The 55120-nt window shown below is 65.9% G+C and carries 57 protein-coding genes and 1 tRNA gene (1 of these 58 cut by a window edge); 46 read left to right on the top strand and 12 right to left on the bottom strand.

What is annotated here, in order from left to right; genetic code table 11:
- Positions 1 to 498: 498 nt before the first annotated feature.
- The 4 genes from GGQ98_RS00005 to GGQ98_RS00025 are packed head-to-tail and all read right to left on the bottom strand — an operon-like array spanning position 499 to position 2290.
- Positions 499 to 792 (bottom strand): type II toxin-antitoxin system RelE/ParE family toxin, encoded by a 294-nt coding sequence (locus GGQ98_RS00005; RefSeq protein ID WP_184063225.1) that lies wholly within the window; start codon positions 790 to 792, stop codon positions 499 to 501.
- Positions 785 to 1030 carry a type II toxin-antitoxin system ParD family antitoxin gene (locus tag GGQ98_RS00010; protein WP_184063228.1) on the bottom strand — a complete coding sequence of 82 codons (246 nt, stop codon included), beginning with the start codon at positions 1028 to 1030 and terminating at the stop codon, positions 785 to 787. Before GGQ98_RS00010 ends, GGQ98_RS00005 begins: the two co-directional genes overlap by 8 nt.
- Positions 1031 to 1081: 51 nt before the next feature.
- On the bottom strand, positions 1082 to 1945 hold the full coding sequence (locus tag GGQ98_RS18195) for a DUF167 domain-containing protein (protein ID WP_243451594.1): 864 nt from the start codon (positions 1943 to 1945) through the stop codon (positions 1082 to 1084).
- Between the two features lie 3 nt (positions 1946 to 1948).
- Positions 1949 to 2290 (bottom strand): DMT family protein, encoded by a 342-nt coding sequence (locus tag GGQ98_RS00025; protein WP_184063234.1) that lies wholly within the window; start codon positions 2288 to 2290, stop codon positions 1949 to 1951.
- Positions 2291 to 2466: 176 nt separating this feature from the next.
- Between GGQ98_RS00025 and GGQ98_RS00030 the strand changes: the two genes are divergently transcribed.
- The 5 genes from GGQ98_RS00030 (at position 2467) to GGQ98_RS00050 (ending at position 8944) form a co-directional block, all read left to right on the top strand.
- Positions 2467 to 2862: a glycine zipper 2TM domain-containing protein gene (locus GGQ98_RS00030; protein WP_184063237.1), complete on the top strand. Its 396-nt coding sequence runs from the start codon at positions 2467 to 2469 to the stop codon at positions 2860 to 2862.
- 74 nt (positions 2863 to 2936) lie between these two features.
- Positions 2937 to 3473 (top strand): hypothetical protein, encoded by a 537-nt coding sequence (locus GGQ98_RS00035; protein ID WP_184063241.1) that lies wholly within the window; start codon positions 2937 to 2939, stop codon positions 3471 to 3473.
- A gap of 152 nt (positions 3474 to 3625) precedes the next feature.
- Positions 3626 to 3871 (top strand): hypothetical protein, encoded by a 246-nt coding sequence (locus GGQ98_RS00040; protein WP_184063244.1) that lies wholly within the window; start codon positions 3626 to 3628, stop codon positions 3869 to 3871.
- Positions 3872 to 4031: 160 nt separating this feature from the next.
- Positions 4032 to 6926: a TonB-dependent receptor domain-containing protein gene (locus GGQ98_RS00045; RefSeq protein ID WP_184063247.1), complete on the top strand. Its 2895-nt coding sequence runs from the start codon at positions 4032 to 4034 to the stop codon at positions 6924 to 6926.
- A gap of 20 nt (positions 6927 to 6946) precedes the next feature.
- The gene (locus tag GGQ98_RS00050; protein ID WP_184063250.1) at positions 6947 to 8944 is read left to right on the top strand and encodes a prolyl oligopeptidase family serine peptidase; all 1998 of its coding nucleotides are present in this window, start codon (positions 6947 to 6949) and stop codon (positions 8942 to 8944) included.
- 1 nt (position 8945) lies between these two features.
- On the opposite strand, the gene GGQ98_RS00055 is transcribed toward GGQ98_RS00050, so the two are convergent.
- On the bottom strand, positions 8946 to 9758 hold the full coding sequence (locus GGQ98_RS00055; RefSeq protein WP_184063253.1) for an alpha/beta hydrolase: 813 nt from the start codon (positions 9756 to 9758) through the stop codon (positions 8946 to 8948).
- Positions 9759 to 9882: 124 nt separating this feature from the next.
- On the opposite strand from GGQ98_RS00055, the gene GGQ98_RS00060 reads away from it, so the two are divergent.
- The 12 genes from GGQ98_RS00060 (at position 9883) to GGQ98_RS00115 (ending at position 21170) form a co-directional block, all read left to right on the top strand.
- Positions 9883 to 12174 carry a bifunctional salicylyl-CoA 5-hydroxylase/oxidoreductase gene (locus GGQ98_RS00060; protein WP_184063256.1) on the top strand — a complete coding sequence of 764 codons (2292 nt, stop codon included), beginning with the start codon at positions 9883 to 9885 and terminating at the stop codon, positions 12172 to 12174.
- Positions 12171 to 12911: an SDR family NAD(P)-dependent oxidoreductase gene (locus GGQ98_RS00065; RefSeq protein WP_184063258.1), complete on the top strand. Its 741-nt coding sequence runs from the start codon at positions 12171 to 12173 to the stop codon at positions 12909 to 12911. Before GGQ98_RS00060 ends, GGQ98_RS00065 begins: the two co-directional genes overlap by 4 nt.
- On the top strand, positions 12905 to 13357 hold the full coding sequence (locus GGQ98_RS00070; RefSeq protein WP_184063262.1) for a MarR family winged helix-turn-helix transcriptional regulator: 453 nt from the start codon (positions 12905 to 12907) through the stop codon (positions 13355 to 13357). The genes GGQ98_RS00065 and GGQ98_RS00070 overlap by 7 nt, the downstream gene beginning before the upstream one ends.
- Before the next feature lie 5 nt (positions 13358 to 13362).
- Positions 13363 to 14166, top strand: coding sequence for an enoyl-CoA hydratase family protein (locus GGQ98_RS00075; RefSeq protein WP_207791168.1), 804 nt, complete (start codon positions 13363 to 13365; stop codon positions 14164 to 14166).
- Positions 14166 to 15317, top strand: coding sequence for an acyl-CoA dehydrogenase family protein (locus GGQ98_RS00080; RefSeq protein WP_184063269.1), 1152 nt, complete (start codon positions 14166 to 14168; stop codon positions 15315 to 15317). The genes GGQ98_RS00075 and GGQ98_RS00080 overlap by 1 nt, the downstream gene beginning before the upstream one ends.
- Positions 15314 to 16942, top strand: a complete 1629-nt coding sequence (locus tag GGQ98_RS00085; protein WP_207791162.1) for an AMP-binding protein — start codon at positions 15314 to 15316, stop codon at positions 16940 to 16942. Before GGQ98_RS00080 ends, GGQ98_RS00085 begins: the two co-directional genes overlap by 4 nt.
- Complete coding sequence (kynU, locus tag GGQ98_RS00090) at positions 16939 to 18132, top strand: kynureninase (RefSeq protein ID WP_184063272.1); 1194 nt, start codon at positions 16939 to 16941, stop codon at positions 18130 to 18132. Before GGQ98_RS00085 ends, kynU begins: the two co-directional genes overlap by 4 nt.
- Entirely contained in the window at positions 18129 to 18974 is an 846-nt protein-coding gene (gene kynA / locus GGQ98_RS00095; RefSeq protein WP_341534093.1) for a tryptophan 2,3-dioxygenase, read from the top strand. The genes kynU and kynA overlap by 4 nt, the downstream gene beginning before the upstream one ends.
- A gap of 10 nt (positions 18975 to 18984) precedes the next feature.
- Positions 18985 to 20160 (top strand): acyl-CoA dehydrogenase, encoded by a 1176-nt coding sequence (locus tag GGQ98_RS00100; protein ID WP_341534094.1) that lies wholly within the window; start codon positions 18985 to 18987, stop codon positions 20158 to 20160.
- 8 nt (positions 20161 to 20168) lie between these two features.
- Entirely contained in the window at positions 20169 to 20585 is a 417-nt protein-coding gene (locus GGQ98_RS00105; protein ID WP_184063275.1) for an acyl-CoA thioesterase, read from the top strand.
- Positions 20578 to 20973, top strand: coding sequence for a RidA family protein (locus tag GGQ98_RS00110; RefSeq protein WP_184063277.1), 396 nt, complete (start codon positions 20578 to 20580; stop codon positions 20971 to 20973). Before GGQ98_RS00105 ends, GGQ98_RS00110 begins: the two co-directional genes overlap by 8 nt.
- Positions 20974 to 21093: 120 nt before the next feature.
- A tRNA-Asp gene (locus GGQ98_RS00115) sits at positions 21094 to 21170 on the top strand.
- 43 nt (positions 21171 to 21213) lie between these two features.
- Here the strand turns inward: GGQ98_RS00115 and GGQ98_RS00120 are convergent.
- The 5 genes from GGQ98_RS00120 to GGQ98_RS00140 form a co-directional block, all read right to left on the bottom strand.
- Positions 21214 to 21522, bottom strand: a complete 309-nt coding sequence (locus GGQ98_RS00120; RefSeq protein WP_184063280.1) for a chorismate mutase — start codon at positions 21520 to 21522, stop codon at positions 21214 to 21216.
- Positions 21519 to 21737 carry a DUF2842 domain-containing protein gene (locus tag GGQ98_RS00125; protein ID WP_184063282.1) on the bottom strand — a complete coding sequence of 73 codons (219 nt, stop codon included), beginning with the start codon at positions 21735 to 21737 and terminating at the stop codon, positions 21519 to 21521. The genes GGQ98_RS00120 and GGQ98_RS00125 overlap by 4 nt, the downstream gene beginning before the upstream one ends.
- Complete coding sequence (locus tag GGQ98_RS00130) at positions 21734 to 22309, bottom strand: 5-formyltetrahydrofolate cyclo-ligase (protein ID WP_184063286.1); 576 nt, start codon at positions 22307 to 22309, stop codon at positions 21734 to 21736. Before GGQ98_RS00130 ends, GGQ98_RS00125 begins: the two co-directional genes overlap by 4 nt.
- A gap of 199 nt (positions 22310 to 22508) precedes the next feature.
- A complete protein-coding gene (locus GGQ98_RS00135; protein WP_184063289.1) occupies positions 22509 to 22820 on the bottom strand; it encodes a cell division protein ZapA in 312 nt (103 codons plus the stop codon).
- A gap of 4 nt (positions 22821 to 22824) precedes the next feature.
- Complete coding sequence (locus GGQ98_RS00140; protein WP_184063292.1) at positions 22825 to 23022, bottom strand: hypothetical protein; 198 nt, start codon at positions 23020 to 23022, stop codon at positions 22825 to 22827.
- Positions 23023 to 23254: 232 nt separating this feature from the next.
- On the opposite strand from GGQ98_RS00140, the gene tkt reads away from it, so the two are divergent.
- The 26 genes from tkt to GGQ98_RS00270 all read left to right on the top strand — a co-directional run bounded on the left by tkt (position 23255) and on the right by GGQ98_RS00270 (position 49051).
- A complete protein-coding gene (gene tkt, locus GGQ98_RS00145) occupies positions 23255 to 25225 on the top strand; it encodes a transketolase (RefSeq protein WP_184063295.1) in 1971 nt (656 codons plus the stop codon).
- 24 nt (positions 25226 to 25249) lie between these two features.
- On the top strand, positions 25250 to 26257 hold the full coding sequence (gap, locus tag GGQ98_RS00150; protein WP_184063298.1) for a type I glyceraldehyde-3-phosphate dehydrogenase: 1008 nt from the start codon (positions 25250 to 25252) through the stop codon (positions 26255 to 26257).
- A gap of 2 nt (positions 26258 to 26259) precedes the next feature.
- Positions 26260 to 27453 carry a phosphoglycerate kinase gene (locus tag GGQ98_RS00155; protein ID WP_184063301.1) on the top strand — a complete coding sequence of 398 codons (1194 nt, stop codon included), beginning with the start codon at positions 26260 to 26262 and terminating at the stop codon, positions 27451 to 27453.
- Positions 27454 to 27533: 80 nt separating this feature from the next.
- Entirely contained in the window at positions 27534 to 28052 is a 519-nt protein-coding gene (locus GGQ98_RS00160) for a CAP domain-containing protein (RefSeq protein ID WP_184063304.1), read from the top strand.
- 112 nt (positions 28053 to 28164) lie between these two features.
- A complete protein-coding gene (locus tag GGQ98_RS00165) occupies positions 28165 to 29079 on the top strand; it encodes a class I fructose-bisphosphate aldolase (RefSeq protein ID WP_184063306.1) in 915 nt (304 codons plus the stop codon).
- 7 nt (positions 29080 to 29086) lie between these two features.
- Complete coding sequence (gene thiE, locus GGQ98_RS00170; protein ID WP_184063308.1) at positions 29087 to 29770, top strand: thiamine phosphate synthase; 684 nt, start codon at positions 29087 to 29089, stop codon at positions 29768 to 29770.
- Positions 29771 to 29840: 70 nt separating this feature from the next.
- Positions 29841 to 30404 carry an elongation factor P gene (gene efp / locus GGQ98_RS00175; RefSeq protein ID WP_184063310.1) on the top strand — a complete coding sequence of 188 codons (564 nt, stop codon included), beginning with the start codon at positions 29841 to 29843 and terminating at the stop codon, positions 30402 to 30404.
- Positions 30405 to 30415: 11 nt separating this feature from the next.
- Positions 30416 to 31225, top strand: a complete 810-nt coding sequence (locus tag GGQ98_RS00180; protein ID WP_184063312.1) for an inositol monophosphatase family protein — start codon at positions 30416 to 30418, stop codon at positions 31223 to 31225.
- Positions 31226 to 31302: 77 nt separating this feature from the next.
- Positions 31303 to 31680, top strand: a complete 378-nt coding sequence (locus GGQ98_RS00185) for an NADH-quinone oxidoreductase subunit A (protein ID WP_121048569.1) — start codon at positions 31303 to 31305, stop codon at positions 31678 to 31680.
- A complete protein-coding gene (locus GGQ98_RS00190; RefSeq protein ID WP_184063314.1) occupies positions 31671 to 32216 on the top strand; it encodes a NuoB/complex I 20 kDa subunit family protein in 546 nt (181 codons plus the stop codon). Before GGQ98_RS00185 ends, GGQ98_RS00190 begins: the two co-directional genes overlap by 10 nt.
- The gene (locus tag GGQ98_RS00195; RefSeq protein ID WP_184063316.1) at positions 32213 to 32842 is read left to right on the top strand and encodes an NADH-quinone oxidoreductase subunit C; all 630 of its coding nucleotides are present in this window, start codon (positions 32213 to 32215) and stop codon (positions 32840 to 32842) included. Before GGQ98_RS00190 ends, GGQ98_RS00195 begins: the two co-directional genes overlap by 4 nt.
- The gene (locus GGQ98_RS00200; protein WP_184063320.1) at positions 32842 to 34053 is read left to right on the top strand and encodes an NADH-quinone oxidoreductase subunit D; all 1212 of its coding nucleotides are present in this window, start codon (positions 32842 to 32844) and stop codon (positions 34051 to 34053) included. Before GGQ98_RS00195 ends, GGQ98_RS00200 begins: the two co-directional genes overlap by 1 nt.
- A complete protein-coding gene (nuoE, locus tag GGQ98_RS00205) occupies positions 34050 to 34682 on the top strand; it encodes an NADH-quinone oxidoreductase subunit NuoE (RefSeq protein WP_184063323.1) in 633 nt (210 codons plus the stop codon). Before GGQ98_RS00200 ends, nuoE begins: the two co-directional genes overlap by 4 nt.
- The gene (gene nuoF, locus GGQ98_RS00210) at positions 34679 to 35986 is read left to right on the top strand and encodes an NADH-quinone oxidoreductase subunit NuoF (protein ID WP_341534095.1); all 1308 of its coding nucleotides are present in this window, start codon (positions 34679 to 34681) and stop codon (positions 35984 to 35986) included. Before nuoE ends, nuoF begins: the two co-directional genes overlap by 4 nt.
- A gap of 9 nt (positions 35987 to 35995) precedes the next feature.
- The gene (nuoG, locus tag GGQ98_RS00215; protein ID WP_184063326.1) at positions 35996 to 38014 is read left to right on the top strand and encodes an NADH-quinone oxidoreductase subunit NuoG; all 2019 of its coding nucleotides are present in this window, start codon (positions 35996 to 35998) and stop codon (positions 38012 to 38014) included.
- Between the two features lie 115 nt (positions 38015 to 38129).
- Positions 38130 to 39179 carry an NADH-quinone oxidoreductase subunit NuoH gene (gene nuoH / locus GGQ98_RS00220; protein ID WP_184063329.1) on the top strand — a complete coding sequence of 350 codons (1050 nt, stop codon included), beginning with the start codon at positions 38130 to 38132 and terminating at the stop codon, positions 39177 to 39179.
- Positions 39176 to 39664, top strand: coding sequence for an NADH-quinone oxidoreductase subunit NuoI (nuoI, locus tag GGQ98_RS00225; protein ID WP_184063332.1), 489 nt, complete (start codon positions 39176 to 39178; stop codon positions 39662 to 39664). Before nuoH ends, nuoI begins: the two co-directional genes overlap by 4 nt.
- Positions 39665 to 39713: 49 nt before the next feature.
- Positions 39714 to 40334: an NADH-quinone oxidoreductase subunit J gene (locus tag GGQ98_RS00230; RefSeq protein WP_184063335.1), complete on the top strand. Its 621-nt coding sequence runs from the start codon at positions 39714 to 39716 to the stop codon at positions 40332 to 40334.
- The gene (gene nuoK, locus GGQ98_RS00235; RefSeq protein WP_184063338.1) at positions 40331 to 40636 is read left to right on the top strand and encodes an NADH-quinone oxidoreductase subunit NuoK; all 306 of its coding nucleotides are present in this window, start codon (positions 40331 to 40333) and stop codon (positions 40634 to 40636) included. The genes GGQ98_RS00230 and nuoK overlap by 4 nt, the downstream gene beginning before the upstream one ends.
- 6 nt (positions 40637 to 40642) lie before the next feature.
- On the top strand, positions 40643 to 42691 hold the full coding sequence (gene nuoL, locus GGQ98_RS00240) for an NADH-quinone oxidoreductase subunit L (RefSeq protein ID WP_184063340.1): 2049 nt from the start codon (positions 40643 to 40645) through the stop codon (positions 42689 to 42691).
- Entirely contained in the window at positions 42688 to 44235 is a 1548-nt protein-coding gene (locus GGQ98_RS00245) for an NADH-quinone oxidoreductase subunit M (RefSeq protein ID WP_184063967.1), read from the top strand. Before nuoL ends, GGQ98_RS00245 begins: the two co-directional genes overlap by 4 nt.
- Entirely contained in the window at positions 44235 to 45680 is a 1446-nt protein-coding gene (gene nuoN / locus GGQ98_RS00250; RefSeq protein WP_184063343.1) for an NADH-quinone oxidoreductase subunit NuoN, read from the top strand. Before GGQ98_RS00245 ends, nuoN begins: the two co-directional genes overlap by 1 nt.
- Positions 45677 to 46387 carry a biotin--[acetyl-CoA-carboxylase] ligase gene (locus GGQ98_RS00255; protein ID WP_184063346.1) on the top strand — a complete coding sequence of 237 codons (711 nt, stop codon included), beginning with the start codon at positions 45677 to 45679 and terminating at the stop codon, positions 46385 to 46387. Before nuoN ends, GGQ98_RS00255 begins: the two co-directional genes overlap by 4 nt.
- Positions 46387 to 47157, top strand: coding sequence for a type III pantothenate kinase (locus tag GGQ98_RS00260; protein ID WP_184063348.1), 771 nt, complete (start codon positions 46387 to 46389; stop codon positions 47155 to 47157). The genes GGQ98_RS00255 and GGQ98_RS00260 overlap by 1 nt, the downstream gene beginning before the upstream one ends.
- Entirely contained in the window at positions 47154 to 48803 is a 1650-nt protein-coding gene (locus GGQ98_RS00265) for a ribonuclease J (RefSeq protein WP_184063350.1), read from the top strand. Before GGQ98_RS00260 ends, GGQ98_RS00265 begins: the two co-directional genes overlap by 4 nt.
- Complete coding sequence (locus GGQ98_RS00270) at positions 48803 to 49051, top strand: DUF1467 family protein (RefSeq protein ID WP_184063352.1); 249 nt, start codon at positions 48803 to 48805, stop codon at positions 49049 to 49051. Before GGQ98_RS00265 ends, GGQ98_RS00270 begins: the two co-directional genes overlap by 1 nt.
- 25 nt (positions 49052 to 49076) lie before the next feature.
- Here GGQ98_RS00270 and GGQ98_RS00275 read toward each other — a convergent pair whose 3' ends face one another.
- Entirely contained in the window at positions 49077 to 51428 is a 2352-nt protein-coding gene (locus GGQ98_RS00275; protein ID WP_184063355.1) for a hypothetical protein, read from the bottom strand.
- Positions 51429 to 51560: 132 nt separating this feature from the next.
- Between GGQ98_RS00275 and GGQ98_RS00280 the strand changes: the two genes are divergently transcribed.
- Positions 51561 to 51875 (top strand): Hpt domain-containing protein, encoded by a 315-nt coding sequence (locus GGQ98_RS00280; RefSeq protein WP_184063357.1) that lies wholly within the window; start codon positions 51561 to 51563, stop codon positions 51873 to 51875.
- 1 nt (position 51876) lies between these two features.
- Here GGQ98_RS00280 and GGQ98_RS00285 read toward each other — a convergent pair whose 3' ends face one another.
- Positions 51877 to 52692: a CDP-alcohol phosphatidyltransferase family protein gene (locus GGQ98_RS00285; protein ID WP_184063359.1), complete on the bottom strand. Its 816-nt coding sequence runs from the start codon at positions 52690 to 52692 to the stop codon at positions 51877 to 51879.
- Between the two features lie 89 nt (positions 52693 to 52781).
- Here GGQ98_RS00285 and GGQ98_RS00290 point away from each other — a divergent pair, with 89 nt between their 5' ends.
- Positions 52782 to 54140 (top strand): CDP-alcohol phosphatidyltransferase family protein, encoded by a 1359-nt coding sequence (locus GGQ98_RS00290; RefSeq protein ID WP_184063362.1) that lies wholly within the window; start codon positions 52782 to 52784, stop codon positions 54138 to 54140.
- A 42-nt stretch (positions 54141 to 54182) separates the two neighbouring features.
- Positions 54183 to 55120, top strand: the 5' portion of a protein-coding gene (locus tag GGQ98_RS00295; RefSeq protein ID WP_184063365.1) for an inositol-3-phosphate synthase. 169 nt of this gene lie beyond the right edge of the window; only the first 938 of its 1107 coding nucleotides appear in the window; it begins with the start codon at positions 54183 to 54185; its stop codon lies off the right edge, out of view.

Here is a 55120-nt window from a genome sequence, read left to right on the forward strand (position 1 = left end):
CTCAGTCGTTGTGGCGCTCCCATGGAGTATCTGTCCCATAGCGCATCCTTCCATTGCTGGCTGAATAATGCACCATCAAAGCCTGGGATCAAACAATTAGTCGCCACGGCGCAACTCGCCCTTGCCATCTCCGCCTGCCGCCTCCGCCCAGGATCACGCCATCACGCAGCGGCCCGGTGAATAAGAGGGGCTAGTCTTGCTGATCCCAATATAAGCAAATATGTTGATCGCCTACAGTACCTTGCGTTGGTGGCTTTTGTTGTTGCGATGCTAAGCTTGTCGATCTTCTCGTGGAAAAGCATGGAGTTTTCCAATGGCGAACACGCCCAAGCCTCCGTCTCCCAAGCCGATACCCCGTCCAACGCCAGGGCCAACACCGGGTCAAAAGGCTCCAGGTAGGACTGTCCCGCCCTCGGCACCTCCACCTCCGCCGTCACGTCCTAAGCAATAGTATGGAATGGGCAGGTGATGTTCGCACGCTGGCGAAGTTTTAGGCTTTTAGTTCAAAGCCAATTTAACGCTCTGTGATGCATGTAACACCCGAACGATCAATACCTCGTCAGCGTGCAGATCGTAAATGATCCGATGTCTGCGGCATGGATAAGCGCGAACAGGCGGGCGAATGGATGAAATCACTTCACCCGCTTCGGGATACTCGCCAAGCAGCGCAATAGCAGCCTCGATATCCGTCATGTAGGCAAACGCCACGCTGTCGCCAAACTGATCGACGCTCCAGTCGAGAATCTGCTCAAGATCATAGGCCGCCAGCGGCGACAGGACGATATCAGCCATTCAGCCCGTGGCGCTTGCGGCCTTCGGCGATGATGTCGGCAATCGTCTTGTCGGATCGCCCGGAGGCTCGGCCCGCGTCCACTGCTGCCTGTAATTCCGCAACAGCATCCGCCCGCTCCTGATCCCGCCGGATCAAGTCGCGCACATAGTCGCTGGTGCTGCTGTAGCGGCCTTCGGCCACGCGGGTTTCCGCCCAGCTTTTGAGGGCGTCGGGGATCGAGACGTTCATCTGTGCCATGTCTGTCTTTATAGGATTTCCTATAAATCTTGACAAGGTCGCGCCCGCCGTTCAGCCCGCGCGCCGCGTCAGCAGCCACAGGCAGGCGAGGACCACTACGAAGTCGATGGCGACGAACGCCGTGCCGATCGGCGTCCAGCCGCCTTGGCCGGGCGGGTTTGCGGCGAAGGAGAGCGCCGCGCCGATCGCGGGCAGGATGAGCCCGGCCCAGAGCGCCGCGCGTGCGCCGCGCCACAGGAACACGCCGATCAGGAGGTAGCCCGCGCCGAACGCGGCGGTGATGGCGAGTTCGGGGTTCATCGGCCGCACTGCGAGCAGCGCGACGTGCGCCGCGCCGGTCAGCAGCATCAGCGTGCCCGCGCCCTTGCGTATGAAATCGGCGGTCATGGCTGTTCCTCCCCCTTTTTGCGTCCGTTTCGGTTCGCGGTGGATCGTGCGCGTGCGCGCGCGGCGGCGCAAATTGTTCAAAAGGACAGGCCGGAAATGCGGGAAGAAATGCGGGGACAGCAGGAGCGGGCTGTCCCCAAGGCGGAGGCGTTTACTGCGGAGAGGGTCCGCCGGCCCCTTGCGGAGGGTGGAACGGTCGTCGCCGGCGGAACCTCGATTCGCGTTGTACGCCATCGGCGTCGTTTCGCTTTGATCTGCGTCAAAGGCCCGCTGCGATGCCGAGCATTTTTTCGCGCGCGGTTTGCCCGCGAAGGACGCTGACGGCGGATTTCGGCAGCCCGAGCGCTTTGGCGACGAGGCGGCAGCGTTCGCCTTGCCGTCTTCCGGCGGGGCGGAAACCCACACGCGGGCGCGCGGGCCTTCGGGCGTGTCTTCAACGACGATGCGTTCGCCGCCGCGCGCTTTGGGTGTCACCCGCACGGCGAGCGTGCCGTCGGGGGAGACCAGCGCGGCGAGCGCTGTGTCCACGGCTCAGCGCCCGATGAACAGGAAGCCGACCGCCGCCATGATGCAGCCGAAGGCGGCGAAGTGGCGCCAGTGCAGCGGCTCGCCCAGATACGTCACCATGAACACGCCGAAGATGGTGAGCGCGATCGCCTCCTGCGCGATCTTCAGCTGACCCGGCGTCCACCCGGAGGCGGCGCCGATGCGGTTCGCGGGCACGGCGAGCGCATATTCGAAAAAGGCGATGCCCCAGCTGATGAGGATGATGACGAACATCGGCTTCGCCCCCGCGGCGCCGGCCTTCAGATGCCAGTACCACGCGAAGGTCATCAGGATGTTCGAAAGGGTGAGGAGCACGATCGTCTGCATGGATGCACGTCATAGCGCGCGTTCGCGCGGTTCGCCACGTCCGTTCGGGGCCGTTCAGGAACGAGACAGCGTTCCGGCGCGAGTCTGCGCCCGAAGCGATTTCCAGGGAGCGGTTTGCGCGGTCTTGCGTTTGGCCCCCGAAGCAGGCGCTTCGTTTGAACGGTTTGGAGAGGTTTATGAAAAAGGTCGTTTTCGCTGCTGTCGCGGCTTCGCTCATCCCGCTGGCCGGTGTGTGGTCGGCCCCGGCGCTTGCCGATCCGCCGCATTGGGCACCGGCGCACGGGAAGCGCGCCAAGGATCGGGATCGCTGGTATCCCGACGATCACTATCGCAAGGGCAATTATCGCGAACGCCGCCTGAGCCGCGACGAGCAGATCTATCGCGGCCGCGACGGGCGCTATTACTGCAAGCGCAAGGACGGCACCACGGGGCTTATCATCGGCGGCGTGGCGGGCGGCGTGCTCGGCCACGAGATCGCGCCGGGCGGATCGAAGACCGTGGGCGCGGTGCTCGGCGCGGTTGCGGGCGGTCTCGTCGGCAAGAGCCTCGACGACGGCGTGAAGTGCCGCTGACCTGTTGAAAAATCAAGGCTTCCTGTCCGGCGCGCATTTGATAATGTGGCGGCCGGACAGGAGGCATTCTTATGATGAAACGGGGGTTTGTCGCCGGCGCGGCACTGGTTGCGCTCGCGGCATGCGGCGGCAACGATGCCAGCGAGGCTTCGAAGGGCGAAGGCAAAAAAGTCGCCAGCGGCAGCGTCGCCACCGATGACGGCGAAGCGCAGTACAGCGTGCGGCAGGACGGTGAAAACTCAACCGTCACCGTCACCGGGCCGGACGGCGAGACCGGCACGTTCAAGAGCGGGGCGGGCGCGGCCGATTTCCTCCCCGATTTCGCGCCGCTCTATCCCGGTGCCAAGGTCGTCGGCGGCGCGGGCGGCGATTCCGGTTCGGGCATCGGCGGCATGGTCAATTTCGAAACCGGCGATGCACCCGAAAAGGTCGTCGCCTGGTACAAGGCCGAGGCGCAGAAGTCGGGCCTCAAGATCGCCGGCGAGATGACGACGCCCGACATGCAAATGGTCGCCGCGCAGGATGAGGCGTCGAAGCGCAGCCTGCAGGTTCACGCCTCGGCGAAGGAAGGCGGCGGCAGCACGGCGAGCCTGATCGCGGGCACCCAGTAAGGCCTTCGGTAAAGCCGCGAAAGCACAATGATAACAGGTCCGTAAGGTTAACCATCAAAGTTTTGATGTTAACCGCGTTCGGCAAGACCTCGTTAGCGATTTCGGCGGCTAATGGCACCGGGTCAAAATAAACGCTCGGGAGTCTAGGGGCCATGGACAAGGTTGAACTCGCTGACGCGGTCTACGCCCGCGTCTTCCCCACCATTATCATTATTTGCGCGGTTGTCGGCACGGCCAGCTTTGCGATGCACAATTATTCGCAGGCGGTTTGCGCCTTCATCGCGATCGGTCTTGCGATGAAGCTGAACGGCATCATCGAGCGCCGCCGGTGCGAGCGCTCGGAACGCCTTGCGGCGCTGGGTTGGAACCGCGCGCGCAATCCGCTCAGTTCCTGCTGAAAACTCCGTCCACGTTTGTCCGCGCCGCTCCGGTATCCGCCGGGGCGGCGCGCGCGTTTGCGGATTAGACAATTGACTAACTACAGAGGCTGCGACATCCTCCGCCCAGGGAAGTTCTGAAAGAACGCCGGAAACCGGCAACAGGGTGGGAGCAGCGGATATGAGAAGGATCACCGGATTCGCCGTGCTGATGGCCTCGACGGCGTGGGCACCGCAGGCATTCGCGCAATCGGAAACCGCGCAGGACGAGGTGGGCGAAACCATCGTCATCACGGGCACGCGCATCAGCCGCCCCGAACTCGATTTCGCCAACCCGGTCACGACATTGTCGTCTGAAGCGATCGCGCAGTCGGGCAAGACCAACATCGCGGATTTCCTCACGCAAAGCCCGGCGCTCGCTGGTTCCCGCACCGGAAGCCAGACCGGCGGCTCGGAAACAAACTTCGGCGAGGCGGGCCTGAACCTGCTCGATCTCAGGAATCTCGGCACCGACCGCACGCTCGTTCTGGTGGACGGGCGCCGCCACGTGTCGGCGCTGGCGGGGTCGGCGGCGGTGGATATCAACGCCATTCCCACGGGGCTCATAGAGGCCGTTGACGTGCTGACCGGCGGCGCGTCGGCGATTTACGGCGCGGACGGCGTTTCGGGCGTCGTCAACTTTCGGATGAAGCGCGATTTCGAAGGCATCACCGCGCGCGGCCAGATGGGCATTTCGCAGCGCGGCGACGGCGCGAACCGCTTCGGATCGATCACGGCGGGCACCAATTTTTCCGAAGGCCGGGGCAATATCGCGGCGGCGTACGAATACAACAAGGACGACCGGCTGAACGAACTGCGCCGCTCGCGGCTCACGAATCCGCGCGCGGCGGGGCTTTACCGCAACCAGGCCGATCTGCCCGACGACCCGAACATTCCCGACGTCATTCCCTATGATGACGTGCGCTGGGCAGACAGCGCGCGCATGGGCGCGGTGGACGTGGACTTTGATTTCGCATCGGATTTCGAAGGCAACGGGCGGGTCTACGATCGCGGTCTCGTGCTCGAGGAATCGGGCGGTTACGCGCAGGGCGGATCGAACACCCCGGTGAACGGCTATCAGGGCGATCTGTTTCCCGGCCTCGAGCGCCACCTCTTCAATGTTCTCGGCCGCTATGAATTCAGCGACGCCTTCACGCTGTTTGCGGAAGGCAAGTACGTTCGCACCAACGCGTGGACGCAGCAGCAGCCGACATTCGACTTCTATCTGTTCCAGACCCCCGAAAATCCGTTCATGCCGCAATCGATCCGCGACGCGATCGTGCCCGGTGCCGCCGCTGCGTATTTCGAGGATCCCGATACGCCCGACGGCGTGCTGGTGACGCGCGATCACTTCGATCTCGGGGTCAATTTCGAGGAAAACCGCCGCGAGACGCTGCGCGGCGTGATCGGCGCGAGCGGCAGCTTCAGCGAAAACCTGAGATACGAAGTGTCCTACGTCTACGGCCAGACGAAGACGCGGACGATCACCCGCGGCAACCGGCTGGAAGCGGAGTGGCAGGCGGCGGTCGACGTCGTCAGCGATCCCGATACGGGCGCGCCGATCTGCCGGACGATGCTCGATCCCGAAAATCCCTTTCCCGGTTGCGTGCCGTTCAACATTTTCGGCGAGTATCTGAGCGATCCGGCGGCGATCGACTTCGTGACGACGGACAGCGTCAGCTACGCCAAGGTCACGCAGCATGTGTTTTCGGGCTCGGTTTCGGGCGACACCGGCGCGTTTCTGGCACTGCCCGGCGGCCCGATCGGCTTCGCGTTCGGCGCGGAATACCGCAAGGAAAGCAGCCGTTTCGATCCCGACCCGCTGATCGCCGACGCCCTCACCTGGGCGCTGCCCGTGCAGGCCGCGCGCGGCAGCTTCAACGTCAAGGAAGTGTTTGCCGAAATCAACGTGCCGATTCTGAAGGATATGCCCGGCGCGCATCTGCTGTCGGTGGGCGGCGCGATCCGGCTTGCGGATTACAGCACGATCGGCGGCACGACGACGTGGAAGGTGGACGGTGTCTATGCGCCGATCCGCGACGTCTCGTTCCGCGCCACCTATTCGCAGGCGGTGCGCGCGCCCAACATCGCGGAATTGTTCGCGCCCGCGAGCGGTTCGTACAACTTCATCGTCGATCCGTGCGACCTGCAGGAACTGAACAACGGCTCATCGACGCGGGCGGCGAACTGCGCGGCCATTCTGAACGGGCTCGGCGTCGATCCGGCGACCTTCAGCCCGTCGAACGATCCCAGCTCGACGGTGTTCACCGAGGGGCTGAGCAGCGGAAATCCCGATCTACAGGAGGAAACCGCGAAGACCTGGACGGCGGGCGTGGTCCTGCGGCCGACGTTCCTGCGCGGCTTCACGCTTTCGGCGGACTGGTACGACATCAAGATCAAGAACGCGATCAACACGCCCGAGGCCGAGGAACTCACCGAGCTTTGCGTGGATCAGCCGACGATCGACAATCCGTTCTGCCCGGCGATCGTGCGCGATCCGTCCTCCGGCTTCATCACCGGCTTCGTGTCGCGACCCGACAACGTCGCGCAGTTCCGCACGGCGGGCCTCGACGTGACGCTGGCCTACCGCGTGGCGTCGGATACGGCGGGCACGTTCGGCGTTGCGCTGACCGGCAATTATCTCGATCGGCTGGAATTCGTCGCGACGCCGGGCGCCGAATTGAACTCGAACGTCGGCGAGGCCGACGAATATGCCCCGCGCTATTCGGCGACGCTCGATCTCACATGGCAAAAAGGCCCGCTGACCGTCGCCTACGGCATCAGCTGGTTCGACAAGACACGGCGCTTTTCCGCCGAATATCTCGCGGGCGACCCCGATTATGCCGACCCCGAATATCTCTGGGTCAAGGAGAAATGGGAGCACGAGGTCCAGCTCAGCTATGATGTCGGAGAGCGCTTCAACATCTACGGCGGCGTGAACAACCTGTTCGATGCGAAACCGGGCTTCGAGTACACCTCCTATCCGGTTTCCGCAATGGGGCGCTATTTCTACATGGGCGCGACGGTTTCGTTCTGACGACACGAAAGGGCCGGACAGTGTACAGAATTCTGGGCAGCTTCGCGCTTCTGGCATCATCCGGCCTCGCTCTGGCGGCGCCCTCTGCGGTGGTGCCGGACGATCATTACCGGCTGGCGGATGTGGCGGAGCCGCAGTTTTCGCCCGACGGCGCCGCGATCATTTACACCGTCACCGCGCCTGACCGGGACCGCGACGAAAAGACCTCCGATCTGTGGACCGTGCCCTGGAAAGGCGGTGCGCCCGCGCCGCTGACGCAGACGCCGGAGGTGAGCGAATACGGCGCGCGCTACATGCCCGACGGCAAGACGGTCGTGTTCCTGAGCGATGCGGGCGAAAAGAAAGACGGCGAGGACGAGGAAGACGACAGCGTGCAGCTCTGGCGGATGTCCGCCAACGGCGGCGCGGGCACGCGGATCACCTCGCTTCCCGGCGGCATCAGCGGATACGATCTGTCGCCCGACGGAAAATTCGCGGTCGTCGTTGCAGAGGTCGGCAAGACGGTCGGCAGCAAGGCGAAGACCCCGCCGCCGATCGAGACCGAGCGCTTTTATTTCAAGCAGGACGGGCGCGGCTATCTCGACGACCGCACGCAGCAGCTTTTCATCGTCGATCTTGCCACCGGCGCGGCGCGGCAGCTGACGCAAGGCGCGCGCGATCACTGGCGGCCCGCGTGGTCGCCGGACGGCAAGCTCATCGCCTACACCGCCAAGGACCACGCCGGCGACAAGACGCTGAACAGCGAAATCTACGTGCTCCCGCCCGAAGGCGGCGAACCCCGCAAGATCAGCCCCACGGCGAACGCGGACGATGACCCGGACTGGAGCGCGGGCGTCTCGTGGTCGCCCGATTCCCGGCGTATCGTCTGGCTCGAAGGCATTGAAGACAAGTGGCTCTACTACGGCGCGCCGCATCTGGCCGTCGCGGACGTATCGACGGGCGCGGTGACGCGGCCTGCAAAGCTCGACCTCTGGTTCTACTATCCCCGGTTTGCGCCGGACGGCTCGATCCTCGCGCAGATCGAGGGCGACCGCGACACATGGCTGGCGCGCGTGGACGCGGAGAGCGGCAAGATCAGCTATCTGACGCAGGGCACGCGCTTCGCCTATGATTATGCCGTCGCGAAGGACGGGCGCATCGCCGTTCTGGAAACCACGAACGAAAAGCCCTCCGAACTGTATGCGCTCGAAAAATCGGGTGCGCGGCAACTCACCGACCACAACCCCTGGCTGAAGGACCGCGCGCTCGGCGAAACGCGCGATGTGAGCTTCAAGAGCGGCGACGCGGAAATCCACGGCTTTTACGTGCTGCCGCCGGATTACGACGCGGCGAAGCGGTATCCGCTCGTCGCGGACCTCCACGGCGGGCCGGTCTATCAGCACAGCCACGAGTTCGATCTCGATGCGCGCGCGCTCGCGGCGGCGGGCTATGTCGTGCTCAAGATCAACCCGCGCGGCTCATCGGGGCGGGGCTTCGATTTCTCGCGCGCGATCTATGCGGACTGGGGCAATGTCGACGCGCAGGACATCAGCGCGGGCATCACCAACGCCGTGGAAACCGGCATCGCGGACGCGAACCGCATCGGCGTGGGCGGCTGGAGCTACGGCGGAATCCTCTCCGGCTATATGATCGCCTACGACAAGCGCATCAAGGCGGCGGTGGCGGGCGCGGGGGTTTCCAACATCTTCGCGACGTGGGGCGTCGATATGTACCAGCGCGAATATATTCTCGAACTCGGCACGCCGTGGGAGAATTTCGAGACCTGGAAGAAGCTCGCCTACCCGTTTTTCGAGCCCGAGCGCATCACGGCCGCGACGCTGTTCCAGTGCGCGGACGCCGACGACAACGTGCCGTGCGTGGGCGCGGAGCAGATGTACCTGACGCTGAAAACGCGCGGCGTCCCGACGAAACTGATCGTCTATCCCGGCGAAAACCACGGCCTCACCGTGCCGAGCTACCTCTCGCACCGGATTGCGGCGAACATCGCCTGGTACGACCGCTGGCTGAAAGCCGACTGAACTATTCGCCCAGCAGCGTGCGCGTCAGCGGGTGGTCGGGGTCTTCAAGGCCGTCGATGACGTCGAAGTGATGGCGGCCCGGCTCCTCGACAAGCGCCGTAGCGATGCCGAGGCCGGTCCAGACGTTCGCGAGCAGCGCCGACTGGCGGCGGAATTCGGGGCGCTCGTCGGCACCCACCCAGCAGGTGACGCGCGCGCCGGGCAGCGGCGCCAGCAGCGCAGGGCTTTCGGCGGCGGCTTCGGCGTCGTCGATACGAAGCGTCTCGTTCATCTCCGTGCGCATCAGCGGCCGCAGATCGGCAAGCGCGGAAATCGGTACGACATGCGCGATGCGGGCGGCGATTTCGGGTGACAGCGGCGAGGGCAGGGCCGCCATGCGCGCAGCAAGGTGCCCGCCCGCCGAGTGCCCGGTGATGAAGATCGGACCCTCCACGCGCGCGGCGGCTGCGGCGATCGCGGCGGCAACCTCGCGAACGATGCCGCCGATGCGGGCCTCCGGGCAGAGCGTGTAGGACGGCATCGCCACGGCGAAACCGCGCTCCAGCGGCCCGCGCGACAAATGCGACCAATAGCTTTTGTCGAGCGCGAGCCAGTATCCGCCGTGGATGAACACGACCAGACCGCGCGGCGCGCCTTCGGGGAGGAACAGATCGAAGCGGTTGCGCGGCGCGTCGCCGTAGGAAAGATCGAGCAATGCGCGCGCGCCGCAGGTTTCGCGCCAGCGCTGCGCGGGCGCTACCCAGGCATCCGGCCAGCGCTCGCCGTCCGCGATGTAGGCGGCATTGGCGTAGGCGTCATCCCAGTCCGTGATCATGTCCACTCCTGCTGTGTTGACACACAATGCGCTGCGCCAAAAATATTTCAATCCTAAAACTTCAGGCTTGAAATAAATGTCGCCGCATGTCAGCCTGCGACTCATCGACAAGGGAGGTCATCCGATGGATGTGGCTGTACTCGGCGGCGGGCCTGCGGGCCTTTATTTCGCGATCAGCATGAAGCTGCGCGATCCCGGCCACCGCATCACGATCATCGAACGCAACCGGCCCGACGATACGTTCGGCTGGGGCGTCGTGCTCTCCGACGAGACGCTCGACAATCTGGCGGCGAACGACCCGCTCAGCGCCGCCGCGATCCGCGAGCACTTCGCGTACTGGGACGATATCGCCGTCGTTCACAAGGGCGTGCGGACCACCTCCACAGGTCACGGTTTCTGCGGCATCGGCCGCAAGCAGCTCCTGCTGCTGCTGCAGGCGCGCGCGCTGGAGCTTGGCGTCGAGATCCGCTTCGAGACGGAGGCGGAACCGGCGCGCGCCTACATGGACAGATACGACCTCGTCGTTGCCGCCGACGGGCTCAATTCGCGCACGCGCACCGAATTCGCGGATCATTTCCAGCCCAACATCGACGTGCGCAAGTGCAAGTTCGTGTGGCTGGGCACGCACCAGAAGTTCGACGACGCCTTCACGTTCATCTTCGAAAAGACCGAGCACGGCTGGGTATGGGCGCACGCCTATCAGTTCGATGCCGATACCGCGACGTTCATCGTGGAATGTTCGGAGGCGACATGGGCCGCGTTCGGCTTCGGCGAGCTGAGCCAGGCTGCATCAGTCGCGACCTGCGAGCGCATTTTCGCCAAGCACCTCGGCGGGCATAATCTGATGTCGAATTCGGCGCATATTCGCGGTTCGGCCTGGATCAATTTCCCGCGCGTGCTCTGCGAACGCTGGTCGCACGAAAATGTCGCGCTGCTCGGCGATGCGGCGGCGACGGCGCATTTCTCCATCGGTTCGGGCACGAAGCTGGCGCTGGAAAGCGCCGCCGCGCTCGCCGACTATATCCACAGCGAGCCGACGCTCGCAGCGGCGTTCCAGAAGTATGAGGACGCGCGGCGCGTCGAGGTGCTGCGGCTGCAATCCGCTGCGCGCAACTCGATGGAGTGGTTCGAGGAGGTCGAGCGCTACCTCGAACTTGATCCGGTGCAGTTCAACTATTCGCTGCTCACGCGCTCGCAGCGCATTTCGCACGAAAACCTGCGCCTGCGCGATCGCGCGTGGCTCGACAGCGCGGAAACGTGGTTTCAGCAGCAGGCGGGCGCGGGAAGCGTTCGCCGCGCGCCGATGTTCGCGCCGCTCAGCCTGCGCGGCATGACACTGCAGAACCGCATCGTCGTCTCGCCGATGGCGCAGTACAAGGCGGTCGACGGCTGCCCGACCGACTGGCACTTCGTGCATTATGCCGAGCGCGCGAAAGGCGGCGCCGGTCTGGTGTTCGTGGAGATGACCTGCGTGAGCCCGGAGGGCCGCATCACCCCCGGCTGCCCCGGCCTCTATGCGCCCGAGCACGAGGCGGCGTGGAAGCGTCTGGTCGATTTCGTCCACGCCGAAACGCCCGCGAAGATCTGCGCGCAGCTCGGCCATTCGGGCGCCAAGGGCTCGACGCAGATCGGCTGGGAAGAGATGGATGCGCCGCTGCCCAGCGGCAACTGGCCGCTGCTTGCCGCCTCCGCACTCCCGTGGTCCCCGAGAAACGCCGTGCCGAAGCCGATGGACCGCGCCGACATGGACCGCGTGCGGGACCAGTTCGTCGCATCCGCCGAAATGGCGAACCGCGCGGGCTTTGACATGGTGGAAATCCATGCCGCCCACGGCTATCTGCTCTCGTCGTTCATCAGCCCGCTCATGAACCGGCGCGAGGATGAATATGGCGGCAGCCTTGAAAACCGCATGCGCTATCCGCTGGAGGTGTTCCGCGCGGTGCGCGCCGTTTGGCCGGACGAGAAGCCCATATCGGTGCGTATCTCGGCCAACGACTGGGTCGGCGACGACGGCGTGACGCCCGAGGAGGCCGTGCGCATCGCCGACATCCTGAAGGACGCCGGTGTCGATATCTGCGACGTTTCGGCGGGGCAGACATCGGTGGATGCGCGGCCTGTCTATGGCCGCATGTTCCAGACGCCGTTCTCCGATCGCATCCGCAACGAGACCGGCATGGCGACCATGACCGTGGGCAACATCTACGAGCCCGACCACGCCAATTCGATCCTGATGGCGGGGCGCGCCGATCTCGTCTGCCTTGCCCGCCCGCATCTTGCCGATCCGTACTGGACCTTGCACGCGGCGGCGGCGCTCCGAGACAAGGATACGCCCTGGCCGAGCCCCTATCTCGCCGGGCGCGATCAGGCCTTTCGCCTCGCCGAGCGCGGGCCTGAACAGATGACGGGCAAGGTATGACGCGCACCGCACTCGTCACCGGCGGCGGCACCGGCGCGGGCCGGGCCATCGCGCTTGCGCTTGCAGGAGCAGGCGTTGGCGTCACCGTCTGCGGCCGCCGCCTCGCGCCGCTGGAAACGGTCGCGGCGGAAGACGCGCGCATCAAGGCCGTGCAGGCGGATGTGACCGACGAGGCCGCGATGCGCGCGCTCCACGAAGCACATGGGCCGTTCGACATCGTCGTCGCCAACGCAGGCGCCGCCGAAAGCGCCCCGGCGCACAAGGTGAGCCTCGCGGACTGGCAGGCCGCGCTCGCGGTGAACCTCACCGGCGCGTTCCTCACCGTGCAGCCCGCGCTCGCGCCGATGGTCAAGCGCCGCGCCGGGCGGATCATCTTCATCGCCTCGACCGCGGGGCTCAAGGGCTATGCCTATGTCGCGCCCTACGTGGCGGCCAAGCACGGCGTCGTCGGCCTGATGCGCGCGCTCGCGGCGGAGATCGCGAAATCGGGCGTCACGGTCAACGCCGTGTGCCCCGGCTTCACCGAAACCGATCTTCTCGAAGAATCGATCGCCCGCATCATGGCGACGACCGGCCGCAGCCGCGAGGAGGCACGCGCCAGCCTCGCGGCGACGAACCCGCAGGGCCGCTTCATTACGCCCGATGAAATCGCCGCCACGGTGCTCTGGCTCGCGAGCGAAGGCGCGGCGTCCGTTACGGGCCAAGCGATCTCCGTGTCGGGCGGCGAGACATGGTGAGCGCGCCGCTCGCCAAGGAGCGTGTCCGCCTGTGGCTGCGCCTGCTCCGCGCGACGCGCCTTATCGAGGCGGAACTGCGCGAGCGGCTGAAGGCGGATTTCGACACGACCCTGCCGCGCTTTGACGTCATGGCGGCGCTCGACCGACAGCCCGAGGGCATGATGATGAGCGAGCTTTCGCGTTTCCTGCTCGTCTCCAACGGCAACGTCACGGGCATCGTCGACCGCCTGGTCTTGGATGGATCGGTCGCGCGCACCGCCCGCAACGGCGACCGCCGCGCCTTCATCGTCAAGCTGACCGAGGCGGGCGCCGCGCAGTTCAAGGCGATGGCGGCGGCGCACGAGCGCTGGATCGACGCGCTGCTCGCCGACATCGATCCCGAAGAGGCCGCGCACCTCGCGGGCACACTCAGAACATTCCAGAGCAAGTGGGAGGGCGGACATTGACGCAGATGGCAGGATTGAAGCCGAAGCATTTTCTCTGGGAGGTCGAAGGCCGCATCGCGCGCATCCGGCTCGACCGGCCCGAACGCAAGAACCCGCTGACGTTCGATTCGTATGCCGAGCTGCGCGACACGTTCCGCGCGCTCGTTTACGCCGACGACGTCGATGCGGTGGTGTTCCTGCCGAACGGCGGCAACTTCTGTTCGGGCGGCGATGTGCACGACATCATCGGGCCGCTCGTCGCGATGGACATGAAGGGGCTGCTGGCGTTCACGCGCATGACGGGCGATTTCGTGAAGGCGATGCTTCACTGCGGCAAGCCGATCATTGCGGCGGTGGACGGGATCGCCGTCGGGGCAGGCGCGATCATCACGATGGCGTCGGACATCCGCATCGCGACGCCCGCAGCGAAGACGGCGTTCCTGTTCACCCGCGTCGGCCTTGCGGGGTGCGACATGGGGGCGTGCGCGATGCTGCCGCGCATCATCGGGCAGGGCAGGGCTTCGGAGCTGCTTTATACCGGGCGCACGATGAGCGCCGAGGAAGGCGAACGCTGGGGCTATTACAACCGGCTCGTCGCGGCCGATGCGCTGGAGGCGGACGCGCTGGAGATGGCGCGGCGCATCGTTTCCGGGCCGACCTTCGCGCACGGCATCACGAAGACGCAGCTCAATCAGGAATGGTCGATGAGCCTGGACCAGGCGATCGAGTCCGAAGCGCAGGCGCAGGCGATCTGCATGCAGACGCGGGATTTCGAGCGGGCGTACAAGGCGTTCGTGGCGAAGCAGACGCCCGTGTTCGAGGGCGACTGATGGCAGACCGCAGCTTTCTCGACTGGCCGTTCTTCGAAGACCGGCACCGCGACTATGCCGCGCGGCTGGAGGCGTGGTGCCGGGAGAATTTGCCTGTCGACCACGGCGACACCGACGCTGCGTGCCGCCGGCTTGTGGCCATACTGGGCGAAGGCGGCTGGCTTTTGCCGACGGCGGTAGACCCCGATGCCGTGGCCCCTCTCGACGTGCGCACGCTCTGCATCACGCGCGAGACGCTGGCGCGGCATGACGGGCTCGCCGACTTCGCCTTTGCGATGCAGGGGCTCGGCACCGGGACGATCAGCCTGTTCGGCGACGAAGGCCACCGCGAATGGCTGCGCAAGACGCGCGCGGGCAAGGCGATTTCCGCGTTCGCGCTTTCGGAGCCGCGCTCGGGATCGGACGTCGCCAACATGGACATGGCGGCGCGGCGCGACGGCGGCGACTATGTGCTTTCGGGCGAGAAAACGTGGATTTCGAACGGCGGGATCGCCGACGTTTACACCGTGTTCGCACGCACCGGCGAGGCGCCCGGCGCCAAGGGGCTTTCGGCGTTCATCGTGGCGGCGGACACGCCGGGGCTGGAGGTCGCCGAGCGCATCGACGTCATCGCCCCGCACCCGCTCGCGCGGCTGCGCTTCAACGATGTGCGCGTGCCCGCCTCGGCGATGGTGGGGAAACCGGGCGACGGCTTCCGCATCGCCATGTCGGTGCTCGACGTGTTCCGCTCGACCGTGGGCGCGGCGGCGCTCGGCTTTGCGCGGCGGGCACTGGAAGAGAGCATCACGCGCACGCGCGAGCGCACGCTTTTCGGCGCGCCGCTGTTCGACCTGCAGATGGTGCAGGGACATATCGCGGACATGGCGCTCGACGTCGATGCCGCCGCGCTCCTCGTCTACCGGGCCGCGTGGACCAAGGACATGGGCGCGCCGCGCGTGACGCGCGAGGCGGCGATGGCGAAGCTCTACGCCACCGATCGCGCGCAGGCGGTGATCGACAAGGCGGTGCAGCTTCACGGCGGCGACGGCGTGCGCCGGGGCCATATCGTCGAAAGCCTGTACCGGGAAATCCGCGCGCTTCGCATCTACGAAGGCGCATCGGACGTCCAGAAGGTGGTGATCGCACGTCAGGTAATGGGAGCGGGAGCATGATTTTGGGGCCGTCGGCGCATGTCGATACGTTCACGCGGGACAATCTGCCGCCCTTCGAAGAATGGCCGGACCTGCTGCTGGACGGCTTCGATTACCCCGAAACTCTGAACGCGGGCGTCGAGCTGACCGACGCGATGGTGGAGAAGGGCTTCGGCGACCACACCGCGCTGATCGGTAACGGGCGGCAGCGCACCTACAAGGAACTCACCGACTGGTCGAACCGCATCGCGCATGCGCTTGTCGAGGATTACGGCGTTCAGCCGGGCAACCGCGTGCTGATCCGGTCTGCCAACAACCCCGCGATGGTCGCGTGCTGGCTCGCCGCGACGAAGGCGGGGGCGGTCGTCGTCAACACCATGCCGATGCTGCGCGCGGGCGAGCTTTCGAAGATCGTCGACAAGGCGGAGATCAGCCTTGCGCTCTGCGACACGCGGCTGATGGACGAAATGGCTCTGTGCGCGAAGGACAGCCGTTTCCTGAAAGCGGTCGTCGGCTTCGACGGCACCGCGAACCACGATGCGGAGCTTGATCGCGTCGCGCTCGGCAAGTCGGTGAAATTCGATGCGGTCGAGACGGGCCGCGACGACGTGGCGCTGCTCGGCTTCACATCGGGCACCACGGGCGAGCCCAAGGCGACGATGCACTTCCACCGCGACCTGCTCATCATCGCGGACGGCTATGCGAAGGAAGTGCTCGGCGTGCGCCCGAACGATATTTTCGTGGGCTCCCCGCCGCTCGCCTTCACCTTCGGGCTCGGCGGGCTCGCGATCTTTCCGCTGCGTTTCGGGGCTGCCGCGACGCTGCTGGAGCACGCATCGCCTCCGAACATGATCGAGATCATCGAGACGTACCGGGCGACGATCAGCTTCACCGCGCCCACCGCCTACCGCATGATGCTCGCCGCGCTCGACGAGGGCGCGGACCTCTCGTCGCTGCGCATTGCCGTGTCGGCGGGCGAAACGCTGCCCGCGCCGGTGTTCGAGGACTGGGTGAGGAAGACCGGGAAGCCGATCCTCGACGGCATCGGCGCGACCGAAATGCTGCACATTTTCATTTCGAACCGGCTGGACGACATGCACCCGGCCTGCACGGGGCGGCCGCTCACCGGCTATGAGGCGAAGATCGTCGACGAGGACATGAGCGAACTGCCGCGCGGCGAGGTCGGGCGGCTTGCCGTGCGCGGGCCTGTCGGCTGCCGCTATCTCGCCGACACGCGTCAGCAGAAGTACGTGAAGAAAGGCTGGAACCTGACCGGCGATTCCTTCACGCAGGACACCGAGGGCCGTTTCCACTTCGCCGCGCGCTCCGACGACATGATCATCTCGGCGGGCTATAACATCGCCGGGCCGGAGGTGGAGGCCGCGCTGCTCAAGCATCCGCACGTGCTCGAATGCGCGGTGATCGGCATCGCCGACGAGGCGCGGGGGCAGATCGTGGAGGCGCATATCGTTCTGGTGGAAGGCGTCGCGGCGGGCGACGGTGTTGTGAAGACATTGCAGGATCACGTGAAGGCCACCATCGCGCCCTACAAGTATCCGCGTTCGGTGCGGTTCACCGCCGCGCTTCCGAAAACCGAAAGCGGCAAGATCCAGCGGTTCCGATTGAAAGCGGAAAGACAGGCATGACCGATTTCAGCGCGACGCGCGCCAAGTTCCATATCCCCGAAGGCGTCATCTACCTCGACGGCAATTCGCTCGGGCCGCTGCCGGTCGCTGCGAAGGCGCGCGCGGGCAAGGTGATCGAAGAGGAGTGGGGCGGCGAGCTTATCAAGGGCTGGAACAGCGCCGGCTGGATGGTGCAGCCGCGGAAAGTGGGCGACCGCATCGCCCGGCTGATTGGCGCGCCCGAGGGCAGCGTCGTGATGGGCGATACGCTTTCGATCAAGGTCTATCAGGCGCTCGCATCGGCGCTCGAAATGCGCCCCGAGCGGCGCGTGATCCTGTCGGACAGCGGCAATTTCCCCACCGACCTCTACATGGCGCAGGGCTTGATCCGCTCGCTGGGGCAGGGGCACGAACTGAAGGTCGTGGAGCCCGAAGCCGTGGAGGCCGCGATCGACGAGAGCGTCGCGGTGCTGATGATTACCGAGGTCGATTATCGCACGGGCCGCGTGCACGACATGGCGAAGCTCACCGCAAAGGCGCACGCGACAGGCGCGCTGACGATCTGGGATCTCGCGCACTCGGCAGGTGCGATCCCCGTGGATGTGACGCGGGCAGGCGCAGACTTCGCAGTCGGCTGCACCTACAAATACCTGAACGGCGGCCCCGGCGCGCCTGCGTTCATCTACGTCGCCGCCGAGCACGCAGGCGCCGCACGCCCGGCGCTTTCCGGCTGGATGGGGCACGAGGCGCCGTTCGCGTTCGACCATGACTACCGCCCCGGCGGCGGCATCGAGCGGATGCGCGTCGGCACGCCGCCGATCATCGCGCTCGCCGTGCTCGATGCCGCGCTCGATGCATGGGAGGGCGTCGACATGGCGGACGTGCGCCGCAAGTCGGTGGAACTGTCGGAACTGTTCATCCGCGAGGTCGAGGCGCGCTGCCCCGAGCTGACGCTGGCCTCGCCCCGCGACAGCGCAGTGCGGGGCAGCCAGGTGTCGTTCCGTCACGCGCAGGGCTACGCGATCATGCAGGCGCTGATCGCGCGCGGGCTCATCGGCGATTTCCGCGCGCCCGACGCGCTGCGCTTCGGTTTCACGCCGCTCTATATCGGGCAGGACGAGGTTCTGGGCGCCGTCTCCATCATGGAGGATGTGCTGAACACGAAAAGCTGGGACAAACCCGAATATCACCGGAGAGGACTTGTCACGTGAGCGGATCGAAACCCTATGATCCCGCGACCGAAGGCGCCGAGATGTCGTTCCGCGAACGCATGTCGTACGGCGACTATCTGTCGCTCGATCGCATTCTCGATGCGCAGAACCCGCTTTCGACTGCGCACGACGAAATGCTGTTCATCATCCAGCACCAGACGTCCGAGTTGTGGATAAAGCTCGCCGTTCACGAGATGCGCGCCGCGATGAAGGCGATCCGCGAAGGGCGCGTGCAGAACGCCTTCAAGATGCTGACGCGCGTGGCGCGCATCTTCGAACAGCTCAACAGCGCGTGGGACGTGCTGCGGACGATGACACCGAGCGAATATACCGAGTTTCGGGATTCGCTGGGGCAATCGTCGGGCTTCCAGTCCTACCAGTACCGCGCGATCGAGTTTCTTGCGGGCAACCGCAACGCCGCGATGCTGAAGCCGCATGCGCACCGGCCCGACGTGATGGCGAAGCTGGAAGCCATTCTGGCCGAACCCAGCCTTTACGACGAGGCGCTGCTGCTGCTTCAGCGCAGCGGCATTCCGATCGGCGCGGCCGATGCGGAGCGCACCGACTGGGCGGCGCCGCGCGCGGAAAGCCAGGATGTGATCGAGGCCTGGAAAACCATTTACCAGGCGCCCGAAAAATACTGGGCGCTTTATGAGCTGGCCGAGAAACTGGTCGATTTCGAGGATTATTTCCGGCGCTGGCGCTTCAATCACGTAACGACCGTGGAGCGCATCATCGGACTGAAACGCGGCACCGGCGGCACGTCGGGCGTTTCCTACCTCCGCAAGATGCTTGAGGTGGAATTGTTCCCCGAACTCTGGAAAGTACGCACCGAACTCTAGGAGCACGACCGTGACAAATTTCGATCCCTTCGACCCCTTCGGGCTTGAGCAGCAGCTGACCGAAGACGAGCAGATGATTTCCACGACCGCGCGCCGCTATGCCGAGGACCGGCTGGCGCCGCGCGTCGTCGAGGCCTTCCGGCACGAGAAGACCGACGCTGCGATCTTCCGCGAGATGGGCGAGCTTGGCCTGCTCGGCGCGACGATTTCGCCCGAATACGGCGGCGCGGGCTTCGGCTATGTCGCCTACGGGCTGATCGCCCGCGAGGTGGAGGCGATCGACAGCGGCTACCGCTCGATGATGAGCGTGCAGTCTTCGCTCGTGATGGTGCCGATCGAGACGTTCGGATCGGAAGCGCAGAAGCAGAAGTACCTGCCGAAACTTGCGAGCGGCGAATGGATCGGCTGCTTCGGGCTCACCGAGCCGGACCACGGCTCCGACCCCGGATCGATGGCGACGCGCGCGAAGAGCGTGCCCGGCGGCTACCGTCTTTCAGGTGCCAAGACGTGGATCACCAATTCGCCGATCGCCCATGTCTTCGTGGTGTGGGCAAAGACCGATGACGGCGCCATTCGCGGCTTCGTGCTGGAAAAGGGCATGGAGGGGCTCTCTGCCCCCGCGATCCACGGCAAGGTCGGCCTGCGCGCCTCGATCACCGGGCAGATCCTTATGGACGAGGTGTTCGTGCCCGAAGAGGCGATGTTCCCGGAGGTGCGCGGGCTGAAAGGACCGTTCACCTGCCTCAACTCCGCGCGCTACGGCATCGCGTGGGGCGCGCTCGGCGCGGCGGAATCCTGCTACAAAACGGCGCGGCAATATACGATGGACCGCAAGCAGTTCGGGCGGCCGCTCGCCGCGAACCAGCTCATCCAGAAGAAGCTCGCCGACATGGTGACGGACATCGCCCTCGGCTTTCAGGGCTGCCTGCGGCTCGGGCGCATGAAGGAAGACGGGCATCCGCCGGTGGAGCTGACCTCGATCCTGAAGCGCAACAGCTGCGGCAAGGCGCTCGATATCGCCCGCACGGCGCGCGACATGCTCGGCGGCAACGGCATTTCCGACGAGTTCGGCGTGGCGCGGCACCTCGTGAACCTGGAGGTGGTGAACACCTACGAGGGCACGCACGATGTCCACGCGCTCATCATCGGGCGGGCGATCACCGGCATCGCCGCGTTCGCGAACTGAGCGGCGTCATGGCGTTCACGGCGGTTCGCCCTTTGCGGTTCGGGGACTGCGACCCTTCGGGGATCGCCTATTTCCCGTCGTATCTGCACCTGCTCGTGGGGGTGATGGAGGAGTTTTTCGACTCGATCGGCGCCCCCTGGCCGGTGATGATGGGCGAGCGCCGCATTTCGGTGCCCACGGTGCGGCTCGACATCACGTTCAGCCATCCGGGCGTTCACGGCGACGTGCTCGATTTCGCGCTCGGCGTGCGGCGCGTGGGCAAGAGTTCGCTCGACCTCATACACCGCATCACCTGCGGCGGCACATTGCTCTGGTCCGCTGAGCAGCGCATCGTCGCGACCGACACCGATACCCACCGCGCGCGTCCGTGGCCGGACGACATGCGCGCGGCGTTTGAACAGCATCTGGAGAGCACGAATGTTTGAAACCCTGCAGCCCGAAGGCTGGGTGAAGCCAATCGGCTATGCGAACGGCGTCGCCGCCGAGGGCACATTGATCTTCGTGGGCGGCCAGATCGGCTGGAATGCGAACGCGCAGTTCGAGACGGACGATTTCGCGGCGCAGACCCGGCAGACGCTTGAGAACGTCGTCGCGGTGCTGAAGGCGGGCGGGGCGGGGCCGGAGCATGTGGCCTCGATGACGTGGTACGTGACCGACAAGGCCGAATATCTCGCCAACCTGAAGGGCGTCGGCGCCGCCTACCGCGACGTGATGGGCAAGAACTTCCCGGCGATGGCGCTGGTGCAGGTCGCAGCGCTCGTCGAGGACCGCGCGAAGGTGGAGATTCAGGCGTTCGCGGTGAAGCCGCGCTGACGGAGTTGGATGCGTTTTCCACAGCTTATCGCGGTCTGCGCTGAAATAACGGAGATGCGCGCTTGACAGCGCCGGGCCCCGCCAATAGGTACGCCCGGCTTTCGAAATACGAAGCAATGCGCGGGTGTAGCTCAGTTGGTTAGAGTGCCGGCCTGTCACGCCGGAGGTCGCGGGTTCGAGCCCCGTCACTCGCGCCATTTCTCGCAAGCAGAAATGGCGCTTTCCCCGCAGGAAACGAGATCAGGCTTCGACGCTGTCGAAGACCCTGAACTCATGCGCGATGGAGCGCTCCACCAGCAGTTCATAGATCGCCGCGACGTGCTCGCGCGACAGCCCGTGCGCATCGGCGGCGGCGCAGGCCTTGGCGATCACGTCCGCCTTGCGCGCTTCGTCGCGCACCGCGCCGCGCGCCGTTTTCACGCGCGCCGCCGCCTCGATATACCGCATCCGCTTCGCCAGCAGCGCGACGATTTCCCGGTCGAGCGCATCGATCGCGGCGCGGATCTCGGGCATGGTGGTGCAGGCGTCGGGGGGAACGATGTCGGTCATTTACGGAAGCGTCCGGTCTCTATCCAGCGAACAAGGGGGCGGGCCGGGAAGACCCAGGCGATGCCGAGCAGGATCCAGACGGGAAGCTGGACGAGCACGGGAAGGCGCGTGACGGGCTCCGCCACCGCGACGGCGAGCACGGTGTAGATCGCGAGCAGAACGATCAGCAGCAGCACGCCGAAGGGCTTCCGTAGGCTGGGCCTGGGATCGGTCATGCGGCAAGCGTCCGGGTGGGGGTCACGACGGCGTCAAGGCGTTCGTCCCAGGCGTCCGCAGGGAGCGACGCGAGAATCTGCACATCCCAAGCAAGGCCGATCGCGACGGTGCGGTGCGCGGCTCTGAGCGCCGCCAGCGTGCGATCGAAGTGGCCCTTGCCCTGCCCGATGCGGTTGCCCTGCGCGTCGGCCGCCACGAGCGGGACGAGGAGCGCGCCGGGCACCGCCTCCGCCGCATCGGCAAGCGGCTGCAACGTGCCGAACGGTCCGGGCTCCAGCGGGCCGTCTGCGACGCGGAACAGCATGGCGTCGTCGCGGCTTGCAAACCACGGCAGCAGAACGGTCACGCCCGCCGGCAGCAGGTCGTGACAGGCGGCGGGATCGATTTCGTGGCCCATCGGCGCATAGCTGCCGACGGTGCGCGCACCCTGCAGGAACGGCAGCGCGCGCGCGGCGAGCGCCGTCTCCAGTGCCCGGCGTTCGTCTGCGGCGAGGGCGCGAACGAACGCGGCCCGGGCCGCCCGCGCATCGCGGCGCAGGGTGTCCTTGTCGGTGGGGAGGGAAGTGGACAAAGGGGAATCCGCGCGACAGGTCAAAATGGGTGGCGGAACCGCCTCGGCCGTTTGCCGGAATATCCTCTGACGCCAGTAACGTCAGGTGGGCACCATATGGTCGGACCAGGATCCGCACAGGGACAGCACCCTTGGATGTCGATATCGCCTCAGGGATGTTCGCATCGCGCGCACCAGGCAGTATCCGCCGTGTGGTAATCTAGGCGCTCGCGCGTCGCTTCTCAAGGGCTGCGACAACGGCTTCCACGCGCGCCGCCGCCTTTTCCAGCGCATTCGTGGCGATCGTGTCGCCGAGCGACGGATCGCGCTCCCGCGTTTCGAACAGTTCGTCGGCGATCAGGATGGCCGACATCAGCAGGAGACGCGGCTCGCTCATCTGGCCGAGCGCGCCCTGCAGGTCCGCCGCCTTGGCATCGACGTGCGCGGCGAGGCGGTTCAGCCGGTCTTCCTCGCCGTCGCGGCAGGCGAGGGGATAGGAGCGTCCGCCGATGGAGACATTGATCTGGCCCATGCGATCAGCCCCGCGACGCGATCAGCACGTCGAGATCGGCGACGGCGCGTTCGGTCGACTGACGCAGGCGGCGGTGCTTCTCGCGCAGCGCGTCCATCTCGGCGCCCGCGCCGTCGTCGATAGTCGTCGCGGCCCGCTCGAGTTTGTCGAGCGCGCTTTCGAGGCGTGTCAGCGCCGACGCGAAACCGGTCATCTGATCCATGCCGAAAAGTCCTGAAATCAGCAGTTTGGGCGGGGAACATAAGAACGAATCCGAATTAGGGTCAAGACAGGCGCGGGTCGGTTCACCGATTCATTTCGATTTCAAAGGATTCCCGCCGGTTTTGCGCGCGCATGGCCGCCATGCCTTGACATGACGTTGACGGGGCATAAGCCCCTCTCCATTGTTCGCGCCGATTCGCCGCCCGGCCATAATATTGGGAACCAAGCCGAAGATGACCGTTACCCACGCCGATCTCGCCAACGCCGTCCGCGCGCTGGCGATGGATGCCGTTCAGGCCGCGAATTCGGGCCATCCCGGAATGCCGATGGGCATGGCGGATGCCGGCACCGTCCTCTTCACGCAGCATCTGAAGTACGATCCGCAGTGGCCGCAGTGGCCCGATCGCGACCGCTTCGTTCTCTCCGCCGGTCACGGCTCGATGCTGATCTACGCGCTGCTCTGGCTCACCGGCTATGAGAAGCCGACGCTCGACCAAATTCGCAACTTCCGCCAGCTCGGCAGCCCGTGCGCGGGGCATCCCGAGAACTTCGAGCTTCCCGGCGTTGAAACCACGACCGGCCCGCTCGGGCAGGGTCTCGCCACCGCCGTCGGCATGGCGATCGCCGAACGCCACCTCAACGCGCGCTTCGGCGATGCGGTGCAGGATCACCATACCTGGGTGATCGCGGGCGACGGCTGCCTGATGGAAGGCATCAACCACGAGGCGATCGGCCTTGCCGGGCATTTGAAGCTCGGCCGCCTGAACGTGATCTGGGACGACAACCGCATCACCATCGACGGCGCGACCTCGATGTCGACGTCGGAAGACGTCGCCGCGCGCTATGAGGCTTCGGGCTGGCACGTCGTTTCCTGCGACGGCCACGACGCGGCGAGCATCGATGCGGCGCTGCGGGCCGCGAAGGCCGATCCCCGCCCGTCGCTGATCGCCTGCCGCACGATCATCGGCTACGGCGCCCCGAACAAGCAGGGCACGGCGGCGACGCACGGTTCGCCGCTCGGCGCGCCAGAGATCGCAGCAGCGCGCGAAACGCTCGGCTGGAATCACGCGCCCTTCGAAATTCCCGCCGACATCCTGAGCGCATGGCGTGACGCCGGTGCGCGCGGCGTCGATGCGAGTGCGAAGTGGAAAGAAGGCGCTTCCAAAACAGAAGGTTACGCGGAGTTCCTGCAATGGCTTGACGGGTCCGCGCTCAAAGCCGCAGGGCCGGCGCTGAAGGCGCACATCGACGGCCTGATCGCCGCGCCGCAGACGGTCGCCACGCGCAAGGCGAGCGAGCTTGCGCTCGGCGCGATCAATGCGGCGGCGCCGAACACCATCGGCGGCTCGGCCGATCTCACCGGCTCCAACAACACGCTGACCAAGGGCCTCGGCACGCTCGACGCCGCGAACTACGGCGGGCGCTACATCTATTACGGCATCCGCGAGTTCGGCATGTCCGCCGCGATGAACGGCATGGCGCTGCACGGCGGCATCATGCCCTACGGCGGCACCTTTCTGGTCTTCACCGATTATTGCCGCCCGGCGATCCGCCTCAGCGCGCTCCAGCGCGCGCAGGTCGTCTATGTGATGACGCACGATTCCATCGGCCTCGGCGAAGACGGCCCGACGCACCAGCCGATCGAGCATGTGATGAGCCTGCGCGTGATGCCCAACGTGCTCGTCATGCGTCCGGCCGACGTCGTGGAAACGGCGGAATGCTGGGCGCTCGCGCTTGAAAACACCACCGGCCCCGCCGTGCTTGCGCTCTCCCGCCAGAACCTGCCGCAGGTCCGCACGCAGGCGAGCGAGAACCTCTCGGCCAAGGGCGCATACCGCCTGCGCGCCGCGTCCGCCGCGCGGAAGGTCGTGTTTCTCGCCACCGGCTCAGAAGTGCAGGCCGCGCTCGCCGCCGCCGACCAACTCGAAGCCGCAGGCATCGGCTGCGACGTCGTTTCGATGCCCTGCTGGGAACTGTTCGACCTGCAAAGCGACACCTATCAGGCCGATATCCTGCCGGAAGACGCGCTCATCGTGTCGGTCGAGGCCGGGACGACCGTGGGCTGGGAACGCTACACGGGCCGCAAGGGCCTCAGGCTCGGCATCGACCGCTTCGGCGCCTCTGCGCCCGCCGAAGCCTTGTTCGAAAAATTCGGATTGACCCCCGACGCCATTGCAAAGGCGGTTCGGGCGAAGCTCGCTTAAATCAGGAACGGGAGTACGAAAAACATGGCGAAGGTTTCGATCAACGGATTCGGCCGCATCGGACGCCTCGTGGCGCGGGCCATTCTGGAGCGCCCGGAAAGCGGGCTCGAACTGGTCTCGATCAACGACCTGTCCGACGCGAAGGCGAACGCGCTGCTGTTCAAGCGCGATTCCGTGCACGGCACGTGGCAGGGCACGGTCAAGGTGGACGGCAACGATCTCATCATCGACGGCAAGCGCATCAAGGTTTCGGCCGAGCGCGACCCCGCGAACCTGCCGCACGCGGCAAACGGCGTCGACATCGCGCTTGAATGCACCGGCTTCTTCACGGACCGCGCGTCGGCCGAAAAGCATATCGCGGCGGGCGCCAGGAAGGTGCTGATCTCAGCGCCGGGCAAGAACGTCGATCTCACGGTCGTTTTCGGCGTGAACAACGACAAGCTCTCGGCCGAACACACGATCGTTTCGAACGCCAGCTGCACGACGAACTGCCTCGCGCCGGTCGCCAAGGTGCTGAACGATTCGATCGGCATCGAGCGCGGCCTGATGACGACGGTTCACGCCTACACCAACGACCAGAAGATCCTCGACCAGATCCACGAAGACCCGCGCCGCGCCCGCGCCGCCGCCATGTCGATGATCCCGACCACCACGGGCGCCGCCCGCGCCGTGGGCGAAGTGCTGCCCGAACTGAAAGGCAAGCTCGACGGTTCGGCGATCCGCGTGCCGACGCCCGACGTCAGCCTCGTCGACCTGACCTTCACGCCGGGGCGCGACACGACGAAGGACGAAGTGAACGCGATCCTGAAGGCGGCGTCTGAATCCGGCCCGCTGAAGGGCATCCTCTGCTATTCGGACGAGCCGCTGGTCTCGATCGACTATCAGCACACGGCGGCGTCCTCGACGATCGACAGCCTCGAAACCGCCGTTCTCGAAGGCAAGCTCGTCCGCGTGCTTTCCTGGTACGACAACGAGTGGGGCTTCTCGAACCGCATGGTCGACACCGCCAAGGCAATGGCGGCGTTCCTCTAGCCATGGCCAAGTTCCGGACGCTCGACGATATCGGGGACGTGAGCGGCAAGCGCGTCCTCGTTCGCGCCGATCTCAACGTGCCGATGCACGAAGGCAAGGTCAGCGACGACACGCGCCTGCGCGCCGCGCAGCCGACCATCGCGGAGCTTGCCGACAAGGGCGCGATCGTGCTGGTGCTGTCGCACTTCGGGCGTCCCAAGGGCGAAAACCCGATGCTCAGCCTGTCGCCGATCTCCTCGGCGCTTGCCAAGGTTCTGGGCCGCACGGTCGGCTTCGTCACCGAGTGCAAGGGCCCGGCTGCCGAGCAGGCGGTCGGCCTGATGGCGGCGGGCGAGATCGCGGTGCTGGAAAACACCCGCTTCGAGGCGGGCGAGGAGAAGAACGATCCGGCGCTGGTCGCTGCGATCGCCAAGCTCGGCGACATCTATGTGAACGACGCCTTCTCCGCTGCGCACCGCGCGCACGCCTCCACCGAGGGGCTGGCGCATGTGCTTCCGGCCTATGCGGGGCGCTCGATGCAGGCGGAGCTGGAGCATCTGGAAGCCGCGCTCGGCGAACCCGAACGCCCGGTTGCGGCGGTCGTCGGCGGCGCCAAGGTGTCCTCGAAGCTCGACGTGCTCAACAACCTCGTCAGCAAGGTCGATCACCTCATCATCGGCGGCGGTATGGCGAACACGTTCCTTGCCGCGAAGGGTGTCGATGTCGGCAAGTCGCTGTGCGAGCACGACCTCAAGGATACGGCGCTCGCCATCCTCGCGAAGGCGGAGGCGGCGCGCTGCACCGTGCATCTGCCCTACGACGTCGTCGTGGCGAAGGAATTCCGCGCCGATCCGCCGGTGCGCACCGTGAACGTCCACGAGGTCGCGGCGGACGAGATGATCCTCGACGTCGGCCCCGCCGCTGTCGAGGCGCTGTCGGATGCGCTCAAGACGTGCCGCACATTGGTGTGGAACGGGCCGCTCGGCGCGTTCGAGATGGCGCCGTTCGATGCGGCCACGGTCTCGCTCGCGCGCACGGCGGCGGCGCTTACCGAAGCCGGAAGCCTCGTTTCGGTGGCGGGCGGCGGCGATACGGTCGCGGCGCTCAACCACGCGGGCGTCGCCGACAGCTTCAGCTTCGTCTCGACGGCGGGCGGCGCGTTCCTCGAATGGATGGAAGGCAAGCCGCTGCCGGGTGTGGACGCGCTGCGCGCGTAACGGTTTTTCGGCGTCGGCAAGCCCGAAATTAACCACATCTTAAAACCCGACCTTAAGTCTTTGGCGCGAAGGTCGGTGCCATGCTTATGCGTCTTGCCGCAGCCGCGTTCCTCATCGCCACTCCTGCCGTCGCTGCGGGCTTCTCGACCGTTGCGGTCGCGAAGCACAGCTGGTGCGCGGCGGATGACGTCAATCCTGCAGAGGCCGTGGCCGCGCTCAACGACCTGCGCGGCGCACAGGGTCTTGCTCCGGTTCGGGTCGACATGGCGCTCACCCGCGCCGCGCAGGCGCATTCCGAAGATCTCGCGGGCTGGGGAAAACTCTCCCACAGCGGCTCCGACGGCAGCAATTTCGTCGATCGCGCGGACCGCGCCCGTTTCGACGGCGTGCCGCGTGCGGAGAACGTCGCGTGGAACCTGCCGACCTCGCATGCGGTGGTGGTGGCGTGGGACAAGAGCCCCGGCCACCGCGACAACATGATGCTCGACGACGTCACCGACGTGGGCATCGGCTACGCCTGCTCGTCCAGCAAGGGCCGCTTCTGGACCATGGTGCTCGGCCGCCGCGAGGGCGGCTTCACGCTCGCCGCGCTCAACTAGCCTGTCATCCTGAATCCGTGCGCGAGGTCGTTGCGATGCGCGGCCCTCTTCTGTATCACGCGCGGAAACCGGAATAATCCAGCCCGGAATACTCAAGCGACGAGGACGACGCATGAAGATCACGAAACCCGTGAAGGCCATCCTTTCGAACTATGAAAGCGACAACCCCGGCACGAAGGCGAACCTCGCCCGTATCCTGATGCAGGGCCAGCTCGGCGGCACCGGCAAGCTCATCATCCTCCCGGTCGATCAGGGCTTCGAGCACGGCCCGGCGCGCAGCTTCGCGGTCAACGAACCGGCGTATGATCCGCACTACCACTTCCAGATTGCCATCGACGCGGGGCTTTCCGCCTACGCCGCGCCGCTCGGCATGATCGAGGCGGGCGCCGACACGTTCGCTGGCCAGATCCCGACGATCCTCAAGGTGAACTCGTCGAACTCGTGGGCGACCTCGATCAACCAGGCCGTCACCGGCACGGTCGACGACGCGCTGCGCCTCGGCTGCTCGGCGATTGGCTTCACCATCTATCCGGGCGCCGACGAGGTGTTCGACATGATGGAGGAAATCCGCGAAATGTCCGCCGAAGCGAAATCGGTGGGCATCGCCACGGTGATCTGGTCGTACCCGCGCGGCGGCAATCTCTCGAAGGACGGCGAACTCGGGCTCGATGTCGGCGCTTACGCCGCGCACATGGCGGCGCTGCTGGGCGCGCACATCATCAAGGTGAAGCTGCCGAGCGACCACATCGAGCAGAAGGACGCGCAGAAGGCGTACGAGAAGCTGGATCGCTCCACGCAGGCGAAGCGCGTGGCGCATGTCGTGAAGTCGTGCTTCAACGGCCGCCGCATCGTCGTCTTCTCGGGCGGCGCGGCGAAGGGTGCCGACGCCGTCTATCAGGACGCGCGCGATATCCGCGACGGCGGCGGCAACGGCTCGATCATCGGCCGCAACACCTTCCAGCGCCCGCGCGACGAAGCGATGGCGATGCTCGCGAAGCTGGTGAATATCTACAAGGGCAAGGAATAGACGCCCGGTGGACGACGACATCGCGCTCGACCCCCAGTTCGCCGAGCGTTTCAAGCGAGAGGCCCGGCCGCCGTGCCAGCTCTACCTGATCTCGCCGGATCGTTATGATCCGGGCTTTCCGGAGCAGTTGAAGGCGGCGCTCGGTGCAGGGCCGGTGGCGGCCTTCCAGCTTCGGCTGAAGGGCGTGGAGGACGTGGAAATCCTGCGCGCGGGCGCGGCGCTGAAGCCCATCCTCGCCGCGTATGACGTCGCCTTCATCCTCAACGACCGCGCCGACCTTGCAAAGGAACTGGGCGCAGACGGCGTGCATCTGGGCCAGTCCGACGGCAGCGTCGCGGAGGCCCGCAGCCTGCTCGGCCACGACGCGCAGATCGGCGTCACCTGCCACGACAGCCGCCATTTCGCGATGGAAGGCACCGAGGCGGGCGCCGACTATGTGGCGTTCGGCGCCTTCTACCCCACGGCGACCAAGGAGACGACGCATCGCCCCGATCCGTCGATCCTGTCGTGGTGGACGACGATCAGCGAAATCCCCTGCGTCGCCATCGGCGGCATCACGCCGGAAAATGCCGCGCCGCTCGTTGCGGCGGGGGCGGACTTCCTTGCCGTCTGCGGAGCCGTGTGGGCGCACCCGCAAGGTCCGGCGGCAGGCGTAAAAGCCTTTCAAGGTATCCTCGAGCAGACTTCTTGAGCAGATGCCCGCGGGCTGATAGAAGCCCCGCACTTTTCCGGTTTCGGCTCTCTTTCTCAGGATTGCACCTATGAAGATCAGCGGCGTGGACATTCGTCCCGGCAACATCATCGAATATGAAGGCGGGCTGTGGCGCGCCGTGAAGATCCAGCATACGCAGCCCGGCAAGGGCGGCGCCTACATGCAGGTGGAGCTGAAGAACCTCGTCGACGGCCGCAAGACCAACGTCCGCTTCCGTTCGTCGGAGACGGTGGAGCGCGTCCGCCTCGACACCAAGGACTTCCAGTTCCTCTACGCCGAAGGCGACATGCTGACCTTCATGGACAAGGAGACCTACGAGCAGGTCTCGCTGCCGCAGGATCTGCTCGGCGACGCCGCCGCGTTCCTGCAGGACGGCATGGATGTCGTGATGGAACTCCATGAAGAAAAGCCGCTTTCCGTGCAGCTCCCCGATCAGGTGGAAGCCATGATCGTGGAGGCGGACGCCGTGGTGAAGGGCCAGACGGCCTCGTCCAGCTACAAGCCCGCCGTGCTCGACAACGGCGTGCGCATCATGGTGCCGCCGCACATCGCATCGGGCACGCGCATCGTCGTCGACGTCTACGAGCAGACCTACGTCCGCCGCGCGGACTGATCGGAACCCCTATGCCCGCCCATTCCGCCCTCATCACCATCATGGAAAAGGCCGCGCGCAAGGCTGCGCCCCGGCTGCGCCGCGATTTCAATGAGGTTTCGCAGCTTCAGGTCTCCCGCAAGGGGCCGTCGGATTTCGTGTCCAACGCCGATCATGCCGCCGAGCGCACGATCGTCGAGATTCTGCGGCAGGCGCGGCCCGATTGGGGGCTGGTGCTGGAAGAGGGCGGCGAGATCGAGGGCGATCCCTCGCGCCCGCGCTGGATCGTCGATCCGCTCGACGGCACCACGAACTTCCTGCACGGCATCCCGCACTTCGCGATCACGATCGCGGCGGAGCAGGACGGCCAGATCATTTCGGGTCTCGTCTATCAGCCGATGACCGACGAGAGCTTCTGGGCGGAAGCGGGCAGGGGCGCGTGGATTCAAAACCAGCGCCTGCGCGTTTCGGCGCGAAAAGACCTCGGCGACTGCCTGATCGCCACGGGCATTCCGTTTCAGGGCGTGGGAAACTTCGATCAGTTCGATTCCATCCTGCAGGCGGTGGCGCCCAATGTCGCAGGCATCCGGCGCTTCGGCTCTGCGGCGCTCGACCTCGCGTGGGTCGCGGCGGGGCGTTACGACGGGTACTGGGAGGCCGGGCTGAACGCGTGGGATGTGGCTGCGGGCATGCTTCTGGTGCGCGAAGCCGGGGGCTTCGTCAGCGACTATCGCGGCGGCGACAAGGTCATCGAGCGGCGCGAAGTGATCGCGTCGAACAGTGCTATTCAGACGCGTTTGCATAAACTCATCGGCGGGGCCCTTCGCAGCGCAGCAAAGTGATTGCAAAAGGCAGGCTTACAGCCTTGCAAGCCCGCTGACACGCGCCTAAAAGCGCCGCAAATATCAGGGAATCGCGTATGCAATCGGTCGCGGCGGAGTATCTGCCGATCCTCTTGTTCCTGGGCGTGGCGGTGGTTCTGTCGGGCGTTTTCGTGGGCCTGCCGGTGCTGGTTTCGAACCTCACGGGAACCAACAAGCCCGACCCGAACAAGCTCGCCGAGTACGAGTGCGGCTTCCCGGCCTTCGAGGATGCGCGCCGCCAGTTCGACGTGCGCTTCTATCTGGTGTCGATCCTGTTCATCATTTTCGATCTTGAAGTCGCATTCCTGTTCCCGTGGGCGGTCAGCCTCGGCGCCACGGGCGTGTTCGGCTGGGCGTCGATGATGGTGTTCCTCGGCATCCTGACGATCGGTTTCATCTACGAATGGAAGAAGGGCGCGCTGGAATGGGAGTAGAGACCCAAATGGCGCCCGCCGGCTCCGGTATCATCATGCCGGATCAGGGCTTCGTGGACGACATCAACAACGAGATGTCGAGCAAGGGCTTCCTCGTCACCTCGACCGAGGAGCTTTTCCACTGGGCGCGCACCGGCTCGCTGTGGTGGATGACCTTCGGGCTCGCCTGCTGCGCGGTCGAGATGATGCACACCAACATGCCGCGCTACGATCTGGAGCGTTTCGGCGCCGCGCCGCGCGCTTCCCCGCGCCAGTCGGACGTGATGATCGTGGCGGGCACGCTCTGCAACAAGATGGCCCCGGCGCTGCGCCGCGTTTACGACCAGATGTCGGAGCCGCGCTACGTCATCTCGATGGGAAGCTGCGCCAACGGCGGCGGCTATTATCACTACAGCTATTCGGTGGTGCGCGGCTGCGACCGCATCGTGCCCGTCGACATCTACGTGCCGGGCTGCCCCCCGACCGCCGAGGCGCTGCTCTACGGCATTCTCCAGCTGCAGCGGAAGATCCGCCGCGTGGGGACGTTCGAACGATGAAAAGCCCCGCGCCCCGCATGTCGTCCGATAGCGGCGTCATCGAAGCCGCGCGCGCCGCGCTCGGCGACGTCATTGTAGCGGCCGCCGAACATGCGTTCGAAGTGACGCTGACCGTGCATCGCCGCGACCTTTACAAGGCGCTGGAGACGCTGCGCGACACGCCCGGCCTCGAATACCAGCAGCTGATGGAGATCGCGGGCGTCGATTACCCGGAGCGCCCCGAGCGTTTCGAGGTCAACTACTGCCTGCTCTCGCTGACGCTGAACCGCCGGATTCGGGTGAAGACGCTCACCGACGAAAAGCAGCCCGTGCCCTCCGTCGTCGATCTCTGGCCGGTCGCGGGCTGGCTGGAACGCGAAGTGTGGGACATGTACGGCGTCCGTTTCGACGGCAACCCGGACCATCGCCGCATCCTCACCGACTATGGCTTCACCGGGCACCCGTTCCGCAAGGACTTCCCGCTCACCGGCTATGTCGAGCTGCGCTACTCCGAAGAGCACAAGCGTGTCGTCTACGAACCCGTGAAACTCGCGCAGGATTTTCGCAGCTTCGACTTCATGAGCCCGTGGGAAGGCGCCGAATACGTGCTTCCGGGCGACGAGAAGGCGGAAGTGAAGGCGAGCTGATGGCCAAAGTCGCAACCACGACGCCCACAACGACCGGCGACGTCGAAATCCAGAACTACACGATCAACTTCGGCCCGCAGCACCCGGCGGCGCACGGCGTGCTGCGCCTCGTCATGGAGCTGGACGGCGAGATCATCGAGCGCTGCGATCCGCACATCGGCCTGCTGCACCGCGGCACCGAGAAGCTGATCGAATACAAGACCTATCTCCAGGCGCTGCCCTACATGGATCGGCTCGACTACGTGTCGCCGATGTCCATGGAGCACAGCTACGTGCTCGCCATCGAAAAGCTGCTGGATATCGAGGTGCCGCTGCGCGCCCAGTATATCCGCGTGCTGTTCGCGGAGCTGACGCGCATCGGCAACCACATCCTGAACACCACGGCGCACGCGATGGACGTCGGCGCGCTGACGCCGATCCTGTGGATGTTCGAAGAGCGCGAGGCGATCCTCGGCTTTTACGAGCGGGCCTCCGGCGCGCGCTTCCACGCGGCGTATTTCCGCCCCGGCGGCGTGCATCAGGATCTGCCGCCGAAGCTGATCGCCGACATCGCCGACTGGGCGGACAATTACCTGAAGGTGATGGCGGACTTCGAAACGCTCATCTGCGACAACCGCATCTTCAAGCAGCGCAATGTCGATATCGGCATCATCAGCGAGCAGGACGCGGTGGCGTGGGGCTTCTCGGGCCCCTGCATTCGCGGCTCCGGCCTGCCGTGGGATCTGCGCAAGTCGCAGCCCTACGAGGTTTACGACCGCATGGAGTTCGACGTGCCGGTCGGCAAGACCGGGGACTGCTACGACCGCTTCATGGTCCGCATCGAGGAAATGAAGCAGTCGCTGCGCATCGTGAAGCAGTGCCTGCGCGAGATGCCCGAAGGCCCGGTCGCCAGCCTCGACCGCAAGGTGGTGCCGCCCAAGCGCGGCGAGATGAAGCGCTCGATGGAGGCGCTCATCCACCACTTCAAGCTCTACACCGAAGGCTTCCACGTTCCGGCGGGCGAGGTCTACGTCGCCACCGAAAGCCCCAAGGGCGAGTTCGGCATCTATCTGGTGGCGGACGGCACCAACAAGCCGTACCGCTGCAAGATCCGCCCCACGGGCTTCTCGCACCTGCAGGCGATGGATTTCCTCTGCAAGGGCCACATGCTCGCCGACGCGCCCGCCGTGCTCGGCAGTCTCGATATCGTTTTCGGTGAGGTCGACCGGTGAGTCACGCTGCTTCCGCAACGCCCGAACAGCATCACGCGTTCGATGGTTTCGATTGGACGCCCGAGAACGCGAAGCGCGTGAAGGTCATCCTCGCGCGCTACCCGGAGGTGCGCAAACAGTCCGCCGTGATGCCGCTCCTCGATCTCGCGCAGCGCCAGGTCGGCGCGCAGACGAAGACGCAGGGCTGGCTGCCGATCCCGGTGATCGAGTTCATCGCAGGGCTACTCGGCATGCCCTACATCCGCGTGCTCGAGGTGGCGACCTTCTACACGATGTATAATCTCGCGCCCGTCGGCCGTCATCACGTGCAGGTCTGCGGCACCACGCCCTGCATGCTGCGCGGCTCCGACGACGTGATGAAGGCGTGCAAGGACAAGGGCCTCGCCAAGGGCCACACGACGGCGGACGGGCTCTTCACGCTCACCGAGGTCGAATGCATGGGCACCTGCGCGAACGCGCCGATGGTGCAGATCAACGACGACAATTACGAAGACCTCGACTACGCGAGCATGACGCGCATTCTGGAAGAGCTTGCCGCAGGCAAGGCGCCGAAAACCGGCCCGCAGATCGACCGCCAGAACAGCGCCCCCGTCGGCGAGCAGACGTCGCTCAAGGAGTATATGGCGTGACCATTGCACTGCTTGAGGACAAGGACCGCATCTTCACCAACGTCTACGGTTGGCAGGATTGGGGCGTCAAAGGCGCGCTGAAGCGCGGCGACTGGGACGGCACCAAGGACATCATCGCCAAGGGGCAGGACTGGATCATCGAGCAGGTGAAGGCGTCGGGCCTTCGCGGGCGCGGCGGCGCGGGCTTCCCCACCGGGCTCAAATGGTCGTTCATGCCCAAGGAACCGCGCGAGGATCGCCCGTCCTACCTCGTCATCAACGCCGACGAATCCGAGCCCGGATCGTGCAAGGACCGCGAGATCATCCGCCACGATCCGCACAAGCTGATCGAAGGCGCGCTGATCGCCGGGTTCGCGATGCGCGCGAAGGCCGCGTACATCTACATTCGCGGCGAGTTCATCCGCGAGGCCGAAACGCTGTTCGCAGCCGTGGAGCAGGCCTACGACAAGGGCTTCATCGGCAAGAACGCCTGCGGTTCGGGCTATGATTTCGATGTGTTCGTGCATCGCGGCGCGGGCGCCTACATCTGCGGCGAGGAAACCGCGCTCCTCGAAAGCCTTGAAGGCAAGAAGGGCCAGCCGCGCCTGAAACCGCCGTTCCCGGCGGGCGCGGGTCTCTACGGTTGCCCGACGACGGTGAACAATGTCGAGAGCATCGCCGTGGTCCCCACGATCCTGCGGCGCGGCGCCGAATGGTTCGCCGGTTTCGGCCGTCCGAACAATGTCGGCACCAAGCTCTTCCAGCTCTCGGGCCACGTGAACACGCCCTGCGTCGTCGAGGAATCGATGGGCATCAGCTTCCGCGAACTGATCGAGAAGCACGGTGGCGGCATTCGCGGCGGCTGGGACAATCTGCTCGCGGTCATCCCCGGCGGCTCGTCCGTTCCGCTGGTGCCGGCGGCGCAGATCATGGACGCGCCGATGGATTTCGACGGGCTTCGCGAACTCAAGTCCGGCCTCGGCACGGCGGCGGTGATCGTGATGGACAAGTCCACCGACATCGTCCGCGCGATCAGCCGCATTTCGTATTTCTACAAGCACGAAAGCTGCGGCCAGTGTACGCCCTGCCGCGAGGGCACCGGCTGGATGTGGCGCGTCATGGAGCGCCTGCGTACCGGCGACGCGGACCTTTCGGAAATCGACACGCTGCTCGACGTCACCACCGAGGTCGAGGGGCACACCATCTGCGCGCTCGGCGATGCGGCGGCCTGGCCGATCCAGGGCCTCATCCGCCATTTCCGCCCGGAACTTGAGCGCCGCATCAACGAACGCAAGGGTGCTGCCCTTGCCGTGGCGGCAGAGTAGGAACGCCCGATGCCCAAACTTACCGTCGACGGCATTGAGGTGGAGGTTCCCGCAGGGGCGACCGTGCTTCAGGCGTGCGAGCTGGCCGGCAAGGAAGTGCCGCGCTTCTGCTATCATGAGCGGCTTTCGATCGCGGGCAACTGCCGCATGTGCCTTGTCGAGGTGAAGCCCGGGCCGCCGAAGCCGCAGGCCTCGTGCGCGCTGCCCGCCGCCGAGGGGCAGGAGGTCCGCACCGACAGCCCGCTCGTCAAGAAGGCGCGCGAGGGCGTGATGGAGTTCCTGCTCATCAACCACCCGCTCGATTGCCCGATCTGCGATCAGGGCGGCGAGTGCGACCTGCAGGACCAGTCGGTCGCCTACGGCCGCGGCCGCACGCGCTACACGGAGAACAAGCGCGCCGTCACCGAGAAATACATGGGCCCGATCATCAAGACGGCGATGACGCGCTGCATCCACTGCACGCGCTGCGTGCGCTTTGCCGAGGAAGTGGCGGGCACCGACGAGATCGGCGCGCTCTATCGCGGCGAGAACATGCAGATCACCTCGTACCTCGAAGCGGCGGTGAAGTCGGAGCTTTCGGGCAACGTCATCGATCTCTGCCCCGTGGGCGCGCTCACCTCGAAGCCTTATGCATTCGAGGCGCGGCCGTGGGAGCTGACGAAGACGAGCGGCATCTGCGTGATGGATGCAGTCGGCACCAACATCCGCATCGACGCGCGCGGCCCCGCCGTGCTGCGCGTGCTGCCGCGCGTCAACGACGACGTGAACGAGGAATGGGCGTCGGACAAGACGCGCTACGCCCCGCTCGGCCTTTCGAAGCGCCGGCTCGACAAGCCCTATGTGCGGCGCGCCGGCAAGCTGGAAGCGGCGAGCTGGGCGGAGGCTTTCGCCGCCGTGAAAACCGGGCTCTCGGATCTCAGCGGCAATCAGATCGGCGCGGTGGCGGGCGAACTGCTCGACGTCGAATCGATGGTGGCGCTCAAAGACTTGATGAAGTCGCTCGGCTCGGACCGTTTCGAGTGCCGCACGGACGGCATGGCGCTGCCCGGCGGCGGCGCGGGCGCATACCGCTTCAACACCGGCATCGCGGGGATTGAAGACGCGGACGTCGTGCTGCTCGTCGGCGCGAACCCGCGCTGGGATGCGCCGCTCGTCAACACGCGCCTGCGCAAGGCGGTGGTGAAGAAGGGCGCGAAGGTCTTCAACGTCGGGCCTGAGGTCGATCTCACCTACCCGGTCACGCAGCTCGGCGACGGCGCGGTGCTCGGCAAGCTGCCGAAGGCGGCGGCGGACGCGCTGAAGAGCGCGACGCGGCCCGCGATCATCGTCGGCGCGGCAGCGCTCACGCGCGGCGACGCACCCGCGATCCTCGCCGCGCTCGGCAAGATCGCCAGGGCCGCGAAGATCGGCGCGGAAGGCTTCAACGTCCTCCACACGGCGGCCTCGCGCGTCGGCGGTCTCGACATCGGCTTCACGCACGACGGCGGCATCGCCGAAGTGCTCGGCAGCGGTCTCAAGGCGCTCATCGTCCACGGCGCGGACGAGATCGACACCAACCTCGAAGGCGTCTTCAAGGTCTACATCGGCCACCACGGCGACCTCGGCGCGCGCGGTGCGGACGTGATCCTTCCGTCTGCGAGCTTCGCCGAGAAGGACGGCACCTATGTGAACATGGAAGGCCGCGTGCAGCGCAGCTACCGCGCCGTGTTCGCACCCGGTGACGCCCGCGAAGACTGGGCGATCCTGCGCGCACTCTCCGAAGTGCTCGGCAGCAAGCTGCCCTACGACAGCTTCGCCGCGCTCCGCGCGCGCATCGCCGCAGAATGGCCGCATCTGGCGGAGGAGGGGATCGCGCCCGCATCCGGCGAGATCGACTTCGGAACCGGCGGCGATTTCGACGCCGCACCGATCGGCCGCTTCATTCACGATTTCTACCTGACGAACGCGGTCGCCCGCGCGTCCGAGGTGATGCAGGATTGCTCGGCGACGCTGCTGCACGGCGCGCCCGCGCTGGAGGCGGCGGAATGACCTTCTCTTTAACCCGTCATGCTGAACTCGTTTCAGCATCCATGCACCGCAGCCGCCCCGCCGCCGTATGGACCCTGAAACGAGTTCAGGGTGACGTGTACGAAAGGCTGGAACGATGACCGAATTCTTCCAGGCATCGATCCTCGGGCCGACCTTCGGCTACCTCGTCGCCACGCTCATCCTCATCCTCGCCATCACGCTGCCGGTGCTGATCGCGGTCGCCTTCGCGGTCTATGCGGACCGCAAGATCTGGGCGGCGATGCAGCTTCGGCGCGGGCCCAACGTGGTGGGGCCGTGGGGGCTGCTGCAGAGTTTCGCGGACGGCGCGAAGGTATTCCTCAAGGAAACCATCATCCCGGCGGGCGCCAACAAGGGCGTGTTCCTGCTGGCGCCGATGATCACCTTCACGCTGGCGCTGATCGGCTGGGCGGTGATCCCGTTCGATGCGGGCGCCGTGCTCGCCGACATCAACGTCGGCATCCTCTATCTGTTCGCGGTCTCGTCGCTCGGCGTCTACGGCATCATCATGTCGGGCTGGGCGTCGAACTCGAAATACCCGTTCCTCGGCGGGCTGCGTTCGGCCGCGCAGATGGTCTCCTACGAAGTCTCGCTCGGCCTCGTCATCATCACGGTGGTGCTCTACGCCTCGTCGTTCAACCTCAGCGAGATCGTGCTTAGCCAGCAGGGCAACATCGGCTTCCTGAACGGCAACATCTTCAATCCGCTGCTGTTCCCGATGGGCATCGTGTTCTTCATCTCGGCGCTCGCCGAAACGAACCGCCCGCCGTTCGATCTTCCCGAGGCCGAAGCCGAGCTCGTCGCAGGCTATCAGGTCGAATATTCGTCGATGAGCTTCGCGCTGTTCTGGCTCGGCGAGTACGCGAACATCCTGCTGATGTGCGCGATGACCGCCGTGCTCTTCCTCGGCGGCTGGCTGCCCCCGGTGGACTGGGCGCCGCTCTACGTGATCCCGGGCTTCATCTGGTTCCTCGCGAAGATGGTGTTCATGTTCTTCCTCTTCGCCTGGGTGAAGGCCACAGTGCCGCGCTACCGCTACGACCAGCTGATGCGCCTCGGCTGGAAAGTGTTCCTGCCGCTGTCGCTCTTCTGGGTGTTCCTCGTTTCCGGGTGGCTGATGTTCTTCACAGACAGGTTCGCGTCATGACCGCCATATTCCGCGCCGCCAAATCGATGCTGCTGCTGGAGTTCATCCGCGGCATGGCCCTCACGTTCAGTTACATGTTCAAGCCCAAGGCGACGCTGAACTATCCCTATGAAAAGGGGCCGATCAGCCCGCGTTTCCGGGGCGAGCATGTGCTGCGCCGCTATCCGAACGGCGAGGAACGCTGCATCGCGTGCAAGCTGTGCGAGGCGGTGTGTCCGGCGCAGGCGATCACCATCGAGGCCGAACCCCGCGAGGACGGCTCGCGCCGCACCACGCGCTACGACATCGACATGACGAAGTGCATCTACTGCGGCTTCTGTCAGGAAGCCTGCCCGGTGGACGCGATCGTCGAAGGCCCGAACTTCGAATTCGCCACCGAAACGCGCGAAGAGCTGATCTACGACAAGGCGAAACTGCTCGCGAACGGCGACCAATGGGAAACGGCGATCGCCGCCAACCTTGCGGCGGACGCGCAGTGGCGATAACCGGCCGCACGCACAAGCGTGGCGACATGAAAAGGGGCGGGGCGAAACCGTGATCGAGGCCATCATCTTCTACATGCTCGCAGGCATTATCGTCCTGTCGGCAACGGCGGTGATCTTTGCCCGCAACCCGGTGCACAGCGTGCTCTGGCTGATCCTGGCGTTTTTCAACGCCGCCGGCCTGTTCCTGCTGCTGGGCGCGGAGTTCATCGCGATGATCCTGGTGATCGTCTACGTCGGCGCGGTCGCGGTGCTGTTCCTGTTCGTGGTGATGATGCTTGACATCGACTTTTCGGAGCTGCGCACGGGCTTCACCCGCTACATGCCCTTCGGGCTGATGCTCGCGGGCGTGCTGCTTGCCGAACTCGTGATCGCGGGCACCGCGTGGACGCTGGGTGCCGGAGCCCAGGCGGTCGCCGTCGCGCCGCTCTCGGCGGCGGGCGACGTCACGAACACCGAGGCGCTCGGCGCGCTCATCTACACGAAATACGTCTACATCTTCCAGGCGGCGGGCATGGTTCTGCTCACCGCGATGATCGGCGCGATCGTGCTGACGCACCGCCAGCGCACCGGCGTCAAGAAACAGAGCATCGCGCGCCAGAACGCCGCCAGCCCGGGCGAGGCCATCGAGGTGCTCAGCGTTCCGGTGGGCGAGGGGGTGAAACTCAAATGATCGGCATCACCCACTATCTCACGGTCGCGGCGATCCTGTTCGTGATCGGCGTGCTCGGCATCTTCCTCAATCGCAAGAACGTCATCATCATCCTGATGTCGATCGAGCTGATCCTGCTCGCGGTGAACATCAATTTCGTGGCGTTCTCGGCGTACCTCGGCGATCTCGTGGGGCAGGTGTTCGCGATGTTCGTGCTCACCGTCGCGGCGGGCGAGGCGGCGATCGGGCTTGCGATCCTCGTCATCTATTTCCGCAACCGCGGCACGATCGCGGTCGACGACATCAACATGATGAAGGGCTGAGCGGGCGTGCTTCACACCATCGTATTCCTGCCGCTGCTCACGGCGATCGTTGCCGGTCTCGGCAACCGCGTGCTCGGCAACACGCTCGCCAAGGCAATCACCACGGGCGGCCTGTTCCTGGCCTGCGCGCTGTCGTGGGCGATCTTCATTCCCGTGCTGATGGGCCAGCCGGTCGAAAGCCAGCCGGTCATGGAATGGTTCCGCTCGGGCGGTCTCGTCGTCGACTGGTCGCTCCGGCTCGATACGCTCACCGCCGTGATGCTCGTCGTCGTCACTACCGTGTCGGCGCTCGTGCACCTCTATTCCTGGGGGTACATGGCGGAAGACCCGGATCAGCCGCGCTTCTTCGCCTATCTGTCGCTGTTCACCTTCGCCATGCTGATGCTGGTGACGGCGGACAATCTCGTGCAGATGTTCTTCGGCTGGGAAGGCGTCGGCCTCGCCTCGTACCTGCTCATCGGCTTCTGGTATCAGAAGCCCTCGGCAAACGCGGCCGCGATCAAGGCGTTCGTCGTCAACCGCGTGGGCGATTTCGGCTTCTCGCTCGGCATCTTCGGCGTGTTCATGGTGTTCGGCACCACCGACATCGCGACGATCCTTGCCGCCGCGCCGGATTTCTCGGGCAGCAGCTTCGAATTCCTCGGCGCGCAGGTCGATACGCTCACCGTTCTCTGCCTGCTGCTGTTCATCGGCGCGATGGGCAAGTCCGCGCAGCTCGGCCTGCACACCTGGCTGCCCGATGCGATGGAAGGCCCGACGCCGGTGTCCGCGCTGATCCACGCCGCCACGATGGTGACGGCGGGCGTGTTCATGGTCTGCCGCCTGTCGCCGCTCTTCGAAACGAGCGAGATCGCGCTGAATGTCGTCACCTATGTGGGCGCGGCCACCGCGCTGTTCGCGGCGACCGTCGGCACCACGCAGCACGATATCAAGCGCGTGATCGCCTATTCGACCTGTTCGCAGCTCGGTTACATGTTCTTCGCGGCGGGCATCGGCGCTTACGGCGCGGCGATGTTCCATCTCTTCACGCACGCCTTCTTCAAGGCGCTGCTGTTCCTCGGCGCGGGCTCGGTGATCCATGCGATGCACCACGAGCAGGACATGCGCTATTACGGCGGCCTGCGGAAGCATATCCCCGTCACCTTCTGGGCGATGATGATCGGCACGCTCGCCATCACGGGCGTCGGCATCTACTGGCTCAGCGCGGGCTTCGCGGGCTTCTATTCGAAGGATGCGATCATCGAGAGCGCCTTCGCGGCGGGCACGCAGTCCGGCTATGTCGCCTACGGGGTCGGCGTGTTCGCGGCGCTGCTCACCAGCTTCTATTCGTGGCGTCTGATTTTCCTCACCTTCTACGGCAAGCCGCGCTGGTCGCAGAGCGAGCATATCCAGCACGCCGCGCACGGCGACCATGCGCACCATGACGACCACGCCCATGCGCACGACGATCACGCGCACGATGCCGGGGACGGCACGCTCGGCTACAAGCCGCACGAAAGCCCGGTTTCGATGCTCATACCGCTCGTCGTATTGTCGATCGGCGCGATCTTCGCGGGCTTCGTGTTCAAGGGCGCGTTCATCGATGCCGAAGGCGGCGTCGCGTTCTGGAAGGGTGCGCTGGCGTTCGATGCGCACCTCGCGCACGCCTCGCACGAGGTGCCGCTGTGGGTGAAGCTGTCGCCCGCGATCGTCATGCTGATCGGCCTCTACATCGCGTGGAACAACTACATCCGCAATCCGGGCGCGCCGGCGAAGTTCGTGGCGATGTTCGGCGGCCTTCACGCCTTCCTCTTCAACAAATGGTACTTCGACGAGCTGTACGATGTGATCTTCGTGCGCCCGTCGAAGTGGCTCGGCCGCATGCTGTGGAAGAAGGGTGACGAGGGCACCATCGACCGCTTCGGCCCGAACGGCCTCGCGGCGCTGGTGATGGGCGGCGCGGGCGCGGCGCGGCGGCTGCAGACCGGCTACCTCTACACATATGCGTTCGTGATGCTGATCGGCCTCGCCGCCGCGGCCGCGTGGTTCCTCCCGAAGATGCTGGGCGGCGAATAATGGGCTTTCCGATCCTTTCCCTGATGATCCTGCTGCCGCTTGCGGCGGCGACGGTGCTGCTGTTCGTCCCCGGCGACGAAAACGGCCGCGCGAATACCGCGCGCTGGACGGCGCTTGCCGTCACGCTTGCAGAGCTGGTGCTCGGCATCATCCTCTGGGCGCGCTTCGATATCGGCTCGGCGAGCTTCCAGTATGCCGAAAGCCTGCCGCTGTTCGAGCCGTACTTCTCGTGGTCGCTCGGCATCGACGGCATCAGCCTCGTCCTCATCGCGCTCAGCGTGTTCCTGATGCCGATCTGCATCCTCGCGTCGTGGACCTCGATCCGCACGCGCGTGCCCGAATACATGGCGGCGTTCCTGCTGATGGAATCGCTGATGATCGGCGTCTTCGCGGCGACCGACCTGTTCCTGTTCTACGTCTTCTTCGAAGGCGGCCTCATCCCGATGTATCTCATCATCGGCATCTGGGGCGGCAAGGACCGCATTTACGCGAGCTACAAGTTCTTCCTCTACACGCTGCTCGGCTCGGTGCTGATGCTGCTCGCCATGCTCTACATGGCCAGCGTCGCGGGCACGACGTCGATCCCAGAGCTGCTGGTGTACGATTTCGATCCGAACGTGCAGACGTGGCTGTGGCTCGCGTTCTTCGCCAGCTTTGCGGTGAAGATGCCGATGTGGCCGGTGCACACCTGGCTGCCCGACGCGCACGTGCAGGCGCCGACGGCAGGCTCGGTGATCCTGGCGGGCGTGCTCCTGAAGATGGGCGGCTACGGCTTCATCCGCTTCTCGCTGCCGATGTTCCCGGCAGCCTCGGCGGAGCTGATGTGGATCGTTTTCGGCCTGTCGATGATCGCGGTCGTCGTCACCTCGCTCATCGCGCTCGCGCAGTCCGACATGAAGAAGCTGATCGCGTACTCGTCGGTCGCGCACATGGCGTTCGTCACCGTCGGCCTGTTCGGCTTCAACCAGCAGGCGATCGAGGGTTCGATCGTTGTGATGCTCAGCCACGGGCTCGTCTCGGGCGCGCTGTTCCTCTGCGTCGGCGTCGTCTACGACCGGATGCACACGCGCGACATCGATGCCTACGGCGGCGTCGCCACGGTGATGCCGCGCTATGCGATCCTGTTCATGCTCTTCACGATGGCGTCGGTCGGGCTTCCGGGCACCAGCGGTTTCATTGGCGAGTTCCTGGTGATGATGGGCGCGTTCCGCACCTCCACCTTCGCCGTCGCCGTAATCTGCACGGGCATCATCCTGGGCGCCGCCTACATGCTCTACCTCTACCGCAAGGTGATGTTCGGCGTGGTGACGAAGGACGAGGTGCGCGCGATGACAGATCTCAACGTGCGCGAAATCCTGTGCCTCGCCCCCATCGCGGTTTTCGTGCTGTGGATGGGCATTGCCCCCAACGTGTTCATCGATCCCGTGCGCGCGCCCGTGGCGGCGATCGTCGCCCGGCTTGAGCCGACCGCGCCGCCCCAGCAGACGGTCGCGGTGGTGAAGCAGGCCGCAGCTAACCCCCACACCCCGGCGGAGACTCACTGATGCAGCCGCTCGTGCAATCGCTCGGCATCGCCGCACCGGAAATCGTCCTCGCGCTCGGCGCGATGGCGCTGCTGATGATCGGCACGTTCCGGGGCGACCGCAGCCTGCCGCTGCTGTCGTGGCTCGCCGTCGGCATCTATGCCGTCGCCGGCCTGTTCATGATCGACGACATGCCGCGCGCCTTCGCGTTCGACGGTCTCTACGTCGCCGATCTGTTTTCCGATTATCTGAAGGTCGTCGTCTACGGCGCGGCGGCTGTCTGCACGGTCATCGCGATCCCGTATCTGCGCCGCGCGCATTCGGACAAGTTCGAATACCCCGTGCTGCTGATGCTCGGCGCGCTCGGCATGGGCATGATGGTTTCGGCAAACGACCTGCTGTCGCTCTACGTCGGCCTCGAACTGCAGAGCCTCGCGGCCTATGTGCTTGCCGCGTTCCACCGCAGCGAGACGAAATCGTCCGAAGCGGGCCTCAAATATTTCGTGCTCGGCGCGCTGGCGAGCGGCATCCTGCTCTACGGCATCAGCCTGATCTACGGTTTCGTCGGCAGCACGAACTTCGTCGCGCTGGGCGCGCAGCTCGAAGGTCAGGCGTCGATCGGCGTTGTCTTCGGTCTCGTCTTCATCTTCTCGGGGCTCGCGTTCAAGATCAGCGCCGTGCCGTTCCACATGTGGACGCCCGACGTTTACGAAGGCGCGCCGACGCCGGTTGCCGCCTTCTTCGCGTCTGCCCCGAAAGTCGCCGCGATGGGCCTCCTTGTGCGCGTCGCGATCGAAGGCTTCGGCGGGCTGGCCGACGAATGGCGGCAGATCATCGCGTTTGCGGCGGTCGCCTCGATGATCCTCGGCGCTGTCGGCGCGATCGGGCAGACGAGCATCAAGCGCCTGCTTGCCTATTCGTCGATCAACAACATCGGCTTCGCGCTCATCGGCCTTGCCGCAGGCACCGAGGCGGGCATCGCGGGCGTGCTGTTCTACATGGGCATTTACGCGGCGATGACGATCGGCTCGTTCCTCGTCGTGCTCGCGCTGCGCGACCCGGACGGCACGCCGGTGGACGACATGGCGCGCCTCGCGGGGCTTTCGAAAACGCGCCCCGGCCTTGCCGCCGCGCTTGCCGTGTTCATGTTCAGCCTTGCCGGCATTCCGCCGATGCTCGGCTTCTGGCCGAAGTTCAGCGTGTTCAACGCCGCGATCGCTTCGGAGATGTACGTGCTCGCGGTGATCGGCGTCGTCACGTCGGTGGTGGGGGCATACTACTATCTTCGCGTCGTGAAGCTGGCGTACTTCGATGAGCCTGTCGGCACGCTCGCGCCGGGCGACAGCCGCGTGAACGGTGTCGTGCTGACGGCGGCGGCGGTATTCTGCTCACCGCTCGGGATGCTCGCCATCGCGCCGCTCGTGGCGTGGGCGACGGCGGCGGCGCGCATCATCGTCAGCGGATGAGCTTCCGCATCGTCGATCTTGCCGAAACCGGCAGCACGAACGACTGGATCGCCGATCACCCGGAAGACGGGCTCTGGGTCCGCGCCGACCGCCAGACGGCAGGGCGGGGCCGTCGCGCGCGGGCGTGGACGTCCGACATCGGCAACCTCTTCACCAGCACCTTCGCCGCGCCGCAGCCGGGGGAAGGCGCCGCGCCGCAGCTCTCGTTCGTGGCCGCGAACGCGCTTCTCGATACCGTCGCCCGCTGGGTGCCGCGCGAACGCCTGTCGCTGAAATGGCCCAACGATCTGATGCTGGACGGCATGAAGGTCGCGGGCATTCTGCTCGAAGGTCACGCGCGGGGCGTCATCATCGGCGTCGGCGTCAATCTCGCGCATTTCCCCGAAGGCACCGAGCGCCCCGCCACGAGCCTCGCCGCCGCGGGCATCGCGCCTCCGTCCGCGCGCGAGGCGTGCGGCACGCTTGCCGAGGCGTTCGCCGCGCATCGCCGCCGCTGGCGCGAGGATGGCTTTGCCGCCACCCGCGCCGACTGGCTCGCCGCTGCCGCCGGGATCGGCAAGCCCATCGTCGCGCGGCTCGGGAACGCGGATCTGACCGGCACGTTCGAAGGACTGGCGGAAGACGGCGCGCTGCTTCTGCGCTTGCCGGACGGCGCTTTACGCCCCATTCACGCGGGCGAAGTGTTCACATTGGGGGATCAGGCCTGATGCTGCTCGCGATCGATGTCGGCAATACCAATACGATGTTTGCGGTCGTCGACCACGGCGAGATCGTTCACCGCTGGCGCATCTCCACGCAGGCGTCGCGCACGTCGGACGAATATATGGTCTGGCTCACCCAGCTCATGGAAATCGACGGCGTCGACCGCAGCAAGGTCGGCCGCGTGGTGATCTCCACCGTGGTGCCCACCACGCTCTTCAATCTCGAACGCATGGCGCGGCGGGGCTTCGGTATCGATCCGCTTGTCGTCACCAAGGATCTTGATCTGGGTGTCGGCATCGAGATTGCGCATCCCGAGCAGGTCGGCATGGACCGGCTCGTCAACTGTGTCGCCGTGGGCGATCGCCACGAGGGCGATTTCATCATCATCGACTTCGGCACGGCAACGACATTCGACATCTTCGTCGGCAATGCCTATACGGGCGGCATCATCGCGCCCGGCATCAATCTGTCGGCGGAGGCGCTTTATGTCGCCGCCGCGCAATTGCCGCGCGTAGCCGTTGCGCCGCCGAGGGGCGGCAAGGCGAAAGGCTTCGATACCGTGTCCGCCATGCAGTCGGGCATTTTCTTCGGTTATCTCGCGATGATCGAAGGGCTGGTCGCGCGCCTGAAGGCGGAGGCCACGGGGCCGATGAAGGTTCTGGCGACGGGCGGCCTTGCCGTCCTGTTCGAGCCCTACACGCGCGTGATCGATGTCGTGGACGTCGATCTCACGGTGCGGGGCCTTACGATTATTGATGAAAGGAACAGGCGTTGAAGCCTGGAAAAGAACTGATCTTCCTGCCGCTCGGCGGCTCCGGCGAGATCGGCATGAACGTCAACCTCTACGGCTGCAACGGCAAGTGGATCATGGTCGATCTCGGCATGACCTTCGCCGATCCGTCGCTGCCGGGCGTCGAGCTTGTGCTCCCCGACCTCTCGTTCATCGAGGACCGGCAGAAGGATCTGCTCGGCATCGTGCTCACGCACGGGCACGAGGATCATATCGGCGCGATCCCCTATCTCGTCGGCGATTTCGACGTGCCGCTGTTCGCGACGCCCTTCACCGCCGGTCTCATCCGCAAGAAGCTGATCGAGGAAGGCATCGAGCGCGATGTCGAGCTGAACGTGGTGCCGCTGGAGGGCGAGGTGAACCTCGGCCCGTTCAAGTGCCGCTACGTACCGCTCGCGCATTCGATTCCCGAAGGCAACGCGCTCCTCATCGAAACGCCCTACGGCAAGATCTTCCACACCGGCGACTGGAAGCTCGATGAAGCGCCCGTGCTCGGCGTGCCGTCGACCGCCGCAGAACTCACCGCGCTCGGCGACGAGGGCATCCTCGCGCTCGTCGGCGATTCCACCAACGTCTTCAACCCCGAGGCTTCGGGCAGCGAAACGGGTGTGCGCGAGGGGCTGGACAAGGTGATCGCGGGCCACAAGGGCAGAGTGCTCGTCACCACCTTCGCGTCGAACGCCGCGCGCCTCCATACGCTCGGCGAGGTCGCGAAGGACACGGGGCGCAAGCTCTGCGTCGTCGGCCGCTCGCTCGATCGCATCCTCGAAGTGTCGCGCAGTGTCGGCTATCTCAAGGATTTCCCGCCCACCGTGTCGCATGAAGAGGCGATGCGCGTTCCCCGCGACAAGCTGCTCATCGTCTCCACCGGGGCGCAGGGCGAGGCGCGCGCGGCGCTCTCGCGCATCGCGGAGGGTGATCATTCGCACATCAAGCTCGAACGCGGCGACCTCGTCGTCTATTCCTCGAAGCAGATCCCCGGAAACGAGCTTTCGATCGGCCGCGTCCAGAATGCGCTCGCCGCGAAAGGCATCGAGATCATCACGGACCGGCAGGCGCACGTCCACGTCTCCGGGCATCCGGGTGTGCCGGAGCTTGAGGCGATGTACGGCTGGATCCGCCCGCAAATCTCCATCCCCGTCCACGGCGAGCGCCGCCATATGGAAGAACACGCGCGTCTCGCCCGCCGTTTCGGCGTGCCTGAAGCGGTCGTGCCCGTGAACGGCAGCGCGATTCGCCTCGCGCCCGGCAAGCCGCAGATCATCAGTCACGAGCCCGTCGGGCGTCTGGTGCTCGACGGCGACGTCATCCTGCCCGCCGACGGCGCGACGATGCTCGCCCGCCGCCGCATGATGCACAACGGCCTCATCGCCGTGTTCGTGGTTCTGGACGGCAAGAACCGCCTGCTCGCGCCGCCGCAGGTGCAGTCGCACGGCGTGCCGGTCGAGGATGATCGCGACGAGTTCATCAACAACTGCGTTTCGGCGGCGAGCGAAGCCGTCGCCAAGACACGCGGCAAGTCCGAAGATGCGCTCGCGGAAGCGATCCGCGTCGCCGTCCGCCGCACCGCGCGGGACTGGACCGGCAAGAAGCCGATCACCGAAGTGACGATCACGAGGGTAAAAGGCTGATGAGCTGGGGGTCGATCGCCGCCATCTACCTGCTGATCTGGACGGTGACGCTCTTCACCGTCCTGCCCTTCGGCGTCCGCACGTCGGACGAGGCGGGCGAGGACAAGGTGAAGGGTCAGGCCGACAGCGCGCCGACGCGCCCCATGCTCGCGAAGAAGCTGCTCTGGACCACGCTTGTCTCGGCCGTCATCATGGCCGGTGTCTGGTGGATCGGCGAGGCAGGCTACCTGGATTTCATGCCGGACTGAACCGCGCCGCCCGATACCGTCACGCTCAGCGCAGCCGTTCCGTCGCCTGCGCCAGCGCCACGTAGAGCTTGCCGAGGTCGGACGACAGCAGCGTCATTGAAAGCGCATTGCCGTCGCGGTCCGCGTTGAAGCGGCGGAGCATCGCTTCGAAATCGTGGATGTAGCGGCGCACGCCGTCGCGGAACTCGGCGTCTTCGCTGTAGCGGCGCGCGACTTCCTTCGCATCGCGGGTTGCAAGAATCTGCACGGCGCGGCGCGAAAAGACGCCGCGTTCGCCCGCCAGATACTGCTTCCACGCCGTCTCCGTCACTTCCGCCGAAAGCCCCTTGGCGATGTCGATGGCGGCGCTGTTCAGCGCTTCGACGAGCAGTTCGGACTGGCGGCCGATGTCCTTGCGCAGCGCCGCGTCGAGGTGCGAGTCGGCCTCGTTGACGCGCGTTTCGATCGCGGCGGCGGTCTCGGCGACCGACACGAGCTGGCGCGACAGCCGCTCGGCTGCGGCCTGCGCGGCGTCTGCGCTGCGCGCGCCTGCGGCTTCCAGCGCCTTGATCTGCGTTTCCACCGGCTCGATCGCGCTCTGGCGCACGGCCTCGCGCGACGCCTTCGACAGCGCCTCGCGCGCCTCCTCGACGACCGCTTCGAGCGCGGTTTTCACCGTGCCCGCCGTCTGCGCGGCGACCTCGCGCACGCGCCCGAGCGCGTCGATCAGCTGAGTCGTCGCGCTGAGCGCGGTGCTTTCCGCCGATTGCTCGACCCCCGCCAGGATACCCTGCGCGGTTTCGATCTCGCTGCGGACCCTGCCGACCACGGCCTCCAGGCTCTCGCGCTGGTCTTCCAGACCGTCGAGCAGTTCGTCGATGGCGCGGCGGCCTGCCGCGATCGGCGTGTTGATGGCGGCGGCGCGCTCCGAAACCCGCTCGATATCCTGCGACAGGTTCGTCACCGATCCGCGCAGCGCATCGATGGCGCCGAGGCTCTTTTCCGCGCCTGCGGGAACGCCTTCGGCCAAAGAGGCGAGCGCCTGTTCGGTCGCCTGCCGGACAGCGGCGAGCGAATCGCCGATCTCCTTCGCCGCGCCGCGCGTGGCGCCGAGCGGCGCGCTGAGCGAATCGATTTCGCCGCGCACCTGGCCGATCCGGGCGGAGAGGCTGGAAAGCACGCTTTCGCTCGAATTGGCGGCGTTGCCGAGCTTGGCATCGAGCACGCTGAAGCCCCGTTCGACCGTGTCGAGGAAGCCGCGGCTGCCCGCGTCCTGTTCGCTGATGCGCTTGCTGAGGTCGGAAACTTGCTCGGCGATCGCCGTGATCCGGCCCGCGATCGTTTCGATGGCGCGGCCGCCGATGTCTTCAAGGTCGATCGAAGTGCGCGAAATCGCGGCCGCGAGCGCTGCGGTCTGCGCCTCGACGCCGGTGCGCGTCGCTTCGAGCGCCGCGCCGGTCTTGGCGAGCGCCGCGTCGCCGCTGGCTTCGAGCGCGGCGGCATAGCTTCCCAGGCGGCCTTCGGCATCTGCGGCGGAAACGGAAATGGCGGAGATCACGCCCGTGAGGCTTTCGGTCGCGGCGCGGGCCTGCGCCCCGGCTTCCTCGCTGCGCGCCCACACGGCGGCGAGCAGGTCTTCGGTTTCCTGAAGCTGCGTGCGCGCGTCCGTCGCGCTCGTTGCGAGCAGTCCGGCGATGCGGTTCACCTGCGCTTCGGCGTCGGGAAGCGCGGTTGCGAGCGAATCGAAACTCGCGCGCGCCTTGTCGCCGCTTGCCGCGAGCGCGGCGGTGCTGGCGTCGATCGCGGCGCGGTCTTCGGCGAGCGATCCGGCAAGCGTGCGCGTGCGGTGCACGGCGGCGTCCGTGGCGCTGACGAAGCCCTCGACCTCGTCGGCGAACACCTTGCGCAGCCCTTCGACGCGCATGGTCACGGCGGCGAGCACGGAATCGATGCTTTCAAGCTGCGTGCGCGTTTCGCGCGCGGTGCGGGCGAAACGGTCTTCGGCGGCCTCGATGCGCGCCAGCATCTCGCGCTGCTGCCCCGGCCAGACGCGCGCGGCGACGAGCGCGATCAGCCAGATCGCGGAGAGCGGCGCGGCAACGCCGCCCGCAACGCCCGCCCATTCGGTCAGCGTCATCGCGCCCACGCCCGCCGAACCGGCGATCAGCCAGACGACGGCGGCGGCAAGCGCCATCCAGGCCAGCGAGGCGAGCGAGGCGAACAGCAGCACGCGGCTTGAAAAGGTCGGCACGGCTGTATCCTCGGCCTCGTCATCCGTCTGGCGCAGGCGTTTCATGGGGGCCGCCGTATCGGGCGCGTCGGCCAGGTTCGGCGCCTGCTGCCATGCGTAGTCCGGCGGAAGCTTTTCCGGAAACGACCGCCGACCGACTGGACTCATGGTGAACGACCCCCGCGAAACCTGTGTGTGAAACCCCTGACGTCGATGTCTATCACCGCAGGTCGGCACAGGACAGCCCGACAATCCGCATTTGTCTACAGTTTGTTAATCTTGATCGCTGAACATGGGTGCATGAACCCCGAATCCGCCCCCGTTTTCCTGCCGCATCGCCTGCTCGAGATCACGGGCGGCGACACGGAGCTTTTCGACGATCTGATGTCGGAGTTCCGCGCGCACCTTCCCGCCTATGTGGGCGCCCTGCGCGCCGCGAAGGACCGGGCGGGCTGGAAGGCCGCGGCGCACCGTCTCAAGGGCGCGGCGCAGGCGATCGGTGCGGAGGCGATCGGCTCCATCGCGCTGCTCGCCGAGCTTTCCGCGCCGGGCGACAGCGCGCTGCTTTCGCGTCTCGATGCCGAGGTTGCGCGGTTTTCCGGCACGTTCCGCTAAATCAGAGCGCGGCTTCACGCGCGCGCCGGGCACGCTCTATAAATATGGCCGCAAGGCTCAGCCCGAAGATTTCCCACAGCCAGTACCACAGCGGGCTCCCCGCAAGGCAGGCGATGAGGATGGCGAGCGTTCGCCCGCTCGCGCCCAGGATCGCGGCGGCGGAAAGCACGGGCCGCAGCGCCTCCACGTAACGCGCGCGCAGCGCCGGATCGGCGGCGAGCGCCGCATCGCGCGCATGCAGGCCGGGCATCATCTTCGCCTGAAGCCTGTCGTATCCCCGCTCCAGAGCCCCGCCCACGGTCTTGCGCGGTGCAAGGCCGGGTTGGCCCGCGCTGCGCCTGATGAACACTTCGCGCTGAAGCTCATACCATGCGGCCTGAACGATGTGCGCCGCGCCTGCGGCGATCGCGAGCGGCAGACTGACCTCGATCCCCACATAGTCCGCGGCGCTGAACGCCAGGCTCAGGTAAACCATGATGTACACGCTGTAATCGCAGAAGCCGTCGAGAAAACGGCCGAAATCGCTCGTCCGCCCGGTGGCGCGTGCCGTCATGCCGTCGAGCCCGTCGCACACGTGCCATGCCAGCATCGCCGCGAATCCGGCGAGCGCCATCGCGGGCGCCTCGTAGTGGAAATACGCCCATGCGGCGACGATGCCGAAGCCGATTCCCGAGACCGAAATGGCGTTCGGCGGGATGCGGAGCTTCACGGCAAGCGGCAGCAGAGCGCGCGAAACCGGGTGAACCACCGCGATGTTCAGGGGCTCTTCGATGTTTCGCGGGCGCCCGCCGCCCGATGTTTCGAGGACTGAATCCATCCTGCGCGATGTGCGCTTCTCAGGGGAGAGTTGGCAAGTCCGCTTGCTTGCCCTTATGGTCCGCCATCCATTCAGACCCGGAGACGTCGATGGCGCTTGTGGCGCTGCTCTATGCCCATCATTTCAGCGCCGGGGCGGACGAACCGCTGGCCGCGCTCGGCATCACGGGAATCGCTTCGGTGGATCGTCAGATTCGCCAGTGCCGCCGCGCGGGGGCCGAGCGTGTCGTCGTCATGGTCGAGCGCGTGACCCCGCGACTCGCCGCTGCGCTCGATCGCGCGCGCCGGGCATCGCCGGGTGTCGAGGTCGTTCACGGCGGCGACGGTGTCCGCGCCGCGATCCGCGAGGAAGACAGCGTGCTCTCGCTCGACGAGGGGCTCGTCGCCGACGAGCGCGCGATCGCCGCTGTCGCGGGCGCCGTGGGCGATGTCGTGCTCGGCGTCTGGATGGAGGCCGACACGCGCCCGATCACGGCGGAGCGGATCGCGTCCGATCGCTTCTTCGCCGGTCTGGCGCGATTCCCGGGCCGCGTCGTGCGCAGCGTTGCGGGCCGTCTCGGCGATTGGGACATGCAGGCGACGCTCGTGCGCTCGGCGCTGGGGGAGGGGCCGCACACGGCTGTCGAGGTTGCGCGCATCCCGCCGTATTGCCCGTCGCGGCGGCGCGAGGTGCCGCTGCAATGGCACCGCGCCGTCGATGCCGCCTCCGCCGATGCGGCGACGACCGAGGCGCTCGCTGCGGCGCAGAAGGGCATCCTCGATTGGCCGGCGCGTTTCATCCACCCGCCGGTCGAAAACATCCTCACGCGCCTGCTGCTGCCGACGCCGCTCACGCCCAACATGATCTCGGTGGGCGTGTTCCTGCTCGGCCTCGCCGCGATGGCGGCGTTCGCGCTCGGCCATCTGTGGGTCGGGCTCGCGCTCGCGCTCGTCATCGGGCCGCTCGACGGCGTCGACGGCAAGCTCGCCCGCACGCGAGTCGAGTTCTCGAAGTGGGGCGATCTCGAACATGTGGCGGACAAGGTCGTCGAATACGGCTGGTTCGCCGCGCTCGCGTATTATTTTTATTCGATCGGCCACGGCGGCGCGTGGCCGCTTGCGGCGATCACGGTGGGCTTCGCGCTTGCCGAAGCCGTGCAGGGCGAGTTCTTCCGGCGCTTCACGGGCAAGCAGATCGATGATGCGGGCGCGTTCGAACGCCGGTTCCGCCTCGTCGCGGGGCGCCGGAACACGTTCTTCTGGACCCTTTTGCCGTTTGCGGCGTTCGGGGCCTGGTATGCGGGTTTTGCGATGATCGCGGCGTACAGCGCGCTCACCTACTTTGTCATGCAGGCGCGGTTCTTCGTTCGGTTACAGGAATATGGCAGCGCGCACAGCGACCGGATTGCCGCAAACTTTGCAAAGACAGCCTACACATTCTTGCCGGATTCTGCTGGCAACGCTAAGTGATCGTCTTCAACCGCGCAGTAGACGCGTCTCAGGATCTTTCCGATGCATGAAGTAAGAGTGGCTGTCGTTGGTATCGGCAATTGTGCGAGTTCGCTTGTTCAGGGTGTCGCCCATTATCAAAATGGCGGCGCGAACGAGCAGATCGGCCTGCTGCACTGGGATCTGGGCGGTTATCGCCCCAAGGATATTCGTTTCGTAGCCGGTTGGGATGTCGATCGCCGCAAGGTCGGCCGCGATATTTCCGAAGCGATCTTCGCGAAGCCGAACTGCACGCAGGTATTCTGCGATCATGTTCCCGAAACCGGCACGACCGTGCGCATGGGCCGCGTTCTCGACGGCGTCGGCGAGCACATGGCCGATTATCCCGAAGACCGCACCTTCCTCGTGGCGGACGCGGCGGAGGCGGACAAGGACGCGGTCGTCCGCGTGCTGCGCGAAACCCGCGCGGACGTGCTGATGAACTACCTGCCCGTCGGCAGCCAGAAGGCGAGCGAATTCTACGCCGAATGCGCGCTCGAAGCGGGCGTCGCGTTCGTCAACAACATCCCCGTTTTCATCGCGAGCGACCCCGTCTGGGCGAAGCGCTTCAAGGATGCGGGCCTGCCGATCATCGGCGACGACATCAAGGCGCAGCTCGGCGCCACCATCGTGCACCGCGTGCTCACCGATCTTTTCAAGAAGCGCGGCGTGAAGCTCGATCGGACCTATCAGCTCAACACCGGCGGCAACACCGATTTCCTGAACATGCTCAATCGCACGCGCCTTGCGTCCAAGAAGGAATCGAAGACCGAGGCCGTGCAGTCGGTCGCCGCGCGCCGCATCGACGATGAAAACATCCACGTCGGCCCGTCGGACTATGTCGCCTGGCAGAACGACAACAAGGTCTGCTTCCTGCGCATGGAAGGCCAGCTTTTCGGCGGCGTGCCGATGAACCTGGAACTCCGCCTGTCGGTGGAGGACAGCCCCAATTCGGCAGGCGT

It is taken from the genome of Sphingosinicella soli (assembly GCF_014199685.1).
In the GTDB taxonomy this organism is placed as follows: domain Bacteria; phylum Pseudomonadota; class Alphaproteobacteria; order Sphingomonadales; family Sphingomonadaceae; genus Sphingosinicella; species Sphingosinicella soli.

What these genes read in the sequence shown, in the direction of transcription:
- GGQ98_RS00005 (WP_184063225.1), bottom strand. Translation starts at nt 792, where the DNA reads ATGGCTGATATCGTCCTGTCGCCGCTGGCGGCCTATGATCTTGAGCAG.
- GGQ98_RS00010 (WP_184063228.1), bottom strand. Translation starts at nt 1,030, where the DNA reads ATGGCACAGATGAACGTCTCGATCCCCGACGCCCTCAAAAGCTGGGCG.
- GGQ98_RS00025 (WP_184063234.1), bottom strand. Translation starts at nt 2,290, where the DNA reads ATGCAGACGATCGTGCTCCTCACCCTTTCGAACATCCTGATGACCTTC.
- GGQ98_RS00030 (WP_184063237.1), top strand. Translation starts at nt 2,467, where the DNA reads ATGAAAAAGGTCGTTTTCGCTGCTGTCGCGGCTTCGCTCATCCCGCTG.
- GGQ98_RS00035 (WP_184063241.1), top strand. Translation starts at nt 2,937, where the DNA reads ATGAAACGGGGGTTTGTCGCCGGCGCGGCACTGGTTGCGCTCGCGGCA.
- GGQ98_RS00040 (WP_184063244.1), top strand. Translation starts at nt 3,626, where the DNA reads ATGGACAAGGTTGAACTCGCTGACGCGGTCTACGCCCGCGTCTTCCCC.
- GGQ98_RS00045 (WP_184063247.1), top strand. Translation starts at nt 4,032, where the DNA reads ATGAGAAGGATCACCGGATTCGCCGTGCTGATGGCCTCGACGGCGTGG.
- GGQ98_RS00055 (WP_184063253.1), bottom strand. Translation starts at nt 9,758, where the DNA reads ATGATCACGGACTGGGATGACGCCTACGCCAATGCCGCCTACATCGCG.
- GGQ98_RS00060 (WP_184063256.1), top strand. Translation starts at nt 9,883, where the DNA reads ATGGATGTGGCTGTACTCGGCGGCGGGCCTGCGGGCCTTTATTTCGCG.
- GGQ98_RS00065 (WP_184063258.1), top strand. Translation starts at nt 12,171, where the DNA reads ATGACGCGCACCGCACTCGTCACCGGCGGCGGCACCGGCGCGGGCCGG.
- GGQ98_RS00070 (WP_184063262.1), top strand. Translation starts at nt 12,905, where the DNA reads ATGGTGAGCGCGCCGCTCGCCAAGGAGCGTGTCCGCCTGTGGCTGCGC.
- GGQ98_RS00075 (WP_207791168.1), top strand. Translation starts at nt 13,363, where the DNA reads ATGGCAGGATTGAAGCCGAAGCATTTTCTCTGGGAGGTCGAAGGCCGC.
- GGQ98_RS00080 (WP_184063269.1), top strand. Translation starts at nt 14,166, where the DNA reads ATGGCAGACCGCAGCTTTCTCGACTGGCCGTTCTTCGAAGACCGGCAC.
- GGQ98_RS00085 (WP_207791162.1), top strand. Translation starts at nt 15,314, where the DNA reads ATGATTTTGGGGCCGTCGGCGCATGTCGATACGTTCACGCGGGACAAT.
- kynU (WP_184063272.1), top strand. Translation starts at nt 16,939, where the DNA reads ATGACCGATTTCAGCGCGACGCGCGCCAAGTTCCATATCCCCGAAGGC.
- GGQ98_RS00105 (WP_184063275.1), top strand. Translation starts at nt 20,169, where the DNA reads ATGGCGTTCACGGCGGTTCGCCCTTTGCGGTTCGGGGACTGCGACCCT.
- GGQ98_RS00110 (WP_184063277.1), top strand. Translation starts at nt 20,578, where the DNA reads ATGTTTGAAACCCTGCAGCCCGAAGGCTGGGTGAAGCCAATCGGCTAT.
- GGQ98_RS00120 (WP_184063280.1), bottom strand. Translation starts at nt 21,522, where the DNA reads ATGACCGACATCGTTCCCCCCGACGCCTGCACCACCATGCCCGAGATC.
- GGQ98_RS00125 (WP_184063282.1), bottom strand. Translation starts at nt 21,737, where the DNA reads ATGACCGATCCCAGGCCCAGCCTACGGAAGCCCTTCGGCGTGCTGCTG.
- GGQ98_RS00135 (WP_184063289.1), bottom strand. Translation starts at nt 22,820, where the DNA reads ATGGGCCAGATCAATGTCTCCATCGGCGGACGCTCCTATCCCCTCGCC.
- GGQ98_RS00140 (WP_184063292.1), bottom strand. Translation starts at nt 23,022, where the DNA reads ATGGATCAGATGACCGGTTTCGCGTCGGCGCTGACACGCCTCGAAAGC.
- tkt (WP_184063295.1), top strand. Translation starts at nt 23,255, where the DNA reads ATGACCGTTACCCACGCCGATCTCGCCAACGCCGTCCGCGCGCTGGCG.
- gap (WP_184063298.1), top strand. Translation starts at nt 25,250, where the DNA reads ATGGCGAAGGTTTCGATCAACGGATTCGGCCGCATCGGACGCCTCGTG.
- GGQ98_RS00155 (WP_184063301.1), top strand. Translation starts at nt 26,260, where the DNA reads ATGGCCAAGTTCCGGACGCTCGACGATATCGGGGACGTGAGCGGCAAG.
- GGQ98_RS00160 (WP_184063304.1), top strand. Translation starts at nt 27,534, where the DNA reads ATGCTTATGCGTCTTGCCGCAGCCGCGTTCCTCATCGCCACTCCTGCC.
- GGQ98_RS00165 (WP_184063306.1), top strand. Translation starts at nt 28,165, where the DNA reads ATGAAGATCACGAAACCCGTGAAGGCCATCCTTTCGAACTATGAAAGC.
- efp (WP_184063310.1), top strand. Translation starts at nt 29,841, where the DNA reads ATGAAGATCAGCGGCGTGGACATTCGTCCCGGCAACATCATCGAATAT.
- GGQ98_RS00180 (WP_184063312.1), top strand. Translation starts at nt 30,416, where the DNA reads ATGCCCGCCCATTCCGCCCTCATCACCATCATGGAAAAGGCCGCGCGC.
- GGQ98_RS00185 (WP_121048569.1), top strand. Translation starts at nt 31,303, where the DNA reads ATGCAATCGGTCGCGGCGGAGTATCTGCCGATCCTCTTGTTCCTGGGC.
- GGQ98_RS00190 (WP_184063314.1), top strand. Translation starts at nt 31,671, where the DNA reads ATGGGAGTAGAGACCCAAATGGCGCCCGCCGGCTCCGGTATCATCATG.
- GGQ98_RS00195 (WP_184063316.1), top strand. Translation starts at nt 32,213, where the DNA reads ATGAAAAGCCCCGCGCCCCGCATGTCGTCCGATAGCGGCGTCATCGAA.
- GGQ98_RS00200 (WP_184063320.1), top strand. Translation starts at nt 32,842, where the DNA reads ATGGCCAAAGTCGCAACCACGACGCCCACAACGACCGGCGACGTCGAA.
- nuoG (WP_184063326.1), top strand. Translation starts at nt 35,996, where the DNA reads ATGCCCAAACTTACCGTCGACGGCATTGAGGTGGAGGTTCCCGCAGGG.
- nuoH (WP_184063329.1), top strand. Translation starts at nt 38,130, where the DNA reads ATGACCGAATTCTTCCAGGCATCGATCCTCGGGCCGACCTTCGGCTAC.
- nuoI (WP_184063332.1), top strand. Translation starts at nt 39,176, where the DNA reads ATGACCGCCATATTCCGCGCCGCCAAATCGATGCTGCTGCTGGAGTTC.
- nuoK (WP_184063338.1), top strand. Translation starts at nt 40,331, where the DNA reads ATGATCGGCATCACCCACTATCTCACGGTCGCGGCGATCCTGTTCGTG.
- nuoN (WP_184063343.1), top strand. Translation starts at nt 44,235, where the DNA reads ATGCAGCCGCTCGTGCAATCGCTCGGCATCGCCGCACCGGAAATCGTC.
- GGQ98_RS00255 (WP_184063346.1), top strand. Translation starts at nt 45,677, where the DNA reads ATGAGCTTCCGCATCGTCGATCTTGCCGAAACCGGCAGCACGAACGAC.
- GGQ98_RS00260 (WP_184063348.1), top strand. Translation starts at nt 46,387, where the DNA reads ATGCTGCTCGCGATCGATGTCGGCAATACCAATACGATGTTTGCGGTC.
- GGQ98_RS00270 (WP_184063352.1), top strand. Translation starts at nt 48,803, where the DNA reads ATGAGCTGGGGGTCGATCGCCGCCATCTACCTGCTGATCTGGACGGTG.
- GGQ98_RS00275 (WP_184063355.1), bottom strand. Translation starts at nt 51,428, where the DNA reads ATGAGTCCAGTCGGTCGGCGGTCGTTTCCGGAAAAGCTTCCGCCGGAC.
- GGQ98_RS00280 (WP_184063357.1), top strand. Translation starts at nt 51,561, where the DNA reads ATGAACCCCGAATCCGCCCCCGTTTTCCTGCCGCATCGCCTGCTCGAG.
- GGQ98_RS00285 (WP_184063359.1), bottom strand. Translation starts at nt 52,692, where the DNA reads ATGGATTCAGTCCTCGAAACATCGGGCGGCGGGCGCCCGCGAAACATC.
- GGQ98_RS00290 (WP_184063362.1), top strand. Translation starts at nt 52,782, where the DNA reads ATGGCGCTTGTGGCGCTGCTCTATGCCCATCATTTCAGCGCCGGGGCG.